The following is a 57,671-nucleotide window of genomic DNA, read 5'->3' on the forward strand; positions in this document are numbered from 1 at the left end:
GCCCGCCAGCCACCATCACCCCCTCCTCGGCCAGCAGCCGGCGGAAGGCGGCATCGTCGGCCCCGGACGGATAGATCAGGTTGGACAGTGTCACCGCACGATGATCGGCCTCGGCCAGTACCCGGAAGCCCAGTGCTTCCAGCGCGGCCTGCATCGCCCGCGCCGTGCGCCGGTGGCGGGCGTAGCGGTTTTCCAGTCCTTCTTCCTTGATCAGCCGCACCGCTTCCTTCAGTGCCCAGACCAGGTTGACGGCCGGGGTGGCAAAGTACTTTGCCGGCTCGTGCATGATCGGCAGCCACTTGTCGAAGTCGATGTAGTAGTCGGGAATGGTGCCCAGCGATGCACGACGCGCCAGCGCCTTCGGCCCGGCCCACAGGATCGCCAGTCCCGGCGGTACGCCGAATGCCTTCTGCGAACCGGTCAGCAGAATGTCGATGCCCATGTCGTCGACGTACTCCGGTTCGGCGGCGGTCGCGCACACGCCATCGACGATATACAGCGTGTCGGGGAAGCGGCGCAGCAGCTGGCCGATTTCGGCGACCGGCGCGCACACCCCGGTCGAGGTATCGACGTGGGTCACGGTGATCGCCTGGTAGTTCTTGCTCGCCAGCGCACGTTCGATCTGCTCCAGCGGCACGATCCGGCCCCATTCACTGGCCAGCACGTCGACTTCGATGCCACGGCGCGAGCACAGCTCGGAGAAACGGTCGCCAAAGTAGCCGTGCGACACCACCAGCGCCCGGTCGCCGGCGCGCAGGCTGTTGGCGACGGCCATTTCCATCCCCAGCGTACCGGTGCCGGCGACGACAAAGACTTCGCCCGTCGTTTTCCACAGCGACTTCAGGTCATCGAGCAGCGACGTGAAGTCGCGCACGAAGTCGGGATCGCCAAAGGCGGCGGTCTCGCGTCCCATCTGTTCCTGAATGGAACGCACGACCGGCGTCGGTCCCGGAATCATTACCAGCTTCTTGGTCTTCATTCCCATCTGCCTTTCTGGAGCGTGTCGCAGGCCTGCGAAAAAAAATCCCTGTCAAACTGCCCACACCCCTCCCGGCGAAGAACGGACGAGCGCAGCGAGGTTTCCCCGCGACGGCGGGGACGGAAGGGGCAGGATTCAATCAGGCAGACTGCCGCCTGCACTGACAGTACTGTCAGTCGGGCATGCACCGACGCCACGCAAACCGTCGGTGCCCGCCTTCATGAGCAGTCTTGTAGTCATAAACCGGATTTACCGATTCGGCATTGACGCAGATCGACCACCGCCATGCTCAGCCGTTGATCGACTCCGCATGATGGCAGGCGACCCGGGTTTCGCCGAGCGGTCGCAATTCCGGCACCTCGTGCCGGCAGCGTTCGGTCGCGAACGGGCAGCGCTTGTGGAACGCACAGCCTTCCGGCGGGTTGAGCGGACTCGGCAGCTCGCCGGTCACCTTGATCTTGATCTTGCGGTTCTCGGCATGGATGGACGGCGTGGCCGACAGCAGCACCCTGGTGTACGGGTGCAGCGGCGTCGCATACAGAGTGGCCTTGTCCGCCACTTCGACCGCCCGGCCGAGGTACATCACCATCACCGTATCGGCAACGTGTTCGACCACGGCCAGGTTGTGGGTGATGAACACATAGGCGGTACGGAACTCGTCCTGCAGGTCCATGAACAGGTTCAGCACCTGGGCCTGGATCGACACGTCCAGCGCCGAGGTCGGTTCGTCGGCGACAACGATGCCGGGGTTCAGCATCATCGCCCGCGCAATGGCAATGCGCTGGCGCTGACCACCGGAAAACATGTGCGGATAGCGGAAGAAGTACTCCGGTCGCAGGCCGACCCGGTCCATCATCTCGCGCACCTTGTCATCGCGCTCCTGCCGCGACAGCGCGGTGTTGATCGCCAGCGGTTCGCCAAGCTGGGTGCCGATCTTCTGCCGCGGGTTCAGCGAGCCGTACGGGTTCTGGAACACCATCTGCACCTTCTGCCGCAGGGTGTGGATCAGCGCCTTGTCGGCCCGGGCCGCATCATGGCCGTCGATCTGCAGCGAGCCGCTGGTCGGGGCCTCGATCAGGGTCAGTTGCCGCGCCAGCGTGGACTTGCCGCAGCCGGACTCGCCGACCACGGCCAGCGTGCGGCCCGGACTCAGGTCAAAACTGACACCGTTCAGCGCCTTGACAGTGGCCAGGCCCTTCATGAAACCGCGGCTGACCTGGTAGTGACGGGTCAGGTCGCGGGCGGAAAGAATGACGTCGCTCATGCGGCCTCCGTATAGGTCAGCGGGTAGTAGCAGCGCGCCTCGCCATGCGAGGTGGCCACCAGTTCCGGCCGTGTGGCGCGGCAGTTGTCCTGCACGTACGGGCAGCGTGGCGACAGCAGACAGCCGCCGGGCCGGTCATAGGCGCCGGGTACCACGCCGGGCAGCGTGCGCAGGCGCGACGCGCCCTTGCTGTGCTCGGGAATGGCCGACAGCAGCGCTTCGGTATACGGATGGTGCGGGGTGCGGAACAGCTGCGGCACGCGACCGGTCTCGACCACCTGGCCGGCATACATCACCTGCACCCGGTCAGCGATCTCGGCGATAACCGCCAGGTCGTGGGTAATCATCACCAGCGCCATGCCATGGTTTTTCTGCAGGTTGACCAGCAGTTCCATGATCTGCGCCTGGATGGTGACGTCGAGCGCGGTGGTCGGCTCGTCGGCGATCAGCAGTTTCGGACGACAGGCGATCGCCATTGCAATCACCACCCGCTGGCTCATGCCGCCGGACAGCTGGTGCGGATAGGCATTGAGCCGGCTGGCCGGGCTGGGGATTTCGACCAGCTCCATCAGTTCGATCGCGCGCTGTTTCAGTGCGGCGCCGTGCAGGCCCTGGTGCAGTTTCAGCACTTCCATGATCTGGAAGCCGACGGTATAGCTCGGGTTCAGGCTGGTCATCGGGTCCTGGAAGATCATGGCGATGTCCTTGCCGACGATCTTGCGCCGGGCGCGGGCACCCATTTTCATCAGGTCCTTGCCATCGAAGGTCATGGCATCGGCACTGATCGTGCCATTGCTGTCGATCAGCCCCATCAGCGCCATCATGGTCACCGACTTGCCCGAACCGGACTCGCCGACGATGCCGACGATCTCGCCGGCCTCGACTTGCAGGTCGACACCCTCGACGGCATTGAAGTGGCCGAAGCGTACCGCCAGATTGCGGATATCCAACAAACTCATCAGCGGTCTCCTAGGCGGCGCGCTTGAGTTTCGGGTCCAGCGCATCGCGCAGCCCGTCACCCATCAGATTGATCGCCAGCACCGACAGCAGAATGGTCAGCCCCGGCAGAGTCACGACCCACCACGCACGTTCGATATAGTCGCGCGCGCTGGCCAGCATGGTGCCCCACTCCGGCGTCGGCGGTTGCACGCCCAGGCCGAGGAAGCCGAGCGCGGCGGCATCGAGAATCGCGGTGGAGAAGCCCATGGTCGCGTTGACGATCAGCGGCGCCATGCAGTTCGGCAGTACGGTAATGAACATCAGGCGCAGGATGCCGGCGCCGGCCACCCGGCTGGCGGTCACGTATTCACGGTTCAGTTCGGACATGGCCGACGCCCGCGTCAGCCGCACATAACCCGGCAGGGCGACGATGGCAATGGCCATCATGGTATTGATCAGGCCCGGCCCGAGGATGGCGACGATGGCCACCGCCAGCAGCAGGCTCGGCAGCGCCATCATCACGTCCATCAGCCGCATGATCAGGCTGCCGGCCAGTTTCGGAAAGAAAGCGGCCGCCAGACCGAGTGCAATGCCCGGCAGCAGTGACATCACCACCGAGGACAGGCCGATCAGCAGCGACAGCCGGGCGCCATAGATCAGTCGCGACAGGATGTCGCGTCCCAGTTCATCGGTACCGAACAGGAACTGGCTGCTGCCGCCATCCAGCCAGACCGGCGGTGTCAGCAGGTGATCGCGGAACTGCTCGATCGGATCGTGCGGCGCCAGCAGCGGCGCGAACAGCGCACAGGCGAGCACCAGCAGCATGAACAGCAGGCCGGCGACGGCGCCGCGGTTGTGTGCAAAGCTCTGCCAGAATTCGCGCAGCGGGGACGGATGGTCCGGCGCGTCGGCCGGTGCCACGGTCAGGGTATTCGTTGTCGTCATGACGCCCTCTTATCTCTGGTGGCGGATGCGCGGGTTGGCGATGCCGTACAGCACGTCAACGAGGAAGTTCACCACGATGACCAGCGTGGCGACGATCAGGATGCCGTTCTGCACCACCGGGTAGTCGCGGCGGCCAATGGCGTCGATCAGCCATTTGCCGATGCCCGGCCACGAGAAGATGGTCTCGGTCAGCACCGCACCGGCGAGCAGCGTGCCCACCTGCAGGCCGATCACGGTCAGCACCGGGATCAGCGCATTGCGCAGCGCATGCACGAACACCACCCGCATCGGCGACAGCCCCTTGGCGCGCGCGGTGCGGATATAGTCCTCGCGCAGCACTTCGAGCATCGACGAGCGCGTCATCCGCGCAATCACCGCCAGCGGGATGGTGGCGAGCACCACGGCCGGCAGGATCAGGTGGCGGACGGCGTCGACAAAGGCGCCGGCGTTCAGTTCCGGATCGGCCTGCTGCGCCAGCCAGGTGTCGATCAGCATGAAGCCGGTTTTCGGGTCGATGTCATACATCAGGTCGATGCGCCCGGACACCGGGGTCCAGCCCAGCGTCACCGAGAAGAACATGATCAGGATCAGCCCCCACCAGAAGATCGGCATCGAGAAACCGGTCAGGCTCAGGCCCATTACGCCATGGTCGAGAATGGTGCCGCGCTTGATGGCGGCAACGACGCCGGCCAGCAGGCCGAGCACCACCGCGATCAGCATCGCGGCACTGGCCAGTTCCAGCGTGGCCGGGAACAGCACGGTGAATTCCTTCCACACGCTCTCGCGCGTCACCAGCGACTGCCCGAGATCGCCATGAGCCAGACTGGTGATGTAGTCGAGATATTGTGCCGGCAGGGATTTGTCGAGTCCGAGGCGATGCATGGCTTCTGCATGCATGACCGGATCGACGCGACGCTCGCCCATCATCACTTCGACCGGGTCGCCAGGAATCAGCCGGATCAACCCGAAGGTGATCAGCGTGATGCCGAAGAAGGTCGGAATGAGCAGGCCGAGTCGTCTCAGAACGAACGAGAACATCGGTGAGTCCTTTTAGGAAATGCGTTTGACGCTTTCATGAACGGCGGATCATAGCGGCGGGGTCGCCCGGCAACAATCAACGCATGATCCCGCCCCCCGGCGACACCATGCCGCAGCGGGCCGGCACATGTTCGAACACGAACGCCCGCGCACCCGGCCAGTGCTGCACAAACCGGTCTGATGACAGAAATTCCGCAATTCGCCCAGAAAAACGCAAGCAAGCGCCACTTCCATTCCGTCAGCATGGTCATTAACACTCAAGGAATGGGGAATGTTCACTTTCGCGCCTCACCGCCGCAAGCACAGTATGTCGCCTGCAGAAATGAATATGGCGCATCGCTGTCTTTTATGCATCCAGTCACATGAACAAAAAACGGCCCCCGGAACCCCGGGGGCCGTCCTTGTCGTCTCGGTGGCTGCTTACTGCACACTGACGCCGTAGAACGAATTCAGCGAGAACGGGCTGATCCTGTAGCCCTGCACTTTCTTGCTCATCGGCTTGTCGATGGTCGAGTGAGCCACCGGCGTGAACGGCACTTCCTGCTTGAAGATCTGCTGTGCCTGCATGTAGTACTTGCTGCGCTCAGCCTGGTTGCTGGTCGAACGGCCCTTGACGATCAGGTCGTTGAACGGCTTCTGGCACCACTTGGAGAAGTTGTTGCCATTGATCGCGTCGCAGCCGAGCAGCGTGCCCAGCCAGTTGTCCGGATCCCCATTGTCACCGGTCCAGCCAATCAGCAGCACATCATGCTCGCCGGCCTTGGCACGCTTCATGTATTCGCCCCACTCGTACGAGACGATTTTCGCCTTGACGCCGATCTTGGCCCAGTCGGCCTGCAGCATTTCCGCCATCAGCTTGGCGTTCGGGTTGTACGGGCGCTGCACCGGCATCGCCCACAGCGTGATGCTGAAGCCGTTCGGCACGCCGGCCTTCTTCAGCAGTGCCTTGGCCTTGTTCAGGTCGTACGGCGCATCCTTCAGCGCCTTGTTGTACGACCATTGCGTCGGCGGCATCGGGTTGGTCGCCAGCTGGCCGGCGCCCTGGTAGACGGCGTTGATGATCGCCTTCTTGTTGACCGCCATGTCCAGCGCCTGGCGCACTTCCAGCTTGTCGAACGGCTTGTGCTTGACGTTGTAGGCGATGTAACCCAGGTTGAAGCCGGCTTGCGACTGCACGGTCAGCTTCGGGTCGGCCTTCAGCCCGGCCACGTCGGCCGGCTTCGGGTACGAGGCAATATGGCATTCGCCGGCCTTGACCTTCTGCGCCCGCACCGATGCGTCGGTGTTGATGGCGAAGATCAGGTTGTCCAGCTTGACGGCATTGGCACCCTTTTCCCAATACTGCTTGTTGCCGACGAAGCGGATCTGCGCATCCTTCTGGTAGCGCTTGAAGATGAACGGGCCGGTGCCGATCGGCTGGGTGTTCAGCTGCGCCGCCTTGCCGGTCTTCAGCAACTGGTTCGCGTATTCGGCCGACTGGATCGACGCGAAGCTCATGGCCATGTTCTGGATAAAGGCCGCTTCCGGTTTCTTCAGGACGAATTTGACCGTATACGGATCGATTTTCTCGACCTTGGCAATGGTCTGATTCATGCCCATGTCGGTGAAATACGGGAATTCGGTCGGATAAGCCTTGCGGAACGCATTGTTGCGGTCAAGCATGCGATCGAAGGTAAACACGACGTCGTCGGCGTTGAAATCACGCGTCGGCTTGAAATAGTCGGTGGTGTGGAATTTCACGCCCTTGCGCAGATGGAAGGTATAAGCCAGACCGTCCGGCGCAATATCCCATTTTTCGGCCAGGCCCGGCACGACTTTGGTCGAGCCGCGCTCGAATTGCGACAGGCGGTTGAATACGGTTTCGGCTGACGCGTCGAAATCGGTGCCGGTGGTGTACTGGGCCGGGTCAAAACCGGCCGGGCTGCCTTCCGAGCAATAGATCAGGGTGCCGGCAGCATAGGCCTGGGCCATGAAACCGGTTGCGGCTAGCGCCAGCGCGAGCTTCTTGATGCGCATATTCTCTCCAGTGTAGCGTCGTTATGGTGCGCGTGTTTCCACACGCATGTGCTAAAGCTACACAATGGAAAAACAATGGCGCAAGCGGAATATGCATTCTGTTGCGCTGCATCAGAGTCCAATGTCGGACAATTAGATCAAATCAGTAAAAATACAAGGCGATTTCAATAAATCCCGTGACAAACGGATAAACGGCCATCCCGACATACCCGCTTGTCAGTGGGTAAAATCCTGCCCGTTTTCAGTATCAGCCCGGGGATCGGCCGGTTCGCATGGCACGGTATAGCGACCCTCGGCCCATTGCCCGAGGTCGATCAGTTTGCAGCGCTCGCTGCAGAACGGCCGCCAGCGGCTCTCGGCGGTCCATTCGACCGGGCGGGAGCAGGTCGGGCATTTGACGACGGTGGTCATGGAAATCCTTACAGCTTGCAATAGGTCAGCGTGAACTCGATGTCCTTGCCGACCGGACGCGGCCGCTCGTTGCCGGTACCCGGCTGCACGAAACGGACGTTGATCGCGTACTTGTTGGCCGACAGTTCCGGCACGACACCATACAGCTCGTCGATGACGATGCGGATCATGTGGACGATGCGCCCCCCGGACATCTGCTGGAAATTGCCGCCACGGGCGACCAGCGGATAGGTCTTGCCATTGTCGCGCAGCAGCTGCAGCAGCACGTCGGCAGCGGCACGGGCCGGCTTCAGCGGCGCATACCAGCGATCGACGTCAGCGCGGCGCATGGCATCGGGCCGGTGCAGCCAGAAGTGATAGGACGGCAGGTCGAACTCGCACACCCCGCCGGGAATGCCGGAGCGCTGGCGGATGGTCGACAGCCATTCGTTCTCGCGCAAATGCTGGCCGACGCGACTGGTAGAGTCGAACAGACCGCTCATCGCCGCTTCGATATCGGCCAGCACCGCGTCCAGCGCGTCTTCGGCAATGGCCGGATTGTCGCGCAGCGCATCCAGCGCATGCTTCTGCCGGTCGAGTTCCTGCAGCAGCTCGCCCTTGACGTCGGAACGCGCACCGATCTCCGAAATCTCGAACAGCGACAGCAGCGCCGCATGATGGTCGGTCGGGGTACCGCGTTCCATGAAGTGCGCAAGACGCTGGAACAGATCTTCGAGGCGCAACAACAGACGGATGCGCTCGGCGATGGGAAACTCGAAGCTGATCACAGGCACTGTCGCAGCAAGAGGTTGATCGGGGTCAGGCGGCTGCCAGCGTCAGGTAGTCGTGGTGTTTTTCCGCCACGGCCAGCGCCAGCGACGACAGCGAACCGCTATTGTCGACAATATCGTCCGCCTGCGCCAGCCGCGCGTCACGCGGCATCTGGGCCGTCATGATAGCCCTGACCTGATCGGCCGCCAAGCCACTACGTGCCGTGACCCGCGCTACCTGCATCCATTCCGGGCAATCGACGGCCAGTGTGCGCTGGCACAGGTCGGCATAACCGCCGGTCTCGAACAGCAGCGGCACCACCAGCAGCACATAGGGGCCACAGCTGGCGGCAATCTGGCGCCGGCTTTCCGCATTGATGCGCGGATGCAGAATGGCATTCAGCCGCTGCCGTTCCGCCTCATCGCCGAACACCCGCGCCCGCATCGCCGCACGGTCCAGGCTGCCGTCAGCCAGCGCGAACTGCGGGCCGAATGCCGCCACGATGTCGGCCATCGCCGCCCCGCCGGCCACGGTCAGGTCGCGTGCGATCTGGTCGGTATCGACCACCGGCACGCCGTGCGACGCAAACAGGTCGGCAACGGCGCTCTTGCCACTGCCGATACCCCCGGTCAATCCGACCACAAACGGTGCTTTTTTTGTCATGCCTCACCCCTGGTCGCCATCAGTCTGATTTCACCCACGCCGATTCCTTCTGTCAAAACGGTGCGCGCCACAGCACGACCACGGCTGCAGCAGCAAGATACGGGCCAAACGGGATGGCATCATGACGATGACGCCGACCGGACGCGATCAGCAGCACGCCGACCAGCGCCGCCGACCCGGCTGCCAGCAGCAGCACCGGGCCCAGTTGCGGCCAGCCCAGCCAGGCGCCGATCGCCGCCAGCAGTTTGAAATCGCCATGCCCCATGCCATCCCGGCCGGTCAGCAGTGTGCATGCGCGACAAGTCAGCCACAAGACAGCATAGCCGCCCGCCGCGCCGATCACGGCGGCGGGGAGCGGCGCAAAACCGTCGGCGGACAGATTGAACAGCAGGCCCAGCCACAGCAGCGGCCGGGTCAGGCTGTCCGGCAGCAAACCGGTACGGGCGTCGATGACGGCCAGCGGCAGCAGAAAACCGCACAGCAGCAGTGCCCCCGCCAGCGGCCAGCCGGCGCCAAAGTGCCAGGCCAGCGCCGCCGCCAGCAGCATGCTGCCGGCCTCCAGCAACGGATAGTGCCAGCCAACGGGCGTGTGGCACGCGCGACAGCGGCCACGCAGCCCCAGCCACGACAGCAGCGGCAGGTTCTCCCATGCGCCCAGCACGTGCCGGCAATGCGGGCAATGCGAGCGTGGCGCCCACAGCGTATCGGCACTGTCGCCGAGCAGCCGTCGCGGCAAGCGGTGCACCAGCACGGTAAAGAAGCTGCCGAACAGCAGCCCGAGCACGGCGCAGCCCGCGATCAGCGGTGCCGGCGCAATCAGCGCGAGGACGCCATTCATGGCCGGGACTCAGCCCGGAGGCCGGATGCGGACCCGGCGCACACCCTTGTCGCCGGCCTGCACCACTTCGAACACGCAGCCATGCAGCTTGAAGCAGGTGCCCGGCTCGGGGATGTCCTGGAAGTATTCGAGCACCAGACCGTTGACGGTACGCGGTCCGTCGACCGGCAGCCGGGTATCGAACTTGCGGTTCAGGTCGCGCAGCTGCTCGCTGCCATCGACCAGCACCGAGCCGTCGGCCTGGCGGTCGAGGTGGGTGGCAAAGGTTGGCGCCGAGGTGGTGAACTCGCCGACCACCTGTTCGAGAATGTCTTCCAGCGTCAGCAGCCCCTGCATCTCGCCATACTCGTCGACGACGATGCCGATGCGGCGGCGGTTTTCCTGGAAATTCTGCAACTGGGTGAACAGCGGCGTGCCGGCCGGCACGTAGTACGGCGAGCGCAGCACGCTGCGCAGCCGCAGCGGTGTCAGTGCCGTGTCGGTCAGGCCAAGCACCTTGCGCGTATGCAGCACGCCGATCACATTGTCGCTGGAACCCTCGCAGACCGGCAGCCGGGTGTGATGGCAGGTGCGCAGCTGGCGCACGATATCGTCGATGTCATCGGCCAGGTCGATCATTTCGATCTGCTGGCGCGGGATCATCACATCATCGACCGTGCAGTTCTGCAGCTCGAACAGGTTCAGCAGCATCGACTGGTGCTTCTTGGCAATGAACTGCCCGCTTTCCAGCACCAGCACCCGCAATTCTTCCGGTGTCAGCTGCGTCGTTTCCGGCTCGGGCTGCACGCGCAGCAGACGGATCAGCCCGTGGACGAACAGGTTGACGAACCAGACTACCGGATAGGCGAGTTTCAGCAGCAACGTCAGCGGGTAGCTGGCGGCCAGCGCAATCCGTTCCGGGTGGGTGGCGGCAATGACTTTCGGCGTCGCCTCGGCAAACACCAGAATGGCGAAGGTCACCAGCACGGTGGCAATGCCGAGCGCGATCTCGTTCTGTCCGACCAGGCGGAAGGTGATGACCGTCGCCAGTGACGCCGCCGCCGCATTGACGAAGTTGTTGCCGAGCAGGATCACGCCGAGCAGCTTGTCGGTACGGGCCAGCAGCGCCTGCGCCAGCTTTGCCCCGCGATGGCCGTGCAAGGCCCGGTGTCGCAGCCGATAGCGGTTGACCGCCATCATGCTGGTTTCGGACATGGAAAAAAACGCCGACAGCACCAGCAGCAGGATCAGGGTGGTCAGCAACAGCGATAAGGGAATGTCGTCCAAGGTCGGTTTCGGGACTGGGTAGAACGGAAAGTATTGCCAGTGGCGACCCGCAGGTCAAGGCAGATGCAAAAACCCCGCCTGACGGCGGGGTTTTCCGTAACCGGCCGGAGCCGGTCATGCATTCCAATCGTAACGATTAGAACTTGTGTTGCACGCCAACGGCGAAGGTTTGTTCGCTGCTGACTTCGTTGGCCTTGTGGTCAACATAACCGTACGAAGCGTAGGTCGTGGTGCGCTTGGACAGGGCGTAGTCAACACCAACCACGTACTGGTTCAGGGCGCTGTCGGCAATCTTGTTGTCGTTTTGCTTGATGTCCCAGACACGGTTGTACGTGAACTTCGGCGTGAAGGCACCGATGGTGTAACCCACGGTCAGTGCAGCTTCCTTGGTCTTGAACTCGTCATTGCCACCAACGGCCAGGTTGGCCAGTTGGGCGTACGGGCTGTTGTCACCGTACATCTTGCTTTGACCGTAGGACACCACTGCCAGCAGGTTGTTGGCGTTGTAGCCGCCTTCAACACGCCAGTAGTTGGCGTTCTTGTCGCCAGCAGCGTTGTTGTCCTGGAAGCCGACATAGCCAGCGTCAACGAAGTAGCCGCTGTTTTCGTAGCCGAGGCCCAGGTTCCAGGTGTTCTTGTTGGTGCGATCGTCACCAACATAGGCACGCTGCTCGTCAGCACCGTACAGGGCGGTGAACTTGAAGCCGGCAAAGTTCGGGCTGTCGTAACGCACGGCGTTGTTCACGCGGCCGTCCAGCAGGTTAGCCGAGTTGTACGTCGAACCGTTCACGCCTGCGCCGTAGATCCAGGCGTCAAACTTTTCCATGTCCGAGTTCAGGTACGTGCTCAGACGACCCAGGCGGACGGTACCGAAATCACCGGTCAGGCCGACGAAGCTGTCGCGGGTCGCCCAGGTGTTGTTGTAGCCGTTGCCCGAACCCGAACCGGTGGTGCCGTCGATGTTCAGGCCTTGCTCGACTTGCCAGATGGCCTTCAGGCCATTGCCCAGATCTTCGTTGCCCTTGAAGCCGATGTACGAACCGGTGTCGTCGATGCGGACGCCACTCTTCAGCTTGCTGGTGTTGCTGTCGAAGTTGTAGCCGTTCGACTTGCCACCTTCAACGCTGGCTTCGATGTTGCCGTACAGGGTCACGTCGGCCATAGCGGCCAGCGGCAGTGCAGCAACGGCCAGTGCGATCAGTTTTTTCATGGTCAGTTACCTCTTTGGAGTAAATCAGCGGGTCGATGCGCCCGACTTCTAAACATCGGATCAGCACGTGCTCTGTGCTTTGTGTGAACTCACTATACGGTGCTTTGTTGCTATTTCGCCAACGCAATTCACGTTTATGCGTCTTTTTTGCAACATGCGGCCGAAACAACACACAAATACATGATTCTATTGAATTTTTATTGTGACGACATTGTTGCACATTAGCAACATATGATTGATGACGTGGCAAAAACACGCCATTGCCCGGTCGGGATTCCGCGCCTGGCGGCCAGCGGCAGGCCATGAAAACCCCCCGCGAACCTGCGTTCGCGGGGGGTTTGCCGGGCATGGCGCGAGCGCCATGCAGCGGTATTACATCATGCCGCCCATGCCACCCATGCCGCCCATGTCCGGGGCCGACGGCTTGTCGTCCGGCACTTCGGCGATCATGCAATCGGTGGTCAGCATCAGGCCGGCGATCGAGGCGGCGTGTTGCAGCGCGCTGCGGGTCACCTTGGTCGGATCGAGCACGCCCATTTCAACCACGTCACCGTATTCGCCGGTGGCGGCGTTGAAACCGAAGTTGCCCTTGCCTTCGTAGACCTTGCTCACCACCACGCTCGGCTCGTCGCCGGCGTTGGCGACGATCTGGCGCAGCGGAGCTTCGATCGCCTTCAGCACGATCTGGATACCGGCGTCCTGTTCGGCATTGCTGCCCTTCAGGTTGCTCAGGTTGCCACGGGCGCGCAGCAGGGCCACGCCGCCGCCAGGAACGATGCCTTCTTCAACGGCGGCACGGGTCGCGTGCAGCGCGTCTTCGACGCGGGCCTTCTTTTCCTTCATTTCGACTTCGGTCGCGGCACCGACCTTGATCACGGCCACGCCGCCGGCCAGCTTGGCCACGCGTTCCTGCAGCTTTTCGCGGTCGTAGTCGCTGGTCGCTTCTTCGATCTGCTTGCGGATCTGGTCGACACGCGCCTTGATGGCGGCTTCCTGGCCGGCACCGTCGATCAGCGTGGTGTTTTCCTTGCCGATTTCGACGCGCTTGGCCTGGCCCAGCTGTTCCAGCGTGGCCTTTTCCAGCGTCAGGCCGACTTCTTCGGCGATCACGGTGCCGCCGGTCAGGATGGCGATGTCTTCCAGCATGGCCTTGCGACGGTCGCCGAAGCCCGGTGCCTTGACGGCCACGGTCTTCAGGATGCCGCGGATGTTGTTGACCACCAGGGTAGCCAGCGCTTCACCATCGACGTCCTCGGCGATGATCAGCAGCGGACGGCCCGACTTGGCCACCTGTTCCAGCACCGGCAGCAGGTCGCGGATGTTCGAGATCTTCTTGTCGAACAGCAGCACGAACGGGTTGTCGAGCTGGGCGATCTGTTTTTCCGGCTGGTTGATGAAGTACGGGCTCAGGTAGCCGCGGTCGAACTGCATGCCTTCGACCACGTCGAGTTCGTCTTCCAGGCCCGAACCGTCTTCAACGGTGATCACGCCTTCCTTGCCGACCTTTTCCATCGCGGCGGCGATCTTTTCACCGATCACGCTGTCGCTGTTGGCCGAAATCGCGCCGACCTGGGCGATTTCCTTGCCGGTCGCGCACGGCTTGGAGATTTTTTTCAGTTCTTCAACGATGGCGATGACCGCCTTGTCGATGCCGCGCTTCAGGTCCATCGGGTTCATGCCGGCGGCAACGTACTTCATGCCTTCCTGCACGACGGCCTGGGCCAGCACGGTCGCGGTGGTGGTGCCGTCACCGGCAACGTCGTTGGTCTTGGAAGCCACTTCCTTGACCATTTGCGCGCCCATGTTTTCGAAGCGGTCCTTCAGTTCGATTTCCTTGGCGACCGACACACCGTCCTTGGTGATGGTCGGCGAGCCGAAGCTGCGCTCCAGCACCACATTGCGGCCCTTCGGGCCCAGGGTCACCTTGACGGCGTCAGCCAGCACGTTGACACCAATGACCATCTTGGCACGAGCGGAATCACCGAATTTTACGTCTTTTGCAGCCATGTTCTTTTACTCCAGGAAATTGGATCGGGACAACGGGACGGGACCGGGTCGATTACTCGACGATGCCCATCACGTCTTCTTCGCGCATCACCAGCAGCTCTTCGCCGTCAACCTTGACGGTCTGGCCGGCGTACTTGCCGAAGATGACCTTGTCGCCCTTCTTGAGCTCCAGCGGACGGCGTTCGCCGTTTTCCAGAATCTTGCCATTGCCGGCGGCGACGACTTCACCCATGTCCGGCTTTTCTGCCGCGTTGCCCGGCAACACGATGCCCGAAGCGGTTTTCTCTTCGGCTTCGAGGCGTTTGATCACAACACGGTCATGCAGGGGGCGGATTACCATGGAAAAACTCTCCTGTACTCGAGTAGTTATCTGAAACAATCAGAAAACACTAAAAAAATCAGCGATTTGGCACGAGCGACTGGCACTCGTCCGTTGCGAGTGCCAATGGTATGGGCGAGGAAAGGGCTTTTCAAGGGTTGGCGGGCAAAAAAATTGCGGCGAACGGCCGCCGCACTGCGCTACCAGCTCATGTGCATGACGAGTTCGGCACGGCGGGCACCGCCGTGGCCGCCCGGTGCACCCTGCCAGTCCAGGCTGCCGCGCACGCTGGTTTGTTTGCCCAGCCGGATGTCCAGACCGGCCCCGGCATCGGCCAGCATGCCGCGCATGCCGGTCCGGAACGGAAGATAGCCGTTGTCGGAAGAGAAGGATGCGCCCGGCCTGGCGGCGGACTCCCGGCCCAGCCCGGCACGAACCCAGACCGATGACGACGGCGATGCCGCATGCTCGCCGAGCAGACCGACCCGGGTCTGCAGCGACTCCATCCCGCCGAAGCGGACCTGGGCCGCACCATCGGACGCCGCGTCCAGCCGGATGCGCTGGTAGCTCAGCCGGACCTGAGGCGTCAGCCGCCAGGACGGGTCGACCCGCAGCGGGAAGCCGGCCTCCAGTGACACTGCGCCGCCATGGCCGCGGCTGTGCAGCGGCCGCACCTGGGCGGAGACGGAACGCACGCGGTATTGACTGGCCTGGGCCACGGCATCGACATAGGCCCCGCTGTCGGCCTGCCAGTTCCAGTAGCCGCCCAGCGTGCGCCCGTCGAGCTGGTCATGGCCGGCACGACGACCGTCATCGTGATCGACGGTGGCGCTGGCCTGGCCGATGGCCAGATACAACCCGCCACGCAGCACCGAGCCGTCCCGCCCATGACGGAGCAGCAGGTCATGACCAGCCTGCAGTGCCTGCAACTCGCTCGCATACCGCGGCCCGTTCGCCAGTATGCCGCCGCCATCGTAGTGGCCCGCCTCGTTGATCGCCCGCCCCCAGGCCGCCGGCAACGGCCGGGTGGTGGCCAGATTCGTCGCCCGGACCTCGCGCGTCGCCAGCATCGTCTGGCCATAGGCCAGCGCCATGGCCGGCACGACGGCATACAGCGAGGTTTCACCGCGGTAGTCGGGTCTTTTGCCATCATCCGGCGTATCCGCCTCATCGCTGCGCTCCGAACGCAGATACCAGTTGTCCGCCGTACCGGCCCCCTGGCCGCCGCGATACAGGCGGTAGGCGTACGGACCGGCCAGTACCGGCGCGTCGAGCCGGAACGCCTGGGCCCCGGTTTGCCCCCCGTTGCCGGTTTCGATCAGCAGGATGCCATCGCCCCGGGTCTGGGCACCGGCACCACCGACATTGACTACCTGCAGTGCGGTCTCGCCACTGGCGCGACCGCCATCCAGCAGTACGCGGTCAGCCGGCGAATCATCGCCGTCCAGCCGGGCATGAACCCGCAGCCAGGCAGAGCCGGTGCCACGGTAGTCACCTTGCAGCACCAGCGCATTGCCGACACCGGCACCGCCGAGCAGGATGCCGCCCCGGTTGTCCAGCGCCCCGCGGATTTCCAGTCTGCCGGTCCCGGACAGCCGCGTCGCAGCGTCAGCCACCACCAGATAGCCGTCGTTGCCGACATCGCCGACCACGACGCCGTAGCCACCCAGCACCGCCCCGCCGGCAACCGTGACCGGGCCGCCGCCCCCCAGCGTCGCGGCGGCATTGTCCAGCAGCAGTCCGCCGCCCTCGATGCGGGTACCGCCACGGTGATCGAGCCCCTGCCCGGCCAGCACGACACCGCTGCCGCGCTTAACCAGTTCGCCGGCCCCGGTCAGCGCATTCAGCAGCCGTCCCTCACCGGCAACGTCGAGAAGCAGCACACCCTCATCCGTCACACTGGCGCTGCCGAGCTGTCGCGTGTCGGTCACGGTCAGCCGGCTGTCGGCATCGATGTCGAAGCGACCGGCAAAGCCGTCATTGGCGCCGGACAGCGTCAGGCCGCTCTGCACCAGTTGCACATCCCCCCGGCCATCCAGCGCATTGGACAGCACGCCATTTGCCGCGTCGAAGCGCAGCGTGCCATCGTTGAAAATGCCGCCGCGTCCCAGCCCGCCGACATCGTCCACGACTGCGCTGGCGCCTGCCGCGATCTGCGTCGTTACCGCCAGCGCAGGATTGGCACCCTCCAGCCGCAGCTCGCCACCGGTCAGGGTCAGCAGGCCGCTGCCGGACAGCGTGCCGGCCGCGATGCGGCCGCCATTGCCGATACTCAGCCCGCCGCCGTCGAACGCCACGCGCGACCCGGTCCGGGCTTCGAGGCGGCCCGAGCCCCAGGGCGGCAGTACCGACAGCTGGCCGCCGGACAGCTGCAGATCGCCATCAATCAGCAATTCCCCCACGCCCTGCACATGCCCGTTGGCTGCAACGGTCGCCCCGGCATCGATGCGCAGCTGCGAGGTCTGTCCGAGCACATTGTCGTTGCCCAGTACCAGTGTCTTGCCGGAGACCTGCGTGGTGCCGGTGTAAGTGTTGGCCGCATTGTTCAGGGTAATGCTGCCGGCAGCCTCGATCAGCAGATTGCCGCTGCCGGTCAGCCTGGCATCCAGCGTCGAACCCGCCAGGGTGCCGTCGTCCCCGGTCAGGTGCAGCAGCTGGCCGGCCTGTATGTCGAGCCGGTGCAGGCCGTAGCCGACATACAGCCCGTCGTTGCCGGCACCGGTACCCAGATAAAAGCCATAGTCGCCAACGGCAACGGCCAGTCCGTGCTGCTCGATGCCGATCTGTCGTTCCGTTCCCAGCACCGTGCCATTCTGGTCGATCAGCGCCAGCAGGCTGGCGCTGCCGGTGATGCCGGTCGCACTGATCAGCCGGCTGACGATGGTATCGTCCTGGCGCAGCAGGGTCGGCGCCCGGCCATCCCATGCTTCGCCCGGCGTGTAGTGGTCGGGCACATAGGCCTGCACGCTGCCGCCCTGCAGGTCCAGCCGGCCGGTGGAGATCTCGCTGATGATGGTGGCCGGTGCCTCGGTCGGCAGTACCAGCGCACCGCCGGCAATGGACAGCTGTCCCAGCGCCAGCCGGTCATTGTCGACGGTGGTGGTATTGCCGCTTTCCAGCCGCAGTGTCGCCCGGGCCAGTTGCGCCGCCTGGTCGCCGTCCAGGTTGAACTGGCTGCGGCCCAGCGCCAGCGTGCCGGCAAATGCGGACCCCGCCCCGCTTCCCAGCCGGAAACCCGCAGACGGCGTTCCCAGGTCAACCCGTACCGTGCCGCTCCCCGTTAGTGCCCGGTCAAAGGTCCACGCCTGCGGCGTCGCGGCGAAATCGAGCAGGTAGACGGCGCCGGCTGCGACCGATACCGAATCACCGCTGATGGCACGGGCCGAATCCAGCCGCAATGTGCCAGCCTCGACCCGGGTCGGCCCGCGATAGCTGTTCGCGCCATTGAGGGTCAGCATGCCGCTGCCGGACTGGGTGAGCCCGCCATCGCCACTGATCGAGCGGGAAAAAGCCGTGTCATCGGCGCGGTCAAATACCAGTTCGCCATTGTCGATGATCGACCCATTGAACGAACCACTGGCGGCCCCCTCACCGATCCGCAGTGTGGCCCCCTGCGCAATCGTGGCCCCGCCCCGGCTGTCGACGGTGCCGCCGAGGGTCAGCCGTCCCTGCCGGACCGACAGGGTGTCGGCGGCGGTGCCGATCAGTGCCACATCGCCGCTGAGCGTCCAGTCGTCGCCGGCCATGGTCAGGGAACGGAATCCGTCACCGGCGCCCGCGCCCACGAAGCGGCTGTCTTCGACCGCGCTGCCCAGCAGTGTCAGCGTATTGTTGCTGCCGGCACTGAGCACATCGCCGTCCAGCACCGAACCACTGTCCAGTTCGAGCACATTGCCGGCGCCCCCCAGCCGGATCGCAGTGCCTGCCTCGCCGCGGATCCGGCCACGATTGCGTATCCGGTTGCCCGACGTCTGCAGGTCGATGCCGGTCTGTCCGCTGATGCTTGCACCAGGTCCGTTGTCGATGGTTGCCACGGCACCGCCGGTCACGCGCAGCCCTGCCGACCGGGTGCCGGTCAGCGAGCCGGTATTGCTGACCGTCGCCTGCGAACCCGTGATGAGCAGTCCGGTGGCACCGCGAACCGACCCGGTATTGCGGACCGTGGCATGCCCCTGAGCCCCCCCTTCGACGAAGATGCCATCGCTGGTCGTACCGCCTGCATCCACCGTACCCGACTGCGTGATATCCACCGTACCGGCATTGATCGTCCGCGCCTCGATGCCATTGGCCAGCGCGGTCTGCACCGTCCCGCTGTTGGTCACCGAGACATCGCCGCCCTGCAGGCTCTGCGCATACAGGCCGCGGGCGGTTGCACCCCGGGTGCTGATGCTGCCGGTGGATACCACGGAGGCGTTATTGTTCACCTGGACGAAGATGGCCCGCGCGTCGGCACCAAAGGTGGTGATATTGCCGTAGTTGATTACCGTTCCTGACGCACTTCCGACCGTCCCCCGGATGGAAATCCCACGGGCATAATCCTGCCGGGTGGTGATGGTCGCCCCCGCCTCGACCAGGACCCGTGCCGATCCGGCTTTGGTAAGCTTGCTGCTGCTGATTCCGATACCGACCGTATAGGGCCCGTCATTTTCGGCTGCACCGCTGGTATCGACAGCCACCTTGCCGGTCACGGTCAGATTGATATTGGCGTCGGTATAGCTGATACCATTTGCGTACGGGTTTTTCTGTCCGGCACTGCTGCCAGAGCCATTGCAACTGACGGTCAGACCGGTACCGCATTCATTGATGGCCCAGGCCGGGCCGGCAACCGTCCACAGCATTGCCGTGCCGACCAGCCAGCCCCTGCCGGTCGAAAGAGAAACCTGCACAGAATGAGCGTAAACCACACGATTCTCGATAAAAAAGACATCTTGCGGGTACCACAAGAAAATGGCATCGCCTGCAACCATGATTGGCGAAACAGGTAAACAGGGCAGATATCGCCCTGACCTGGCGCATATCGGCAGGTTGCTCTTTTTTCATGAGAAAGGAAGGGAGAATACTGATTTCGTGCTCTCCCTTCATCGAACAGACAATAAAAACCTTCTATTTGATATTATTTTTTATTCAATAACGATTTAAAAACCGCCGCATCAAAAAAAGATTTTCATATATTCCAGACCAGGATCACGCCGATCAATACCGGTGCAAACAGCCGACACATCCAGCGCATTGCCACCGTCATTCCGGCGGGCAGCTCGAGCTCGTCGCGCAGCGTCGGCCAGATTTTCCAGCCGGCAAACAGCGCGGTGCCGATACCGCCGAGCGGCAGCAGGATATTGCTGGCGCCATAGTCCATCAGTTCGAACACATTGCGGTCGAACCACTTGTAGTCGGCCAGCAGACCGAACGACAGCGACGCGGGGATACCGGCGGCAAACACCAGGGCGGACACCACCAGGGAAGCGCGACGGCGCGACACACCCCAGTCGTCGATCGGCAGCACCACGATCAGCTCCAGCAGCGAAACCGACGAGGTCAGTGCGGCGAACAGCAGCAGGGCGAAGAACGCCAGGGCAAAGCCCTGACCGAACGGCAGGTGGTTGAACACGATCGGCATGGTCATGTAGGTCAGGCCGGGCCCGGCGGCGGCATCGAGGCCGAAGGCGGCGATGGCCGGGAAAATCATCAGCCCGGCCAGGATCGATGTCAGCGTGGTCAGCCCGGTCACCCACAGCGCCGCCCCGGTCAGCTTGACGTCGCGTCCCAGGTAGGAGCCGTAGGCGAGCATGCAGCCGGCGCCGACCGACAGCGAAAAAAAGGCCAGCCCCAGCGCGTCGACCAGCATGGCCGGCGTAACGCGGGAAAAGTCGGGCGCCAGGAACATCGCCACCCCGGCCGATGCGCCCGGCAGGGTCAGCGAACGGACGATCAGCACCAGCATCAGCAGGAACAGCGCCGGCATCATGATCTTGCCGGCCCGCTCGATGCCTTTCTGGATGCCGGACATCACCACCACCAGCGTCAGCAGGACAAACAGCGCCAGGGTCAGCAGCGGCTCGACCGGGCTGGACACATACTGGCCGAACAGGGCGGCCAGCGCCTCGGGCGAATCGCTCATGACCCGACCGTCGATCGCACGCCACAGGTAGCCGAGCGTCCAGCCGCCGACCACGCAGTAGAACGACAGCACCAGAAAGCCGCACAGCACGCCGGCGTAGCCGACCAGCGGCCAGCCACCGCCGCCCAGCTTGCGCAGCGCGCTGACGGCGCCGCAGCCGGCGGCGCGACCGATGGCGATTTCGGCCAGCAGCAGCGTCAGGCCAAGGGTGAAGGTAATGGCGACAAAGATGGCGAGGAAGGCGCCGCCACCATTCATGGCGGTCACATACGGAAACTTCCAGATCGAGCCGAGGCCAACGGTCGCACCGGCCGATGCGAGGATGAATCCGACCCTGGATCCCCATTGCGAGCGGGACATTGCATTCTCCTTTTGAGTGGGAATGCCGCCGCCAGGGACAGGCAGGAATGACAAGGCCGCCCTGTGCGGCGGCCTGTCGTAAGCAAAGAAATACCCGACGCCGCCCTTGTCAGGCGCGCCACCATCCGGCGAGAAAAACGGCTGTCATCGAAATATTCATATGTGGCGCCACCATGCCTTGCCCGGCGCCTCCGCGTCAAGCATTCTGTCCTGTCCCCACCGTGGCGACTGACCGGCACGGCCCCCGATCCCCGACCCGAAGCGAGGCTCCATGAACCTGAACCGCATGATCAGTACCGTCGAGATGCACACCGGCGGCGAACCGTTCCGCATCGTCACCAGCGGCCTGCCGAAGCTGCCGGGTGCGACCATTGTCGAACGGCGCGCCTGGGCCAGGGACCATATCGACGCGCTGCGCACCGCCCTGATTTTCGAGCCGCGCGGCCACGCCGACATGTACGCCGGTTTCCTGACCGATCCGGTCAGCGACGGTGCCGATTTCGGCGTGATCTTCGTTCACAACGAGGGCTACAGCGATCACTGCGGCCACGGCACCATCGCGCTGGCCACCGCCGCCGTGGCGCTGGGCTGGGTCGAACGCACCGAGCCGGAAACCCGGGTCGGCATCGATGCGCCGTGCGGTTTCATCGAGGCTTTCGTCGAGTGGGATGGCGAGCGGGCCGGCGCGACGCGCTTCGTCAACGTGCCGTCGTTCCTGTATCTGCGCGATGTCGAAGTCGACACGCCGTCGTTTGGCCGCGTGCGCGGCGACATCGCCTTTGGCGGCGCATTCTATTTCTATACCCCGGGCGAACCGCACCAGTTGCAGATCCGCGAACACGAGGCCGAACGGCTGATCCGCTTCGGCGCCGAGGTCAAGGCGGCGGCCAACCGGGCGTTTCCGGTGGTCCATCCGCTGATTCCGGAAATCAACCATATCTACGGCACCATTGTCGACAACACACCGCGTCACGCCGGTTCGACCCAGGCCAACTGCTGCATCTTCGCCGACCGCGAAGTCGACCGTTCACCGACCGGCTCCGGCACCGCCGGCCGCGCGGCACAGTTGCATGCCCGCGGCCTGCTGACCGCGGACGACACCCTGGTCAACGAATCCATCATCGGCACCCGGATGCAGGCCCGCATCCTGCACGAAACCCGGGTCGGCGATATCGACGCGGTCATCCCCGAAATCAGCGGCCAGGCCCATCTGTGCGGCTTTGCCAACTGGGTCATCGATCCGCACGATCCGCTGACCCATGGTTTTCTCGTTCGCTGACCCCTTTCCCGGAGACCCGGACCATGTCCCCATCCGCCCCGCCCCGCGTATTTGACGCCACCGCGACGGCCGGCCTGCTGCCGTATCCACAGCTGGTCGACGCACTGGAACAGGCCTGCCGCGACTATGCCGCCGGCCGTATCGACTGCCCGGAGCGCCAGGTCGTACCACTGCCGCAACACGGCGTGATGCTGTCGATGCCGGCCGTGGCCGAACGCCTCGCCATTCACAAACTGGTCAATATCACCCCGGCCAACCGCGAGCGCAGCTTGCCGACCCTGCACGGCCAGGTGTCCGCCTACGACAGCGTGACCGGCCAGTTGCTGCTGATCCTGGATGGCCCGACCGTCACCGGCCGCCGTACCGCCGCCATCTCGCTGCTCGGCCTGCGCGCGCTGCTGCCGCAGGCGCCGACGGCCGTGCTGCTGATCGGCACCGGTACCCAGGCGAAGAATCATGCCGAAGCGCTGGCCGCGCTGTATCCGGGCATCACGCTGTATGTGCGCGGCTCGGCCCCGGGCCGCGACGAGGCATTCCGCCGCGAACTGGCGACGCTGGACGCCGACCTGCGAGCGGCGCCGGAACAGACGCCGGCAGTCGATGCCGTCATCACCCTGACCACCAGCCGCACGCCGGTCTACCACGATGCCGCCCGTGCCGGCCGGCTGGTGATCGGCGTCGGCGCCTTCCAGCCGACGGCGGCGGAAATTGCGGCGGACACCATTGCCGCCAGCCGGCTGTTCGTCGACGATCCGGCCGGCGCCCGCCACGAGGCCGGCGACCTGATTCTGGCCGGAGTCGACTGGGAGCGGGTCGAGCCGCTGGTGTCGGCGCTGGACCGGCGGCCGGACGACGGCCGGCCCATCGTCTGCAAGACGGTCGGCTGCGCCGCCTGGGACCTGGCGGCGGCCGGGCTGGCGCTGTCGAGGCTGGCTACCTGACCACGACCGGCGCGAAGTCCTGGCGGCCGAACGGACTGACCCGGTAGCCGCCGACTTCGCGCCGGACCAGCACCGTTGCGGTCGGATGGGCCAGCGGCACCCACAGTGCCTGGTCGTGAATCCACCTCTGTGCCGCCACGTACTGCCGGGTGCGCTCGGCCACATTGGCGGTACGCTTGCCGGCCTCGATCTGGCGATCGAGCGTCGGCGAGCAGTAGCGGGCGAAATTGGTGCCGGAGGTCACGGCCGCACAACTGAACTGCGGGGTCAGGAAATTGTCCGGGTCGCCATTGTCGCCGGCCCAGCCCATGAACAGCAGATCATGCTCGCCGGCCTTGCCACGCTTGATCAGCTCGCCCCATTCGATGACCTTGATCGAGGCGCGAATGCCGACGCGGGCCAGATCGGCCTGCAGCAGCTCGGCACCGGCGCGCGGGTTCGGGTTCAGCGTACTGCCGGACGGACGGGTCCAGATCGTGGTCTCGAAGCCCTTCGCCAGCCCGGCCTCGGCCAGCAGCGCCCGCGCGCGTGCCGGGTCGTGCGGCCACGGTCTGACGTCGCGGGCATAGCTCCAGGTATTCGGCGGGTAGATCTGGGTCGCGGCCACGGCCGTGCCGCCGAACACGCTGTTCAGATAGGCGGTGCGGTCGAAAGCCAGGTTGATTGCCTGGCGCACCTTCGGATTGTCCAGCGGCTTGTGCTGGCTGTTCAGTGCCACGAACGCGGTCATGAAGGCCGGCACCGACAGCGCCTGCAGCGCCGGATTGCCACGGATGCCGGCCACATCCTGCGGCTTCGGCGACAGCGCGATCTGGCATTCGCCGGCACGCAGCTTCTGCAGCCGCACGGTGGCATCGGGCACGATGCTGAACAGCAGCCGTTCGACCTTCGGCTTGCCACCGAAATAGTCCGGATTGGCGACGTAGCGAACGGCCGCATCCTTCTGGTAGGCCCTGAACACGAACGGCCCGGTGCCGATTGGCTGGCTGTTCAGCAGCGCCGGCTTGCCGGCCGCCATCAGCTTGTCCATGTACTCGGCCGAGTAGATCGACGCAAAGCCCATGGTCAGCATCGGCAGGAAGGTCGCGTCGGCCTCGTTCAGGGTAAAGCGGACGGTCTGGTCGTCGATCCGGTCCACGGCGCGCACCAGCTTCGGCAACTGCATCGACTGCGCATGCGGGAAGCCGTTGACGGCGATCCGGTGCCACGGATGGTCCGGCTTCAGCATGCGCTCGAAGCTCTGCACCACGTCGTCGGCGTTCAGCTTGCGCCCCGGCCTGAAGTAGTCGGTGGCATGGAACGCCACGTTGCGGCGCAGGGTAAAGGTATAGCTCAGGCCATCCGCGCTGACGGTCCAGCGTTCGGCAAGCCCCGGCACCACCTTGCCGGCGCGGGCATCGAACTCGACCAGCCGGTTCATCAGCACATCGGCCGAAGCGTTGGTGGTCACCAGCGAGTTGTACTGGACAACGTCGAAGCCTTCCGGACTGGCGTCGGTGCAGACAGTCAGCGGCTTCGCCATGGCCAGCGCCGGCAGGAGCAGCAGCAGCGGGATCAGGAGCGATAGTTTCATCAAGGGGGTCCGTCAGTGTTTCAGTCCGATAGTCCCTTTATATCGCATCGTCCCGCCAGGCTGCAGCATCGATATGCCACTTGCGAATAACCGGAAACGCTATAGGCGGATCATTCGGCGATGAAACTGGCGTCGGTTTCCAGCGCCTCGCCCTGCTGCGGCACCAGGCGGAAACGGAACGGATGACTGCCGCGCGGCAGGTCGGCGGTATCGGCACGCACCCAGGCGTAGACCGTCGCATCCCCGTTCGCCTCGACCCGGATTTTCTCCGGCCGGGTGCTGACGCTGGCAGACGGCAGGCCTTCCACCTCGACCCGGTAATCCTGTGCGCTTTCGCCGTAGTTCATCACCCGCAGCGTAAAGCCGTTTTCCAGCAGACCGTCGTCGGCTTCCCGGCTCAGGAAGGCGCGGTCGCGCAGGACGTTGAACTTGTACGGCTGGTGCTGCCACAGGCCGACGCCCATGGCCCCGATCACGGTGGCCATCAGCACGGCGTAGACCACCATGCGTGGCCGGAACAGGGTCTTCCAGCCAAACAGCCGGCCGACGCCGCGCGCCATGGCATTCTGCGAGGTAAAGCGGATCAGTCCGCGCGGCGCACCGATCTTGTCCATCACCGTGTCGCAGGCGTCGATACAGGCGGCACAGCCGATGCACTCGTACTGCAACCCCTCGCGGATATCGATGCCGGTCGGGCACACCTGCACGCAGATACTGCAGTCGACACAGTCGCCACGCGGCTTGTCGCCCTGCTTGCGCGAACCGCGCGGTTCGCCGCGCACCGGATCATAGGAGATGATCAGTGTGTCATCGTCGAACATCGCGCCCTGGAAGCGCGCATACGGGCACATGTGCTTGCACACCTGCTCGCGCAGCAGACCGGCCAGCACATAGGTGAACACGGCATAGAACAGCAGCCAGAACTGGGTCCAGCCCCCCAGCGCAAACCACGAGCCGCTGGTGGCAATGTCCTGGATCGGCGTGAAATAGCCGACAAAGGTCGCACCGGTCAGCAGCGCAAACCCCATCATCAGGCCGTGCGACAGGCCCTTGCGCCACAGCGTGTTCCACGCGCGCGGCGCCGCATCCAGCCGCATCCGCGCCGGGCGGTCGCCCTGCACTGCACGCTCGATCCACAGCATGATCTCGGTGTAGACCGTCTGCGGACAGGCGTTGCCGCACCACAGTCGCCCGGCCAGTGCCGTCCAGCCGAACAGGCCCAGGGCGCTGACGATCAGCAAGCCGGCCAGGTAGACCAGATCCTGCGGGCCGAGAATCAGGCCGAACAGATAGAAGCGTTCGTGGTCAATATCGAGCAGCACGGCCTGACGGCCATTCCACTGCAGCCACGGCAGGCCGAAGAACACGGCCTGGGTGATCAGTACGGTCAGCACGCGAATGGTGTTGAAACGACCGCGCGTCAGGCGCGGATAGATCTTGTTGCGCGCATCGCGGGCCGCTTTGGCACTGACGCGATGCAGGGGTTGGACGGTGGTCGACATGACGGCTCCGGGCGGAATGGGAGAACGTCGCGCAGGCTATACCCCGTCTCTGGTATCAGGAACACACAGGTTTTTGCATTTTCAATGCATACAGATGCGACAATGCCACCCGGATGCGATGTTCCACGGTAAAGCCCCCATGCCACCAGAAGCCACAGCCCCCGTACGCAAGTTCCGACTGCTGACCGATACCCTGATCCATGCCATGCGCAGCGGGGCGATGAAACCCGGCGACCGCCTGCCATCGGTGCGCGCGCTATGCCGTATCCACCAGCTCAGCACCAGTACCGTGCGCCGCGTGCTGGAGGACCTGGAAGCGGCCGGCCTGATCGAGGCGCAGCCGCGACGCGGCTATTTCGTTCTCGAACCGCGCATGCCGTCGCCGTCGCCGTCTGCGTCCCGGCCACAGAAGGTCGCAGTCGCACCGCTGGCGCTGCGCCTGTTCGACGCGCTGCGCGACAGCCATATCGCGCCGTTCGGCTCGCCGTTCATCGAACCGGCCTGGCTCGATCTCGACCGGGTCAATTACCACCTGCGCCAGGCCGCCCGGCGCTTCTCCCCCGAGCGCGGGCTGCGCGACCTGCCGCCCGGCAGTGACGCGCTGCGCCAGCAGATCGCCCGCCGCGCCCTGCATCAGGGGGTCACGCTGGACTGGGAGGAAACCGTCATCACCTGCGGCGCCATGGAGGCGCTGAACCTGGCCCTGCGCGCCGTGGCCCGCCCCGGCGACGTGATCGCGGTCGAATCGCCCACTTTCTACGGCCTGCTGCACGCCATCGAAAACAACGGCATGCAGGCGCTGGAGATCCGCACCGACCCGGCACGCGGCATCGACCTCGACGAACTGGATGCCGCCATCCCGCGCCACAACGTCGCTGCCTGCCTGCTGATGCCCTCGCTGCAGAATCCGCTGGGGTTCGTCATGCGTGAAGCCGACAAGCAGCGGCTGATCGACATCCTCGAACGCCACCGGATCCCGCTGATCGAGGACGACGCCTATCGCGAGCTGGCGTTCTCCGACGTGCCGTACCGGCCGGTCAAGCATTACGACCGCAGCGGCCGGGTGCTGTACTGCTCGACGTTCTCGAAGGCATTCTCGCCGGGACCGCGCATTGGCTGGCTCGCTGCCGGCCGTTACTACCGCGAGACACTGCTGCTGAAACTGATGGGCACGCTGGCCACGCCGATTCCGAACCAGATGGCGGTCGCCAGCTATCTGCAGAATGAAAAGCCGGACCGGCGCCTGGCCCAGCTGCGCCGCCGCCTGTCCGGCCAGCTGGCGCGGCTGGCCGACGAGGTCGAACGGCACTTCCCGCCCGGCACCCGCGTGTCACGCCCCGCCGGCGGCTACGTACTGTGGGCCGCCCTGCCGGACAACGTCGATACCCTGGCCGCCTACGACGCCACCATTGCCGACGGCATGAGCTACGTACCCGGCACGATCTTTTCCCCGTCCGGCCGCTTCGGCCACTGCCTGCGCCTGAACGGCGGCTTCGACTTCGACCGCGATGCGCTGGCCCGCCTGGCCCGGCTGGGGCGGCGGCTGACAACGGGCTGAACGCCAGGGCAGTGCGCGCCCGCTTGCCGTTACGGGTGTTGCGCCGCCCAGCGCAGCGCCCGGGCCAGCAGTTCGTCACTGGCGGCGGACAGCGCCGCCACGCCGGCGGCCGCGTCGGCACCGGCCGGCTTTTCCACGCTCAGCCGCGTGCTGTCGACCAGGCGGCCGTCGCGACCGTCACGCAGGCTCAGTGACGCGTCGACGCGGCCGACGCTGTCGGTCGGCGACGAGAACACCTGGCTGAAGTCGTTCAGGCGGATATCGAGAGTCCGCATCCCGGCCTGCGGTGCCGGATCGATGCGCTCTCCGACCAGGTTCGGCACCGCCGACGCCCAGGCACTGCCGGCATAGCGGTAGAGGCGGTGCGGATCGCGATAGGCCAGCCGGTAGTACATGTCGCGGCCGTCCAGCCAGCTTGCCGCCGAGACGGTGACACTCAGCGGCGCGCGCGCCATGCTCCGGGTGTCCAGGGTAAAGCGCGCCGGCCGGGCGACCGGTGCCAGTGCGCAGGCACTCAGGGCCAGCGCGGCCGCGAGGATGAGAAGGGTGGGCAGCCGTTTCATTGATGAGGGTCCTTTTCCCCGGCAAATCCCGGCTCGCCCGGGCCCGGCGGCTCGCTGGCCGCACCGCGCAACAGCTGCTGCGGATCACGCCGCTGCGACTCGATCAGCCGATCGAGCGAGGCGCTGGTCCGCCGCAGTTCATCTACCGCCCGCCGCACTTCCGGCAGCACGCCACGGTCGGTGCGCTCGCCGAGCGCACCGAGACGATCGGCGGCCTGACTGACCGAGCGGGCAGCATCGACCACACTCTGGTCGATGCGGGCCAGGCTGCCACGGCTCTGCTCGCTCAGCGCCTGCAGGCTCTGCATCAGCGCACGGCTGTCGCGCAGCGCGGCACGGGCGTCCTTGCCCAGCGCCGGCAATTCGCGGCTGCTGCGGTCGAGATTGGCCAGCAGCGAGGCAATATGTTCGCGGTTGTCCGCATTCAGAATGTCGTTGACGTGCGCGGCCAGCCTGCGCACTTCGAGCATGGTTTCCGGAATCAGCAGGCCGACTTCCTGCAGCATGGAGGGCGCGACCTCGATCACGTCGCGCTCCGGGTCGAAGGCCGGCCCGCCGCCGTCATCGATCAGTTCGACGAAGGACAGCCCGGTCACGCCCTGGGTGCCGAGCTTGGCGTGCAGCTTGCGGCTGAAATGCAGGCCGGGGTCGATCTTGGCAGTCATGCGCACCTTTTGCATGTCGACCGGATCGATGCGCATGCTGGTCAGCCGCCCGACCTGCAGTCCGCGCAGCAGCACCGGCGCTTCCGGCCGCAGCCCGGCGACCGACTGGCTGGCGACCAGCTGGTAGTCGACCGGCCGCGTACCGCCGCCGCTCATCCACACCACCATGGCGACCAGCAGCGCCAGCAGCGTCAGGGTGAATACCCCGGTCCACAGGGCCAGGCTCTTGCTTTCCATCAGGATTCTCCGGCGGCGTCCCGACCGCTGGCGGCGGGAGGATTCCCGCCGGCGGTCGTGGCGAATTCCGCCCCGAAATAGGATTGAATGAACGGGTGCTGCACCTGGCAGATCTGCGCCAGCGTACCGATGGCGACCAGTTTCCGGTCGGCCAGCACGGCGACCCGGTCGACCAGCCGGCGCATGCGCGCCAGGTCATGGGTCACCATGACGGCGGTCAGCTGATGGCGCTGGCGGGTTTCCAGGATCAGGTCGACGAAGCTCTGCGCCGACAGCGGGTCGAGGCCCGAGGTCGGCTCGTCGAGGAACAGCAGTTCCGGGTCCAGTGCCAGCGAGCGCGCCAGCGCCACGCGCTTGACCATGCCGCCGGACAGCGCCGACGGCGGCTTGTGCAGGTCGGCACTGGCAATGCCGACTTCATCGAGCTTCAGCCGGGCGACCATGCTGGCCACATCGGCCGGCATCCGTGCCGCCTTCAGCGGCAGCATGACGTTTTCCAGCACGCTGAGACTGCCGAACAGCGCGCCGAACTGGAACACCACGCCGAGACGGCGACGCAGCGCACGCTGGCGCATGAACGACATCTGGCCGGGGCGCTCGCCGAGTACGGTCACGCTGCCGGCGGCCGGTTCGGTCAGGCCGATCATGTGCTGCAGCAGCGTGGTCTTGCCGCTGCCGGAGCCGCCGACCAGCGCCAGCACTTCGCCGGTCGCGACCTGCAGCGAAATGTCGTCGTGAATGACCCGCCCGCCGAGCACGGTATGGATATGGGACAGCTGGATGGCGATCGGCACGGTCACTGGACCTGGAACGGAGAGAACAGGATGGCGAACACGGCATCGGCCAGGATCACCAGCGTGATGGACACCACCACCGCACGGGTGGTGGCCGCACCGAGGCTTTCGCTGTTCGGCGCGACGCTGAGCCCGTTGCGGCAGGCCACCAGACCGATCAGCGCCCCGAACACCAGTGACTTGCCCAGCCCGAGATACAGATGCTTGACGGCGACGGCAGTCGGAAAACGGTCGATGAACACCGCCAGCGGCAGATCCAGCGATACCCATGCTGCCAGCGCGCCGCCGATCAGCGCCATCACGTCGGTCCACAGCGCCACCAGCGGCATGGCAATGATCAGTGCCACCACCCGGGGCCATACCAGACTCAGGTTCGGCGACAGGCCCATCGCCAGCATGGCATCGAGCTCCTGGCGGATTTTCATCACCCCGAGTTCGGCCGTGATCGCCGAGCCGGAGCGACCGGCGACCAGGATCGCCGCCAGCATCGGCCCCAGTTCGCGCAGGATGCCGACGCCGAGCAGGTCAACCACCAGAATATTGGCGCCATAGCGGGCCAGTTGCTGCGCCGACAGATAGCTGAGCACGATGCCGATCAGAAAACCGACCAGCGCGGTGATGCCGAGCGCCTTGACCCCGACGCGGAACAGGTTGGCCGACAGGCCGCGCCACGGCATGTCGACCGGATAGCGGAGAATCCAGCCGCTGGCAATCAGCAGCTGGCCGAACAGCATGGTCACGTCGCGCAGTTGCCGGCACAGGGTCAGCATCACGTCACCGACGAAGACCGGCAGGATGCGCCAGCCGGAGGCCTGTCCGCCGGGTGGCGCCGGCAGGGGCGGCAGCGCAGCCAGCCGTGCCAGCAGGACGCGCAGCGGCTCGGCCGCCGTCACGGCCTGCGGCCAGCGCTGTCCCCACACCTGCCACAGCAGGGCGGCACCGCAACTGTCGAGGTGGCCGATGGCGTCGAGATTCCAGCCGGCGGCCTGTGCGGCCGCCTGCTCCAGCCGCTCGCGGAACCGCGCATCCGCCGCCGACAGACCACTCTGGGTCCAGTCGCCGAGCAACGTCAGCGTCCCGTCGGCGGTATCGACCTTCAGCCCGGGAGGATTCATCCGCGAGCGCCCCTTTCCATCATGCCAGTGGCACGAGTTTACAGGGTGATGCGGGTTCCCAGCACCTGCAGAAACTGCGCCAGCCATGCCGGGTGCGCCGGCCAGGCCGGCGCGGTGACCAGATTGCCGTCGGTATGGGCGCTGTCGACCGGGATCGCCTGGTAGCGACCGCCGGCCAGCGTGACCTCGGGCGCGCAGGCCGGGTAGGCCGAACACTCGCGCCCGTCCAGCACGCCGGCAGCCGCCAGCAGCTGGGCACCGTGGCAGACGGCCGCGATCGGCTTTTTGTGCGCGGCGAAGTGGCGGACGATATTCAGCACCCTGTCGTTGAGGCGCAGGTATTCGGGTGCCCGCCCGCCGGGAATCAGCAGTGCGTCGTAATCGGCGGCGTCGGTATCGGCAAAGTCGGCATTCAGCGCGAAGCGATGGCCGGGCTTCTCGCTGTAGGTCTGGGCGCCGTCGAAGTCATGGATGGCGGTCTGCACATGCTCGCCGGCCTTTTTGTCCGGGCACACCGCATGCACGATATGGCCCACCATGGTCAGCGCCTGGAACGGCACCATGGTTTCGTAGTCTTCGGCATAGTCGCCGACCAGCATCAGGATTTTCTTCGCTGCCATCGCTGTCACCTCTTCGCATCGAATCGCCCCAGCGGCGATCCACCGCGTTCAGCATAGCCCTCCGGGGCAGCCGGCGCGCGAGGATGAAAAAAAGCAGGCGCGAGGCCTGCTTCTTCGATGCGAAACACGATGGCACGGCCCGTTACCAGACCTTCAGGTAAGCAAGCATGCCTTCGGCAGCCTGGCGGCCTTCGAATACCGCCCGCACCACCAGATCGGCGCCACGGACCTGGTCACCGCCGGCGAACACCTTCGGGTTGCTGGTCTGGAACTTGTACAGCTGCTTTTCCGCCGCACGGGTGCGACCGCGCTCGTCGGTGGCAATCGATGCACCGTCGAACCACGACTGCCGCTCGGCCTGGAAGCCGAAGGCGATGATGACGTGGTCGCACTCGATGACCTGCTCGCTGCCCGATACCACTTCGGCCGAGCGGCGGCCCTTCGCGTCCGGCTCGCCAAGCCGGGTTTCCGCCAGCTTCAGCCGCAGCGACCCATCGGCAGCGGCTTCGATCGCCACCGGCTGACGGTTCCACAGGAATTCGACGCCTTCCTCGCGCGCATTGCCGACTTCGCGCCGGGAACCCGGCATATTGGCCTCGTCGCGACGATAGGCGCAGATCACCCGCTTCGCGCCCTGACGGATCGAAGTGCGGTTGCAGTCCATTGCCGTGTCGCCGCCGCCCAGCACGACCACGCGCTTGCCTTCCATGCTGACCGGCGCTTCGTCCTTCAGCGTGCCAAGGCTCTGGCGCACGTTGTTGATCAGGAACGGCAGCGCTTCCATCACGCCCGGCAGCGCCTCGCCGGCAAAGCCGCCCTTCATGTACTGGTAGGCGCCCATGCCCATGAACACGGCGTCGTACTCGCCCAGCAGCGTGTCGATGCTGATGTCGCGGCCGATCTCGACGCCGAGGCGGAATTCGACCCCCATGCCTTCCATGATTTCGCGACGACGCGCGACCACGGATTTTTCCAGCTTGAACTCGGGAATGCCGAAGGTCAGCAGCCCGCCGATTTCCTCATAGCGGTCGAACACCACCGGCTTCACGCCGTTGCGCACCAGCACGTCGGCGCAGCCGAGGCCGGCCGGGCCGGCACCGATGACGGCGACCTTCCGGTCGGTCCATACCACCTTGCTCATGTCCGGACGCCAGCCAGCCTTGAACGCCTCGTCGGTAATGTATTTTTCGACCGAGCCGATGCTGACCGCGCCGAAGCCGCCCTGGTTCAGGGTACAGCTGCCTTCGCACAGGCGGTCCTGCGGGCAGACGCGACCGCAGATTTCCGGCAGCGAGTTGGTCTTGTGCGACAGCTCGGCCGCCTCGAACAATTTGCCTTCCGTCACCAGCTTCAGCCAGTTCGGGATGTAGTTGTGCACCGGGCACTCCCACTCGCAGTACGGATTGCCGCAGGACAGGCAGCGGCCAGCCTGCTCGTCCGCGTCATGCGCGTCCAGCGGTGTGTAGATTTCGATGAACTTGCGCCGGCGCAATTCGGCGGGAAGCTTCTCGCCCGGATTGCGCTGCACGTTCATGAACTGGAATACGTCACCCATGATTATGTTCCAGTGAGCCGCGCGCGAATCGTTGCCCGCGCGCGGCGGATTTCCCCGGGGACGGCCGGCCCGTGGCGCGGCAGCCCCCCTCTGTGACCCGGGTCCGGGCGCAGTCCCGCGCCCGTCCCGTTTGCAGCATCAGTCTTTCAGCAGGCTTTCGAGCGTGGCCGCCTTCGGTTTCACCAGCCAGAAGTAGTCGACGTAGTCGTCGAAGTTTTCCAGCATCGCGCGACCGACCACCGATCCGGTGAATTCGACATGCCTGGCGATCTTGTCGAGCAGATAGGCACGGTACATGCCGGTCGCTTCGTTGTTGATCAGGTGAATGTCGACCAGTTCGTTGTTGTAGCGGTAGGCAAAGCGCTCGTTCGGGTCGTAGACGAAGCCGAAGCCGCCGGTCATGCCGGCACCGAAGTTGTAGCCGGTTTCGCCAAGCACGATGACCACGCCGCCGGTCATGTATTCGCAGCAATGGTCGCCCGCGCCTTCGATGACCGCCAGCGCGCCGGAGTTGCGCACGCCGAAGCGCTCGCCGGCCATGCCGGCCGCGAACAGCTGACCACCGGTGGCGCCATACAGGCAGGTGTTGCCGACGATGATCGACGCATTCGACGCGTAGGCGGCCTGCTTCGGCGGGTAGATGACGATGCGGCCACCGGCCATGCCCTTGCCGACGTAGTCGTTGGCATCGCCTTCGAGGTCCAGATGCAGACCGCGCGAGTTCCAGACGCCGAAGCTCTGACCGGCGGAACCGTGGAACCTGAAGGTCAGGCAGCCGTCGGGCAGGCCGTCGGCGCCGTAGCGGCGGGCAATCTCGCCCGACACCCGCGCACCGATCGAGCGGTTGATGTTGCGGATCGGATAGTCGAGCGTCAGCATCGCCTTGTGCTCGATGGCATCCATCGCGTCGACCACCATCTGCTCGGCCAGCTCACCCTTGTCGAAGCTCGGGTTCGAGTCGACCACGCAGAAGCGCGGTTCGCTGTCGGGAATGTCGCCCATCGACACCAGTTCGGACAGGTCCAGCCGCTTCTGGCGGTCGGTCCTGCCTTCGGCCAGTTCGATCAGGTCGAGGCGGCCGATCAGTTCTTCCATCGAGCGCACGCCGAGCTTCGCCATCCATTCGCGCGTTTCCTGCGCGACGAAGGTGAAGTAGTTCATGACCATTTCCGGCAGGCCGATGAAGTACTTGCTGCGCAGCTTGATTTCCTGGGTCGCCACGCCGGTGGCGCAGTTGTTCAGGTGGCAGATGCGCAGGAACTTGCAGCCCAGCGCAATCATCGGGCCGGTACCGAAGCCGAACGACTCGGCGCCGAGGATGGCGGCCTTGATCACGTCGAGGCCGGTTTTCAGGCCACCGTCGGTCTGCATCCGCACCCGGCCGCGCAGGCCGTTGGCGCGCAGCACCTGCTGGGCTTCGGTCAGGCCGAGTTCCCACGGGCTGCCGGCATACTTGACCGAGGTCAGCGGGCTGGCGCCGGTACCGCCGTCATAGCCGGAGATGGTGATCAGGTCGGCATAGGCCTTGGCCACGCCGGCGGCAATGGTGCCGACGCCGGGTTCGGCCACCAGCTTGACGCTGACCAGTGCGGTCGGGTTCACCTGCTTGAGGTCGAAGATCAGCTGGGACAGATCCTCGATCGAGTAGATGTCGTGGTGCGGCGGCGGCGAGATCAGGCTGATGCCGGGCTTGGCGCAGCGCAGGCGGGCGATCAGCGGGCTGACCTTGTCGCCCGGCAGCTGGCCGCCTTCGCCGGGCTTGGCGCCCTGCGCCACCTTGATCTGCAGCACTTCGGCATTGACCAGGTAATGCGGGGTCACGCCGAAGCGGCCGGAGGCGACCTGCTTGATCTTCGACATCCGTTCGGTGCCGTAGCGGGCCGGGTCTTCGCCGCCCTCGCCGGAGTTCGAGCGGCCGCCGAGGCGGTTCATCGCCGTGGCCATCGCTTCGTGGGCTTCCGGGCTCAGCGCGCCGAGCGACATGCCGGCCGAGTCGAAGCGCTTCAGGATCGCCTCGACCGATTCGACTTGGTCGATGTCGATGGCCTGCGCCGGATCGAGCTTCAGCCCCATCAGGTCACGGAACATCGCCACCGGGCGGGTGTTGACCATGTGGGCATAGGTCTGCCACGCATCGTAGTCGGTGTTCTGCACCGCCTTCTGCAGCATCATCACCACGTCCGGGTTGTACGCGTGGTACTCCTCGCCGTGGACGTACTTCAGCAGCCCCCCCTGCGACAGCGGCCGCATCGGGTTGAAGGCAAAGCGGGTCAGCGCCTGCTGGTCGGACTCGAAGTCCTCGAAACGGGCGCCGGAGATGCGCGACGTGGTGCCGCGCAGGCACAGCTCGACCACGTCCTCGTGAACGCCGACCGCTTCGAACAGCTGCGAGCCGCGATAGCTGGCGACGGTGGAAATCCCCATCTTCGACAGCACCTTCAGCAGGCCCTTGTTGATGCCCTTGCGGTAGTGCTGCAGCGCCTCGTTGATCTTCTGGCCGACGACGACCTGGGTGTTGACCAGATCGACGATGACCTGGTACGCCAGGTACGGGTAGACCCCGGTCGCGCCATAGCCGATCAGGCAGGCGATCTGGTGCGGGTCGCGCGCGGTGGCGGTCTCGACCAGGATGTTGGTGCGACAGCGCAGGCCGGTCTCGATCAGCGCATGGTGCACGGCGCCGGTGGCGAACAGGGCATGGATCGGCAGGCGGTTGTGCGCGACATTGCGGTCGGACAGCACGACAATGACCGTACCTTCGCGCACCGCCTCGACCACGTGCCCGGTCAGGCGGCGGATCGCCGCTTCCAGGTCGATGTCCGCCGGGTCGTAGCACAGGTCGAAGGTGGTCGCCTTCAGGTTGGGGTCCGGACGGGTGGTCAGGTGAACGAATTTCTCGTGGCTCAGTACCGGGCTGCGCACTTCGAGCCGCTTCGCGTGTTCGGCGGTTTCCTCGAACATGTTGCGTTCAGGGCCGAAGACGGTGTTCAGCGACATGACCACCGCTTCGCGGATCGGGTCGATCGGCGGGTTGGTGACCTGGGCGAACTGCTGACGCAGGAAGTCGAACGGCGAGCGCACGCGCTCGGACAGCACCGCCATCGGCGTGTCGTCACCCATCGAGCCGACTGCTTCCTGGGCCTGTTCGGCCAGCACGCGCAGCACCTGGTCGCGTTCTTCGGCACTGACGTTGAACAGCTTCTGGTAGATGGCCAGTTGCTCGGGCGGCATCACCGCCAGCGTGGTGTCGTCGTCGAGCGAGAATTCGAGCTTGCGCGCGTTGTCCTTGATCCACTGCCGGTACGGCTTGGCGGTCTTCAGCATCGCGTCGATGTCGTCCGGCAGCAGCAGCTCGCCGGTGCTCAGGTCGGCGCCGAAGATCTGCCCCGGCTTGACCCGGCCCTTGGTGACCACGTCTTCAGGGGCGTAGTCCCACACGCCCACTTCGGACGAGATGGTCAGGATGCGGTCCCTGGTGACCACGTAGCGCGCCGGACGCAGGCCGTTGCGGTCGAGCATGCAGGCGGCGTAGCGCCCGTCGGTCAGCACGATGCCGGCCGGGCCGTCCCACGGCTCCATGTGCATCGAGTTGAATTCGTAGAAGGCGCGCAGGTCCTTGTCGGTCGAGTCGACGTTCTGCCAGGCCGGCGGTACCAGCAGGCGCAGGGCGCGGAACAGCGGGATGCCGCCCATCAGCAGGCCTTCGAGCATATTGTCGAGGCTCATCGAGTCGGAGCCGTCGACCTGCACGATCGGACGCACCGCGTCCATGTCCAGCACCGGCGATTCCATGATCCGCTCGCGGGCGCGGGCCCAGTAGCGGTTGCCCTGCACGGTGTTGATTTCACCGTTGTGCGCCAGGTAGCGGAACGGCTGCGCCAGCTTCCACTGCGGCCAGGTATTGGTCGAGAAGCGCTGGTGGAACACGGCCAGGCTCGACTCGAAACGCGGGTCGTTCAGGTCGAGGAAGAACAGCGGCAGGTTGTCCGGCGTGACCAGGCCCTTGTACGACAGGGTGTCCGGGTTCAGGGTCGGAATGTAGAAGGACTTGTCGCCCTGATTGGCCTTTTCGGCCAGCCGGCGGCCAACGTACAGGCTGCGCTTGAACGCCGCCTCCTCCATCCCGAACGGACAGTTGACGAAGACCTGCTTGATCACCGGCAGCGTCTTCAGTGCATATTCACCACAGGCCGACACATCGGTCGGCACGTCGCGATAGCCGGCGACTTCCAGCCCCTGCTGTTCGAGCGTCTCGCTCAACCGGGCCAGCGACGCCTGGCCGACCGCGGGGTCGGCACCGACGAACACCAGACCGGCCGCGTAGATTTTCTTCAGCGCGATGCCGCTTTCGGCGGCGACTTCACGCAGGAAGCCGTCGGGTTTGCGAAAAAGCAGGCCACAGCCGTCACCCGACTTGCCATCGGCGGCAACCGCGCCGCGGTGGGTCAGTTGGGCCAGCGAACTGATGGCGGTCTTGACCAGCCAGTGGGACGGCTGATCGTCAAGCTGCGCGATCAGGCCGAAGCCACAGCTGTCCTGCTCGAAGGCGGGGCGATACAAGGTCCCCCGCAACCACTGCTGTCTTTCCATTACTGCCTGCCTAACAATCATGAATCAATGACACGGATGTGAACGATTGTAGGGTCGCACGGGCACCAGCGGCAAACCTTTTTTGTGCATTGCATTATCAATTTCAAATCAATGACTTGCCGTTTTTTTCTGCTGATTTTTCCCGTCAGTTTGTACATATTTGCGTCAGAATTTTCCGTACTTCGGACATGACTGTTTAATATTCCGCACCAGATGTTTGATCTTTTTTTACACCCGGGACCGGACAAAATGCTGATTGCCGGACAAGAAAAATGCCGCGGCAAGCGGCATTCGGGGATTTGATGCCAAAAATCCGGCTCAGGCCGCAGCCAGCCAGTCGCGCGGCGGCAGGAAAGCGTCAAGCAGCCGCGCTTCGTCACTGCCGGCGGCCGGCGCATGCGCATAGCGCCACTCGACTCTGGGCGGCATTGACATCAGGATCGACTCGGTGCGTCCCCCCGACTGCAGGCCGAACAGCGTGCCGCGATCGTAGACCAGGTTGAATTCGACGTAGCGTCCGCGACGGATCGCCTGCCACTCGCGTTCGCGCTCGCCGAAGGGCAGATCGCCGCGCCGCGCCAGGATCGGCAGGTAGGCGCCGAGAAAGGCGTCGCCAACCGAGCGCGTCAGCGCAAAGCTGCGCTCGTAGCCAAGGTCGTTCAGGTCGTCGAAGAAGATGCCGCCGATGCCGCGCGCCTCATTGCGGTGCTTGAGGAAGAAGTAGCGGTCACACCAGGCCTTGTAGGCCGGATGGCGATCAGCGCCGAAGGGCGCCAGCGCGTCGCGACAGGCGGTGTGGAAATGGCGGGCGTCGTCCTCGAAGCCGTAATACGGCGTCAGGTCCATGCCGCCGCCGAACCACCACACCGGTGCCTCGCCGTCGCGGGTGGCGACGAACACCCGCACGTTCATGTGCGTGGTCGGTGCATACGGATTGCGCGGATGCAGCACCAGCGACACGCCGAGCGCCTCGAAGCCGCGGCCGGCCAGTTCCGGGCGCGAGGCCGAGGCCGACGGCGGCAGACAGGCGCCGCTGACATGGGAGAAATTCACCCCGCCGCGCTCGAACACATTGCCGCCCTCGATCACGCAGCTGGTGCCGCCGCCGCCTTCGGGACGTGTCCAGCTGTCGCGGACGAAGGCCTGGCCGTCCAGCGCTTCCAGGCTGCCGACGATGCGCGCCTGCAGGCCGGTGAAATAGGTTTTGAGTTCGGTAACGGAGAGCATGGCGGGCGGGAGGCAGTCGGAAACCGGTATTGTAACGGCATTGCCTCCCGTGCCCATGCCGATCGGCCGGCTCAGTCCGCCAGCGCCCGGGTCAGGTCGTCGATCAGGTCATCCGCGTCCTCGATGCCGATCGACAGCCGCAGCATGCCTTCGCGGATGCCGCAGGCCGCCTTGACCTCGGCCGGCATCGAACCGTGCGACATGGTCGCCGAGTGGTTGACGATGCTTTCGACGCCGCCGAGCGACTCGCCAAGCGCGAACAGCTGCAGCCGGTCAGCCACCCGCGCGGCGGCAGCACGGCTGTTGTCGCGCAGATAAATGGTGACGATGCCGCCGAAGCCGCGCATCTGCCGGCGGGCCAGCGCATGCTGCGGATGGCTGGCCAGTCCCGGATAGATGACCTTTTCCACTGCAGGCTGCCCCTGCAGCCATTCGGCGATGCGACCGGCGTTTTCCTCATGTCGCTGCATGCGCAGATGCAGGGTCTTGATGCCGCGCAGCACCAGAAAGGAATCCTGCGGGCCGGCAACGGCGCCAGCGCTGTTCTGCACCAGCTTCATCTGCTGGAACAGCGCGTCGTCGTCGACGCAGGCCACGCCCAGCAGCACGTCGGAGTGACCGCCAAGGTATTTGGTGGCCGAGTGGACAATGATGTCGATGCCGAAGTCACGCGGCGACTGCAGGTAGGGCGAGGCGAAGGTATTGTCGATCGCGGTCGGCACGCCACGCGCGCGGCAGATCGACGCGACCCGTTCCAGGTCGACGATGTTCAGCAACGGGTTGGTCGGCGACTCCAGCCACACCAGCCGGGTACGCTCGCTGATCAGCGCGTTCAGCTGCCCGGGGTCGCTCGCCAGGTCGGCGAAGGTCACGATCACGCCGGACGGCTGGTACAGCCGGGTCAGCAGCCGGTAGGCGCCGCCATAGCAGTCGGCGACGGCGATGATCTCGTCGCCCGGCTTCAGCATCGCGCGCAGCACGCTGTCGATGGCCGCCATGCCGCTGCCGAAGGCCAGGCCGTACTTCATGCCTTCCAGTGCGGCGACATTGGCTTCGAGCGCCGCCCGGGTCGGGTTGCCGGAGCGCGAATAGCAGAACGGCTGCTCATCGCCGAGGTGGTCATAGCTGAAGATCGAGGTCTGATAGATCGGCGGCATCACCGCATGGGTGGTGGCGTCACGCTCATAGCCGGCGTGAATGGCTCGGGTTGCGAATTTCATGGCAGTAAGGATGACGGACGGAGCGGACTAGCATAGCAGGGTGGCCCGTGCACGTGTCACTGGCATGATCGCGCGTGTCAAGTCGTGGCAACACCATTTTATTCCTCACGGATATCAAGGTGTTATCTGCCATTTTTTTGAATTAGAGCAAAAACTCTTATTGTCTGACAAAAACGGTCACCTGCAGAAAACAATGCCTCAAAACCCTTGATCTGTTTCAGCTTTTCCCTCGTCAGAACTTTACATCGCCAGGCAAAAGTCTTACCTTCGGCTCCTTCGCAGTCAATTCAACCTTTCGAATGGCTCTTACCCGTGTTTTTGACCTGATCCGCCACCAGCTCGCCTCCTACCCCCGCCCGGACTGCCTCAATGCCCGGGACGGCCACGGCTGGCGCAGCTACAGTACCCAGGACGTTGTCGACACCGCCGACCGCCTGAGTCATGGCCTGCTGGCCATGGGCATCCGCCGCGGCGACAAGGTGGCGCTGGTATCGAACAACTGCCCGGAGTGGCTGCTGGTCGACCTCGCCCTGCAACAGATCGGCGCGATCAGCGTCCCGCTGTACCCGACCCTGCCGGTCGACGACATGCGCTACATCGTCGACCATGCCGGCATCAAGCTGGCGTTCGCCGGCGACAAGGCGCTGTTCCAGCGCATCACCGAAGCCACCAGCCACCTGCCCGCCTGCCCGGTCTACACCTTTGCCGATGTCGCCGGTGCGCCGTCCTGGCATGAAGTGCTGCTGCGCGGCGGCGATGGTCACCCGGCCGTGCTTGATGCGCTGCGCGACTCGGTACAGGCCGATGACCTGCTGACCATCATCTACACCTCCGGCACCACCGGGCGGCCCAAGGGCGTCATGCTGAGCCACCACAATGTGGTCAGCAACGCGATGGCCGTTTCGCGCTTCACGCCGCTGGAATACGGGATCTGGAAGGCGGTCAGCTTCCTGCCGCTGTCGCACGTGTTCGAGCGCAGCGTCACCTACATCTATTTCTATGCCGGCATTGGCGTGTATCACGCCAAGAATGTCGACGCGATCGCCGCGACCCTGGGCGATGTCCATCCGGAAGTGTTCACCACCGTTCCGCGCCTGCTGGAAAAGGTCTACGAAAAGCTGGTCGGCAAGCAGAACGAGCTGCATGGCGTCACCCGCAAGCTGTACCAGGCCGCGATCCGCCATGCCGAGACCTTCGAGCCGCGCGACAAGCCCGGCGTCATCGGCCGCCTGCGCCACCAGCTGTTCGACCGCCTGGTCTACAGCAAGTGGCGCGCCGCGCTCGGCGGCAACACGAAGATGATCGTGGTCGGTTCGGCCGCGCTGCAGCCGCGCCTGTCGCGCCTGTTCTGGGCCGCCGGCATCATCGTGTCCGAAGGTTACGGCATGACCGAGGCGTCACCGATCCTGACCGGCAACGTGTTCAATGCCGAACACACCGCCATCGGCACCGTCGGCGTCCCGATGGACAATGTGGAAATCCGCATCGCGCCGGATGGCGAGATCATCGCCCGCGGGCCGAACATCATGCTCGGCTACTACCGCGACCCGGAGCAGACCGCCGAAGCCCTGAAGGACGGCTGGCTGCATACCGGCGACGTCGGCGAATTCGATGCCGAAGGCAATCTGCGCATCACCGATCGCAAGAAGGAAATGTTCAAGACCAGCTGCGGCAAGTATGTCGCGCCGCAGGTGATCGAGAACAAGCTGAAGGAATCGGCCTTTATCGATCAGGTGATGGTGGTCGGCGACGGCCGCAAGTACGCCAGTGCGCTGGTGGTGCCGCTGTTCGAGCAGCTGCGCGCCTGGTGCGTGCAGCAGGGGCTGAACCTCAGAAGCGAAGCCGAGATGATCGCGCACCCGAAAGTCCGCGAGCTGATCGAGCACGAGGTCAAGCGCTTCAACCGCCTGTTCGGCAACTGGGAGCAGGTGAAGAAGATCGCGCTGGTCGACCGGCCATGGAGCATCGACGCCGGCGAGCTGGCGCCAACGCTGAAACTGCGCCGCAAGGTGATCACCGAACGCTTCCATACGCTGATCGACAGCATGTACGCGGGCCATGCCCTGTAAGCCGGGCCCAGACGGCGACAAAGGTGGGCATCAACGGTCACCGTGGCGTCGGTGCACGCCCGCCTGACAGAATCTGCCGTCCCCGCCGCCGCGGGGAAACCTCGCTTCGCTTGTCCGTTCTTTGCAGGCAGCGTTTATGGACTGTCCAGGGCCCGCTGATGCGGGCCCTTTCTTTTTCGGCTATCCATCACCGTGCGGTGCCGGTGCGGATGCGTGTCGGGGCGCCAGCATCCGGACCATCGCCACCCGCCCGGCGAGGCCCGCCTCGGCCTCCGCCGCGAGGATGTCGGCGATAAAGCCGGGAATGTCCTTGTTCGCCAGCGGCAAAAACCCGCCGCGCCGGTACAGCGCCATCCCCGGCCCGAATGCCTGGAACGTGGTCAGGTACAGGGCCGGCGCGCCCGCCTGCTGCGCCCAGTCGATCACGGCGTCAAGCAGGCCGCTGCCGATGCCGCGGCGGCCGTGCGCCGGATGCACATCGATCTCCGCCAGCAGCGCGGCCTTCCCTTCCCGGCGCGCGCAGGCAAACCCGACCACGGTTCCGGCCGGATCGCGGGCGACCCACAGGCGGCCTTCGCGCTGCGCCGCCTCCAGTTGCGGCAACGGCAGGGTGTCGCCGCGCAATGGCACGGGCAGCAGGGACAGCGGGAAACGGCTCGCGGCAGCACGTTCGACAGCGGCCAGCGCCGGCACCTCGTCCGGCTGTGCCGGTGCGAGCCGGTAGCCGTCGATCAACCGCCGATGGGGGAGCACAGCTCGACCAGCACCCCGTTCATGTCACGCACATAGGCGACCGTCTGGCCCCATGGCTGCACGGCCGGTACCGCGACCGAGGTCGCGCCGGCCGCCACGGCACGGGCATGGGCGGCAACCACGTCGTCGCTGACGAAGGCCAGCTCGATGCCGAGCGGATCGGCTGCCGGCGCCGCCTTGACGTAGCGCCCGCCCAGCAACTGGTCTCCCATGCCGTGCGACGCGAATGCCAGCGCGGTGCCGCCGGTCTCCAGCTCGCCGTACTCGCCCGACTCGTGCAGGAAGCGGGTATCAAAGCCAAAGGCCTGCTGGTAGAAGGCCAGCGTTTCCGCGACCGATGCCACATAAACGATGGTGTAGCCGAATTTCATGCAGGGGGACTCCGGGCAAGGGGTTTTCAGGAACGGCAGGCAAAAAAACGGCCGCCAGATGGCGACCGGGTCAACTTTGCCTGTATCAGTTCCCTGCTGGCAACGCTCAGAACGACGACGACAGCGTCGCGGCGAGTGCCACGCACAATCCCATCAGCGACAGCGGCGCCACCCAGCGCGCCGATGAGCGACGAACGGCCGGGCGCTTGCGCAGGATCGCCCGCGGCATCGCTTCGTCGCCAAGATAGCAGCTGGCACGGTCAAGCGAACCGGTCAGGTAGTCGAAGGCGTCATGCTTCGGGTGTTCGATGCGGGCGGTAGAGTAGCGGCCGTTCATTTGGAAATCTCCACTGGGTCAGTGCGTGCTTGCATGTTACACCAAAGGTACGGCATGTAACAGCTTGTACATGATCAGCGGCAAAATACCCTTGCGGCATGGCTTTCACGACAAATGGTGCATCGCCATATCCAGTGCATCTGCCTGCGATATGACGAAAAACACTTGGTTTTCCATACCGGAAACGGCGTCGACCACAGGAACCGGCCTGTATTCCTGGTGTGGTATTTTTCACACGCCGCAGACGAAAAAAACCGCCACCTGTCCAGGTGGCGGAAAAGCGGGCTCTTTATACCCCGGCATGCCAGGCAGGATCAGAACCTGTGCTGCAGGCCGACCGCCACCGTGTGCTCGCTGTCGTCGCTGCCATTGGTGTACTGGTCGCTGCCGTACTTTGTATAGCCATACGATGCATAGGCCGTGGTGCGCTTGCTCAGCGCGTAGTCGACACCGACGATGTACTGGTTGTAGCCGCTGTTGTTCTGGGTGCTGCCATTGACCTTGGCATCGTCGCCCCATGCATAGGTCACGCGCGGCGTGATGGCGCCAAAGGTGTAGCCAACGGTCAGTGCGGCTTCCCGGGTTTCGATCTTGTCGCTGTTGCCGAAGCTGCCGACCCCGGTCACGCTGCCGTTCAGGTCATTGCTGCTGCGGCCCCAGATATTGCTGGAGCCCAGCGTGGCATCGCTGCCGTACTGCTTCGACTCCTGGTAGGCCGCCGACACCAGCAGGTTGTTGGCGTGATAGCCACCCTCCAGCCGCCAGTAGTTGCCGTCCTGACCATTGGCGCCCTGGTCCTGGAACTGCATGTAGCCGAGTTTGCCGAAGAAGCCGCTGTTCTGGTAACCCATGCCGACGCCCCAGGCATCGCCGTGATTGCGCCCGTTGCCCTGGTGCGAGCCGTCCGGCTGCTCGTTCTCGCCCACGCTGTAGATGGCGGAGAAGTCGAAGCCGTACAGCGTCGGCATGTCGTAGCGGACGGCATTGTTGTAGCGGCCGTCAAAGCGGGTCATGGTGCCGAGCCCGTTGACGCCCTGCCCGTACAGCCACGGGTCCATGGTTTCCATGTCGGAGTTCATGTAGTCGGACAGCTTGCCGACACGCACGGTACCGAACTGGCTCTGCAGGCCGACGAAGCTGTCACGGGTCGCCCATGAGCCATTGCCGTTGATGTCGGAGCCGTCGACGCTGAGATAGGACTCGACCTGCCACAGCGCTTTCAGGCCGTTGCCCAGTTCCTCGTCACCCTTGAAGCCGATATACGAGCCGGTGTCATCGACCCGGGTCTGGCTGCCGTGGCCCTGATCGGCATTCATCAGGCTTTTGCCGCTCTCCACATCGGCCTCGATATTGCCGTAGATCGTGACATCGGCCAGGGCGGTCAGCGGCAGCATGGCCACTGTCAGTGCAATCAGTTTTTTCATCTGCATTTCCTTCTCGTCAAGTCGGGGGATCGCCACGACAGGGTGGCGACGGCACAAGCGCCTTCACGCCCTGCACAGTCTGAATATACATACATACATTCAAGCACGTATTTTAATTAACGAGACGGAGGTGAATACACTGGGTGCAATCCGGAACAAAGCGCTTTTTATTCATCAACTTGCCGAAAAACCTCCTGCATGTTGCACAAAAACAACACGCCCCGTCCGGCAAGGGACGGGGCGTGTGCGGGGCAGCGGGTGACGGCTTACAGATTGACCATTTCCAGCCGCTGGATACTGCGGCCGAGGAAGCGCTCGCCAATGGTCTGGAACTTCAACGGGATGTCGGTCACGAAATAGCGGTAATGGGTTTCGGGCGACGGCCCGTTCAGCAGGTTCAGCGCGCCGAGCGTCTGTGCGGTCGATTCCGCCGTGGTCACGGCCGAGTCGACGAGTTCGATGCCGCTGCCGGCCACCTCGGCCAGCAGCGGCTTCAGCAGCGGGTAATGGGTGCAGCCGAGCACCAGGGTGTCGACGTTCTCGATCAGTACCGTCTTCAGGTATTCCTCGGCGGTCAGCCGGGTGACGGCATGGTCGAGCCAGCCCTCCTCGACCAGCGGCACGAACAGCGGACAGGCCTGCGAGTACACGCGCGCATCCGGATTGATCTGGTGGATCGCCCGCGCATAGGCATTGGCATTGATGGTGGTCGGCGTGGCAATCACGGCGATGTCACCGGAGCGGCTGGCCGCTGCCGCCGCGCGGCTGCCGGCATCGATCACGTCCAGCACCGGCACGTCGCCGGCCACTTCGCGCACGATGTCGGCCGCCACCGCCGCCATGGTATTGCAGGCGATGATCAGCGCCTTGACGTCGCGCGCCAGCAGGAATTCGGCAATCTGCCGGGTATAGCTCTGGATGGTCGAAACCGACTTGCTGCCGTACGGCACGCGGGCGGTGTCGCCAAAATAAAGGATGTTCTCGAACGGCAGGCGGTCCATCAAGGCGCGCACGACGGTCAATCCGCCAATGCCGGAATCGAATACGCCTATCGGGCGTCGGTCGGGAGCAGTCATGATCTGGAAACCTGGAGCGAACGAAACAAGCCGGCCAGTCTACTCCTTGTCGGCACAAGACTCATGTCCGCCGGACTGCCCGTGCCGGGCCCAGGCCCAGTGCACATGCTCGCGCACCAGGGCCGACGGATCGTTCAGCCGGCTCTGCAGCGCGGCCAGCACCGCCGGCGTCGTCGGCGCATTGCCGAGCGCCACGGCGATATTGCGCAGCCAGCGCTCGTGGCCGATGCGGTGGATGGCGCTGCCGGCCAGGCGCTCGGCAAAATCCGCCGCACTCCAGGCGAACAGCCCGACCAGGCTGGCGCTGTCCAGCCCGTGCCGCGGCGCGAAGTCGGCCTCGGCGGTCGGCACCGCAAAGCGGTTCCACGGGCAGACCAGCTGACAGTCGTCGCAGCCGTAGATCCGGTTGCCGAGCAGTGGCCGCAGCGGCTCGGGAATCGCGCCTTGCAGCTCGATGGTCAGGTAGGAGATGCAGCGCCGCGCGTCAACGGTGTATGGCGCCACGATGGCGCCGGTCGGACAGACGTCGATGCAGCGCGTGCAGCGGCCGCAGTGCGGTTCAATCGCCTGATCGACATCCAGCGGCAGGTCGGTAAACAGCTCGCCAAGGAAGAACAGCGAGCCCTGCTCGCGGGTCAGCAGCAAGGTGTGCTTGCCGCGCCAGCCGAGCCCGGACTGGCTGGCCAGCGCAACCTCCATCACCGGCGCACTGTCGGTGAAGGCGCGATGGCCGAACGGGCCGACTGCCTGCTGGATGCGCTCTGCCAGCTTCTGCAGCCGGTTGCGCAAGACCTTGTGGTAGTCACGGCCCAGCGCATAGCGCGAGATGTAGGCACGATCGGGGTCAGCCAGTTGCTGGTCGGCATCGTGCGCGCTGCCGGGCCAGTAATTGAGCCGCACGCTGATGACCGTGCGCGAGCCCGGCACCAGCTCGGCGGGCCGGGCGCGCTTGAAGCCGTGCCGGGCCATATAATCCATGTCACCATGAAATCCGGCGGCCAGCCACGATTCAAGACCGGTTTCGGCCCCGACAGGCAATGACGCCCGGGTAATCTTGATGTCGGTGAAGCCAAGATCGCGCGCCCACTCTTTGACTCGATCGGTCAATTCGCGATAATCGGTGTTTTCTGGGATGGATGCGGACATGGCGACGGCAACGGACACGCTGGAATGGGTTCTGGCCGACGAAGCCGCCACGCTCGCTTGTGGCGTTCGGCTGGCGGCTTTACTACAACCGGGAATGACGGTCTTTCTGGACGGCGATCTCGGCGCCGGAAAAACCACGTTGACCCGCGGCATTTTACGGGGTTTCGGCCATGCGGGCCGGGTGAAAAGCCCTACCTATGCGCTGGTCGAGCCCTACGCATTCGATACCTTTACCGTTTATCACTTTGACCTCTACCGATTCGCCGATCCGGATGAATGGGTGGACGCCGGCTTTCGCGAGCTCTTTCGCGACGACAGCATTTGCCTGATCGAGTGGCCGGAAAAAGCCGGGGCGCTGTTGCCGGCCCCCGACCTGACTGCGCGTCTGCTGCCTGACGGTGACGGGCGCACGCTCAGTCTGACCGCGCACAGCGCCAAGGGAATGCAATGTCTGAATCGACTCTGATCACCCGCCGCCGGCTGCTGCAGGCCGGCGGTGCCGTCATGCTGCTGTCGCTGTCGCGCGTGGGTTGCGCCGCGGCGCCGACCATTGTCGCCGTCCGCAGCTGGCCGTCCAATACCTACACCCGCGTCACGCTGGAGTCCAGCGAGAAGCTGAAGTTCCGCTCGTTCACCATGCAGAACCCGGACCGGGTGGTCATCGACATCGAGGGGGTGCAGCTGAACGCTGCGCTGCGCGACGTCGGCAATGCCATTCTCGGCGACGATCCGTATATCCGCGCCGCCCGCGCCGGCCAGTTCGACCCGAACACGGTACGGCTGGTGCTCGACGTCAAGGCACCGGTCAACCCGCAGGTGTTCACGCTGCCACCGGTGTCCGAGTACCGCCACCGGCTGGTCATCGACCTGTATCCGACCCACAGCGCCGACCCGCTGCTGGCGCTGCTGAACGACTACAACAACGGCAAGATCCAGAACGATGTGGCCACGCCGCCGCCGGCCCGGGACAAGGACGCCGCGCCGTCGCGCCAGCCGGATCGCGGCCGGCGCGAGTTTCTGGTCATGCTCGACCCCGGCCATGGCGGCGAGGACCCGGGCGCGATCGGCCCCAGCGGCGCACGCGAAAAGGATGTGGTGCTGGCGATCGCCAAGCAGCTGAAACGCCGCATCGACGCCACGCCGGGCATGCGCGTGATGCTGACCCGCGACGACGACATCTTCATTCCGCTCGGGGTGCGGGTCGCCAAGGCACGCAAGGCGAATGCCGACCTGTTCATCTCCATCCATGCCGACGCATTCACCACCCCGGCCGCCAACGGCTCCTCGGTGTTCACGCTGTCGGACAAGGGCGCGACCAGCACCGCCGCCAAGTGGCTGGCCAAGACCCAGAACGACGCCGACCTGATCGGCGGGGTCAGGATCGACGCCGGGCGCGACCGCTACCTGGCCCACACGCTGCTGGACCTGACCCAGACCGCGACCATCAACGACAGCATGCGGCTGGCCAAGTCGGTGCTCGGCGAGATCGGCGACATCAACCGCCTGCACAGCGGCAAGGTCGAACAGGCCGGCTTTGCGGTACTGAAGGCGCCGGACATCCCGTCGATCCTGGTCGAGACGGCCTTTATCTCCAACCCGGCCGAAGAGGCCCGGCTGGTGACGTCGTCGCACCAGGCCAAGATCGCCGATGCAATCCTGACCGGGGTCAAGCGCTACGCGTCGCGCACCAACTCCATCGTCGCCCGCAGCTAGGGCGCCTGGTCCGGACGAAAAAAAAGCATCCTCTGCAGGATGCTTTTTTCGTTCCGGCTGCGCTTACAGCGTCAGGCCGCCGGTCACTTCGATGGCGGCGCCGTTGATGTAGCTCGCTTCGTCGCTGGCCAGGAAGGCGTAGACGTTGGCGATTTCGGCCGGGTCGGCCATGCGCTTCATCGGCACCTTGTCTTCCATGGCCTGGATGACTTTTTCCGGCATCGACTTCAGGATCGGGGTGGCGACGAAGCCCGGGCACACGGCGTTGGCACGGATGCCCTTCTTGCCGAGTTCCTTGGCCCAGGTCTTGACGAAACCGATCACGCCGAACTTGGTCGCCGCGTAGTTGGTCTGGCCGAAGTTGCCGTAGACGCCGACCACCGAGCTGGCGTTCAGGATCACGCCGCTGCCCTGTTCGATCATGGTGTCGACCACGGCGCGGGCGCAGTTGTAGACGCCCTTCAGGTTGATGTCGATCACGCGGTCGAACTGCTCGTCGGTCATCTTGACCAGCTGGGCGTCGGCCACGATGCCGGCGTTGTTGACCAGCACGTCGATGCGGCCGAAGCGGGCCTTCAGGTCGCCGACCATGTCGTTGATCTGCGCGCGGTCGGTCACATTGACCACGTAGCCGGCAGCCTTGGCGCCAGTGGCTTCGAGTTCCTTGACGACCTTGTCGACCGCTTCCTGGCTCAGGTCACACACGGCAACGATCGCGCCTTCAGCGGCGAACTTCAGGGCCGTTGCGTGGCCGATGCCGCTGGCGGCGCCGGTGATGATGGAAACTTTCCCTTGCAGACGCATTGCAGTTCCTTTTCTGAATGGATTACGACCGGCCCAAAACGGCGAGTGCCACGCTCCATCCTCTCCCGTAACGACCGGAGCCCGTCGTGCACCATGCTGCGGCAGCACACACCGGCATTCCCCCGTCCGCGAGTATCGATTTTGACGTTATTCGGGCCCGGCGCGGTGCCTTATGTTGCACTGCACCGAACACGGCGGACTATAACCCAAGGGTTGTGGCCGGTCAAAACCCCCATGTCGTATTTAACGTAAACGTAAAGCGGGCCCCAAAGCCCCGAACAGCAAGAAACCCCGGCCACTGGCCGGGGTTTCTTGCTGTTTCGGACGGACGGGCTGCACGGCGAACACTGTCGTCGGCAGTACCGCCCGTCGGCTGGTACCTACACCAGGCCGCGGGACGCCAGATAGTCGTCGTAGCTGCCGGTGTAGTGGGTGTAGCCACCGGTGCCGTCGAGCTCGATGATCTGGGTCGCCAGCGAGCTGACGAACTGGCGGTCGTGCGAGACGAAGATCAGGGTGCCGGTGTACTTTTCCAGCGCCATGTTCAGCGATTCGATCGACTCCATGTCCATGTGGTTGGTCGGTTCGTCCATGATCATCACGTTCGGGCGCTGCAGGATCAGCTTGCCGTACAGCATGCGACCCTTCTCGCCGCCGGACAGCACGCGTACCGACTTGGTCACGTCGTCGCTGCCGAACAGCAGGCGGCCGAGGGTCGCGCGAACGGCCTGCTCGTCATCACCTTCCTGCGCCCATTCGCGCATCCACTCGGACAGGTTGTCGTCCGAATCGAAGTCCGACTCGTGATCCTGGGCGAAGTAGCCGACCTGGGCTTTTTCCGCCCACTTGATCCGGCCGGCATCGGCATGAATGCCGTCGCCGAAGGTCGGCTGGTACGCGCCGGCCAGCAGCTTGACCAGCGTGGACTTGCCGGCGCCGTTCGGACCGATGATGGCGATGCGCTGACCGGCTTCGAGAATCAGGTTCAGGTCGCGGAACAGCACCTTGTCGTCGTAGGCCTTGCACAGCCCGCTGACTTCCACTGCCTGGCGGTGCAGCTTCATCTTGTCGTCGAGCTCGAAGCGGATGAACGGGTTCTGCCGCGTCGACGGCTTGACCACCACCATGTCGCTCTTCAGCTTGTCGACCTGCTTCAGGCGACTGGTCGCCTGACGTGCCTTGGACTTGTTGGCCGAGAAGCGCGCCACGAACTCCTGCAGTTCCTGGATGCGTTCCTTCGCCTTCGCGTTCGACGACATCTGCCGTTCACGTGCCTGGGCCGCGGCGAGCATATAGTCGTCGTAGGTGCCCGGATACACGGTGATGGTGTTGTAGTCGAGGTCGGCCATGTGCGTGCACACCGCATTCAGGAAGTGGCGGTCGTGCGAAATGATGATCATGGTCGAGTTGCGCTGGTTCAGCACATCCTCGAGCCAGCGAATCGTATTGATGTCCAGGTTGTTGGTCGGTTCGTCGAGCAACAGGATGTCCGGATTCGAGAACAGCGCCTGTGCCAGCAGCACGCGCAGCTTCCAGCCCGGCGCCACTTCGCTCATCGGGCCGTTGTGCTGTTCCAGCGGAATGCCGACGCCCAGCAGCAGTTCGCCGGCACGCGCTTCGGCGGTATAGCCGTCGTACTCGGCGAACTTGGCTTCAAGCTCGGCCGCGCGCATGTAGTCGTCCTCGGTCGCCTCGAGATTCGCGTAGATGGCATCGCGCTCACTCATCGCCGCCCACATCTCGCCGTGCCCCATCAGGACGACGTCGATCACTCGCTGATTCTCGAAGGCGAACTGGTCCTGACGCAACTTGCCCAGGCGCAGACCGGGCTCGATCGACACATTGCCCGAGGTCGGTTCCAGATCACCGCCGAGGATTTTCATGAACGTCGATTTGCCCGAGCCGTTGGCGCCGATCAGGCCATAACGGTTGCCTTCGCCGAACCGGACCGACACGTTCTCGAATAACGGCTTTGCGCCGAACTGCATCGTAATGTTCGCGGTAGTAATCACGCGTGAAGATTCCTCGTCACCTAAAGGTTTGTCCGATAACCGGAAAACAGCGGATTCTATCACAGCAGTCCGTCACCGACCCATGCCGTCGCGCCGCAACAATTCATTACGATTGCATGCCGGGCGCATTCGCGCGCGGCGAAAGATTTGGGCTACAATCCTGCGCTCGTAAACCTTGAACACATGACAGGCAGTCCCATGCTTAGCGGAAGTCTGGTCGCGATCGTGACCCCCATGTTCGAGGACGGCAGCGTCGATTTTGCGTCGCTGGACCGTCTGGTCGATTTTCACATCGAGTCCGGCACCAGCAGCATCGTCGCCGTCGGCACGACCGGCGAGTCAGCGACGCTGACGGTCGACGAGCACCTGCAGGTGGTCGAGTCGGTCATCAAGCGCGCGGCGGGACGCATCCCGGTCATCGCCGGTGGCGGCGCCAACTCGACCCACGAAGCGATTGCGCTGACCCGCGAGGCCAAGCGCCTCGGCGCCAGCCATGTGCTGTCGGTGGTGCCGTATTACAACAAGCCGACCCAGGAAGGGCTGTACCAGCACTTCCGCGCGATTGCCGAAGCGGTCGACATCCCGGTCATTCTGTACAACGTGCCGGGCCGCACCGTCGCCGACCTCGGCAACGATACCGCGCTGCGCCTGGCCGAGATCGACAATATCGTCGGTCTGAAGGACGCCACCGCCGACCTCGAACGCTGCTGCGACCTGGTCAAGCGGGCGCCGAAGGATTTCGCGCTGTTCACCGGCGACGACGCCACTGCCATGGCCTTCATGCTCTGTGGCGGCCATGGCGTGATCTCGGTCACCGCCAACGTCGCCCCGAAGCAGATGGCCGATCTGTGCCGCGCGGCACTGGCCGGCGACGTGAAGGCGGCGCGCGCCATCAACAATCCGCTGCAGGATCTGCACAGGAACCTGTTCTGCGAAGCCAACCCGACCCCGGTCAAGTGGGCACTCGAACGCATGGGCCGCATCGCGGGCGGTATCCGCCTGCCGCTGGTCCCGCTGACCCCGGCCGGCCAGGCCAAAGTCGAAGCCGCGCTGGTCGCTGCCAACCTGATCTGAACCATTCTTACGGAGCACGGATGAAACGCCGTCACCTGATTCCCCTTCTGATTGCCACGGCAAGCATCGCCGCCTGCTCTTCGACCACCGAAGGCGGCAAGTCCAAGATCGACTACCAGAGCGATACCCCGGCGCCGAAACGCACGCTGGAAGTGCCGCCGGACCTGACCGCGCCTGACCTGACCAACAACTTCGCGCTGCCGTCCGGCGGCGTGACCGCCCGTGGTCTGGCCAGCCAGCAGCAATCGCAGCAGTCGCAGCAGTCCGCAATTGCTGCCGGCACCGCCCAGGTCGCCGCCTCGCCGAGCGCCAACCTGAAGATCGAGCGCGCCGGCACCCAGCGCTGGCTGGTCGTCAGCGGCAAGAGCGCCGAGCAGCTGTGGCCGCAAGTGCGCGAGTTCTGGCAGGACAACGGCTTCGTGCTGAAGCGCGACGAGCCGCAGGTCGGCATCATGGAAACCGACTGGGCGGAAAACCGCGCCAAGATCCCGCAGGACGGGCTGCGCAACCTGCTGTCGAAAGTCGGCCTCGACGGCCTGTACTCGACGCCGGAACGCGACCGCTTCCGCACCCGCTTCGAGCGCCACGGCAGCGATGTCGAGATCTACATCAGCCATCGCGGCATGGTGGAGAGCTTTACCGAAGGCAAGAACGACACCAAGTGGCAATCGCGCCCGGATGATCCCGAGCTCGAAGCCGAATTCCTCAGCCGCCTGATGGTCACCCTCGGCGCCGACGAGAAGAAGGCCAAGGATGCCGTCGAACAGGCCGCCCAGCCGAAGTCGCAGCAGGCCGCCGGCTCTCGCGCGCGTGTCGATGGCGACAGTGTTGTCGTCGACGACGGCTTCGACCGCGCCTGGCGCCGTACCGGCCTGGCGCTGGACCGCACCGGCCTGATCGTGACCGACCGCGACCGCACGGCGGGGACCTACTTTGTTCGTCCGGCCAAGAGCGATGCCGACAGCAAGGGCGACGACGACAGCGGTTTCTGGTCCAGCCTCGCCTTCTGGCGCGACAAACCGGACACCCGCAGCAAGGTCAGCCAGGAGTTCAGCTACCGCGTCGTGGTCAAGCAGGTCAGTGACAACGAAAGCCGCGTCAGCCTGCTCGACCCGAACGGTCAGCCGGTCGATGGCAAGGTGCGCGACGCCGCACTGCAGAAACTGGCCACCCAGTTGCGCTGAGCAGAAACGACAGAAACCCCGGGATGCCCTCCCGGGGTTTTTTCATGCCTGCCGTTGCGCAAGCACACATGCAAATACGCCCGGGCACAGGCCGTGGGCGTATCTGCATGGATCTCCCGCCAGTGGCGGGCAACAAAAAAGCCGACCTAGGTCGGCTTTTTCGCTGGAGAAGTAAAGATTACTTCTTTTCTTCGGCCGGAGCGGCAGCCGGAGCAGCAGCGTCAGCAGCCGGAGCGGCGGCAGCGTCAGCAGCCGGGGCAGCAGCGTCAGCAGCCGGAGCGGCAGCGTCAGCAGCCGGGGCAGCCGGCGCAGCAGCGTCAGCAGCCGGAGCTTGTTGTTCAGCAGCCGGAGCAGCAGCGTCAGCAGCCGGAGCTTCTTCTTTTTTACCGCAAGCGGTCAGGGCAACGGCCAGCAGGGCAGCAACGAGGAGCGACTGTTTCATTTGTATACCTATTTGGGAAGTAGCGTTGGACAAAGACAGCAGCCAACCCGAGGTGTGTGTTGCATTACGGTTAGCTGTTGGGGCGGATTGTAGCATGTTTTGATGTTCGGAAAAGGCGGCAGAATGTTCGATCTGCGACCATCTGCGTTCATCTTACAAAGCGTTACAAAGCAAACCGGTACTGAAACGCCAAATAGCGGTTTTGTCGGCATTTGTGGCCGACAAGTATGTCAATCAGGTTTATCTATAAGATTCGGATAACAATGCTGCCGAAAACACTCACCCTTGGTAACAAAGCGACGCATTGAACGCCGCCGCGAGGGGCGCCGGGCTCCCGGCGAACTGTTGTATTCAAGCATCAACCGTTCACCGGGCCCGACTTTTACCAGCTGTTTCAGTCTGCAGCCGGGCGACTTTCACCCAGTTGCCAGTAACCGGCCTCGTATCCCTCGTACAGCGCGTCGAGCATGCCGTCGGACACGGCCGCCCCCGCCAGATGACGGGCGTTGCCGAACTGCTGCCAGCGTGCGGCATCCTCTGCCCCGGTCTCCAGCCGCTCACCGTTGGCGTACACCGCGTCGTCGGTGAACAGGATCTGGCTCTTCAGGTCCAGCCTGATGCCCTGCTCCACCACCGCATCGGCAAATGCGTCGAAATCCAGCGCCGCGTCCGGGCCCTCGTAGAACACGTGCGGTTTTGGCTCACTCAGGTAACGACCGAGAAAATCAGCCACCGTGTCGCGATCCCAGTGAATGCGTTCCAGCATCGCGGCGACCTGTTCGACCATGTCGTCGCCGATGCGGGCCGGTGCGTCGACCGGACGCAGTCCCGGATCGGCATACATGCCGTCCAGACAGATCGAGTCCTGCAGATGCACCAGGAACTGGGTTGCCATTTCCTGCACCGTCGGTGCACGGAAGCCGACCGAATAGGTCATGCCGGCATCGAGGGCGACGCCGTAGTGCGACAGCTTCGGCGGCAGGTACAGCATGTCGCCGTGCGCCAGCTCCCAGGTATCAAGCGCCGTGAACGAGTCCAGTACCTTGATCGGCGCGCCTTCCTGCAGCCGCTGGTTGTCCGGGCTGCCGATCTGCCAGCGCTTGCGGCCGCCGACCTGCAGCAGGAACACATCATAGGAATCGAAATGCGGCCCGACCGTCCCGCCGGGTGGCGCATAGCTGATCATCAGGTCGTCAATGCGCGCATACGGCAGGAAATCGAACTGCCACAGCAGGTCGGCAATATGCGGCAGGTGGTGGTTGACGTTCTGTACCAGCAGGGTCCAGTCGCTTTCCGGCAGGCGGGCGAGCCGGGACGGCCGCAACGGGCCGGACTCGACGAACCAGCGCCCCGCGCGCGACTCGATCAGCCGTGACTCGACGTCATCACGCTGCGCCAGCGCCGACAGCACCGCCAGATCGGCATGCGGACCGACGTCGGGAAAGGCGCCCCGCACCAGCAGGGGTTTTTTCTGCCAGTATTCGGACAGGAACTGCTCGGCGGTCAATCCGCCCAGAAAAGAGATCGGCGTTTTCATTTTCATATGGCGCCCGGCTCGGCGGGCCCTCCGGATTACATTACAATGCCGGGCAGCACGGCGTTGGCCGTGAGCCCGAAACTCTTTCAGGAAAACCCTCATGCAAATCGCCAAGAATACCGTCGTGTCGCTCAACTATGAGATGTACGACGCCGACAACAACCTGATCGACAAGACCGAAGAGCCGATCAGCTATCTTCATGGCGGCTACGATGGCATCTTCCCGCTGGTGGAAGAAGCCCTGCATGGCAAGTCCGCTGGCGACAACATCGACGTCAAGCTGGACCCGGACAATGCGTTCGGCGAACCGGACGAATCGCTGGTCCGCGTCGAAGACCTCAGCGTGTTCCCTGACGACGTGGAAATCGACGTCGGCACCATGTTTGAAGCTGACGATCCGGAAACCGGCGACGTCGTCGTGTTCCGCGTGACCGACATCTCCGAAGGCAAGGTCGTCGTTGACGGCAACCACCCGCTGGCCGGTCACACCATCCGCTTCGTCGCCACGGTGGCCGAAGTCCGCCCGGCAAGCCAGGAAGAGCTCGACCATGGTCACGTGCACGGTGCAGGCGGCCATCACCACTGATCGGCCCCCGCATTCGGGAGAGTGAAGCGTAACGGCGGGTCTGCTGCCGCGCCGCTTCCTTCTCCCTGCACCAGCTCACGCCGCCCTTTCGGGCGGCGTTATGCATTATCGCAGCAGTGACGACACTGGCATACGCATCAGATCAAGCCCGCTGGCCGACCGTGACCCGGTCCAGCCCGGCCAGGTCGTGCAGCGTGACGACCCGCTCCAGCCCGGCCGCCGCAAACAGCGTGCGGCAGGCCTCTCCCTGGTCGTAGCCGTGCTCGATCGCCAGCCAGCCTTCCGGCCGCAAGCGCGATGCCGCGCCGGCGACAATGAGGCGGATCGCCTGCAGGCCGTCGGCAAAGTCGGTCAGCGCGCCCGGCGGTTCAAAACGCAGATCCCCCTGTTCCAGATGCGGATCGCCACTGGCGACATAGGGCGGATTCGAGGCGATCAGATCGAACGTCTCGCCGGCTTCCAGCGCGGCAAACCAGTCGGACAGCAGAAAGCGGCAGCGTGCGCCAAGGTCGCGGGCATTGCCGCTGGCGATCGCCAGCGCCGCCGGCGACACATCGAGCGCCGTCATGTCGGTATCGGGC

The 57,671-nt window shown here is 64.7% G+C and carries 46 protein-coding genes (2 of these 46 running past the window's edge); 9 read left to right on the plus strand and 37 right to left on the minus strand.

From position 1 onward, the window contains the following. The 16 genes from ACYVG8_RS01290 to ACYVG8_RS01365 form a co-directional block, all read right to left on the minus strand. Nucleotides 1-979, minus strand: the 5' portion of a protein-coding gene (locus ACYVG8_RS01290) for a pyridoxal-phosphate-dependent aminotransferase family protein (RefSeq protein WP_107889395.1). 176 nt of this gene lie to the left of the window's left edge; only the first 979 of its 1,155 coding nucleotides appear in the window; the start codon lies at nt 977-979; its stop codon lies off the left edge, out of view. A 289-nt stretch (nt 980-1,268) separates the two neighbouring features. Beyond that, nucleotides 1,269-2,243, minus strand: a complete 975-nt coding sequence (locus tag ACYVG8_RS01295; protein ID WP_028497645.1) for a peptide ABC transporter ATP-binding protein — start codon at nt 2,241-2,243, stop codon at nt 1,269-1,271. Continuing rightward, nucleotides 2,240-3,202 carry an ABC transporter ATP-binding protein gene (locus ACYVG8_RS01300; RefSeq protein WP_107889393.1) on the minus strand — a complete coding sequence of 321 codons (963 nt, stop codon included), beginning with the start codon at nt 3,200-3,202 and terminating at the stop codon, nt 2,240-2,242. Before ACYVG8_RS01300 ends, ACYVG8_RS01295 begins: the two co-directional genes overlap by 4 nt. Before the next feature lie 10 nt (nt 3,203-3,212). Next, complete coding sequence (locus tag ACYVG8_RS01305; protein ID WP_051528580.1) at nt 3,213-4,127, minus strand: ABC transporter permease subunit; 915 nt, start codon at nt 4,125-4,127, stop codon at nt 3,213-3,215. Nucleotides 4,128-4,136: 9 nt separating this feature from the next. After that, entirely contained in the window at nt 4,137-5,165 is a 1,029-nt protein-coding gene (locus tag ACYVG8_RS01310; RefSeq protein WP_028497642.1) for an ABC transporter permease subunit, read from the minus strand. A gap of 420 nt (nt 5,166-5,585) precedes the next feature. Next, nucleotides 5,586-7,181, minus strand: a complete 1,596-nt coding sequence (locus ACYVG8_RS01315; RefSeq protein WP_107889391.1) for an ABC transporter substrate-binding protein — start codon at nt 7,179-7,181, stop codon at nt 5,586-5,588. Nucleotides 7,182-7,397: 216 nt separating this feature from the next. Further along, entirely contained in the window at nt 7,398-7,592 is a 195-nt protein-coding gene (locus ACYVG8_RS01320; RefSeq protein WP_028497640.1) for a DNA gyrase inhibitor YacG, read from the minus strand. 8 nt (nt 7,593-7,600) lie between these two features. Further along, nucleotides 7,601-8,365, minus strand: a complete 765-nt coding sequence (gene zapD, locus ACYVG8_RS01325; protein WP_233495191.1) for a cell division protein ZapD — start codon at nt 8,363-8,365, stop codon at nt 7,601-7,603. 25 nt (nt 8,366-8,390) lie between these two features. After that, a complete protein-coding gene (gene coaE / locus ACYVG8_RS01330) occupies nt 8,391-9,005 on the minus strand; it encodes a dephospho-CoA kinase (protein WP_028497638.1) in 615 nt (204 codons plus the stop codon). Nucleotides 9,006-9,057: 52 nt separating this feature from the next. After that, nucleotides 9,058-9,843, minus strand: coding sequence for a prepilin peptidase (locus ACYVG8_RS01335; RefSeq protein WP_036384672.1), 786 nt, complete (start codon nt 9,841-9,843; stop codon nt 9,058-9,060). Between the two features lie 9 nt (nt 9,844-9,852). Further along, a complete protein-coding gene (locus ACYVG8_RS01340) occupies nt 9,853-11,109 on the minus strand; it encodes an HlyC/CorC family transporter (protein WP_028497636.1) in 1,257 nt (418 codons plus the stop codon). 136 nt (nt 11,110-11,245) lie between these two features. Beyond that, entirely contained in the window at nt 11,246-12,319 is a 1,074-nt protein-coding gene (locus tag ACYVG8_RS01345) for a porin (RefSeq protein ID WP_028497635.1), read from the minus strand. A gap of 372 nt (nt 12,320-12,691) precedes the next feature. Next, nucleotides 12,692-14,326 carry a chaperonin GroEL gene (gene groL / locus ACYVG8_RS01350; RefSeq protein ID WP_028497634.1) on the minus strand — a complete coding sequence of 545 codons (1,635 nt, stop codon included), beginning with the start codon at nt 14,324-14,326 and terminating at the stop codon, nt 12,692-12,694. A gap of 52 nt (nt 14,327-14,378) precedes the next feature. Further along, the gene (gene groES / locus ACYVG8_RS01355; RefSeq protein WP_028497633.1) at nt 14,379-14,666 is read right to left on the minus strand and encodes a co-chaperone GroES; all 288 of its coding nucleotides are present in this window, start codon (nt 14,664-14,666) and stop codon (nt 14,379-14,381) included. 179 nt (nt 14,667-14,845) lie between these two features. Then, nucleotides 14,846-19,531, minus strand: a complete 4,686-nt coding sequence (locus ACYVG8_RS01360) for an autotransporter outer membrane beta-barrel domain-containing protein (protein WP_460744928.1) — start codon at nt 19,529-19,531, stop codon at nt 14,846-14,848. A gap of 278 nt (nt 19,532-19,809) precedes the next feature. Further along, on the minus strand, nt 19,810-21,123 hold the full coding sequence (locus tag ACYVG8_RS01365) for a sodium-dependent transporter (RefSeq protein ID WP_028497631.1): 1,314 nt from the start codon (nt 21,121-21,123) through the stop codon (nt 19,810-19,812). A 271-nt stretch (nt 21,124-21,394) separates the two neighbouring features. Here ACYVG8_RS01365 and lhpH point away from each other — a divergent pair, with 271 nt between their 5' ends. Both lhpH and lhpI read left to right on the plus strand, forming a co-directional pair. Further along, nucleotides 21,395-22,402, plus strand: coding sequence for a trans-3-hydroxy-L-proline dehydratase (gene lhpH, locus ACYVG8_RS01370; RefSeq protein ID WP_460744929.1), 1,008 nt, complete (start codon nt 21,395-21,397; stop codon nt 22,400-22,402). A 23-nt stretch (nt 22,403-22,425) separates the two neighbouring features. After that, nucleotides 22,426-23,343, plus strand: a complete 918-nt coding sequence (gene lhpI, locus ACYVG8_RS01375) for a bifunctional Delta(1)-pyrroline-2-carboxylate/Delta(1)-piperideine-2-carboxylate reductase (RefSeq protein WP_028497629.1) — start codon at nt 22,426-22,428, stop codon at nt 23,341-23,343. On the opposite strand, the gene ACYVG8_RS01380 is transcribed toward lhpI, so the two are convergent. Both ACYVG8_RS01380 and ccoG read right to left on the minus strand, forming a co-directional pair. Further along, nucleotides 23,336-24,916: an ABC transporter substrate-binding protein gene (locus tag ACYVG8_RS01380; protein WP_028497628.1), complete on the minus strand. Its 1,581-nt coding sequence runs from the start codon at nt 24,914-24,916 to the stop codon at nt 23,336-23,338. The genes lhpI and ACYVG8_RS01380 overlap by 8 nt on opposite strands. Nucleotides 24,917-25,026: 110 nt before the next feature. Beyond that, nucleotides 25,027-26,418 (minus strand): cytochrome c oxidase accessory protein CcoG, encoded by a 1,392-nt coding sequence (gene ccoG / locus ACYVG8_RS01385; protein ID WP_084299681.1) that lies wholly within the window; start codon nt 26,416-26,418, stop codon nt 25,027-25,029. A gap of 139 nt (nt 26,419-26,557) precedes the next feature. Between ccoG and ACYVG8_RS01390 the strand changes: the two genes are divergently transcribed. Beyond that, on the plus strand, nt 26,558-27,976 hold the full coding sequence (locus tag ACYVG8_RS01390) for an aminotransferase-like domain-containing protein (RefSeq protein ID WP_460744930.1): 1,419 nt from the start codon (nt 26,558-26,560) through the stop codon (nt 27,974-27,976). Between the two features lie 29 nt (nt 27,977-28,005). Here ACYVG8_RS01390 and ACYVG8_RS01395 read toward each other — a convergent pair whose 3' ends face one another. The 9 genes from ACYVG8_RS01395 to ACYVG8_RS01435 all read right to left on the minus strand — a co-directional run bounded on the left by ACYVG8_RS01395 (nt 28,006) and on the right by ACYVG8_RS01435 (nt 40,562). Continuing rightward, nucleotides 28,006-28,539 (minus strand): ABC-type transport auxiliary lipoprotein family protein, encoded by a 534-nt coding sequence (locus ACYVG8_RS01395; RefSeq protein ID WP_051528579.1) that lies wholly within the window; start codon nt 28,537-28,539, stop codon nt 28,006-28,008. Further along, a complete protein-coding gene (locus ACYVG8_RS01400; RefSeq protein WP_107889375.1) occupies nt 28,536-29,441 on the minus strand; it encodes an MlaD family protein in 906 nt (301 codons plus the stop codon). The genes ACYVG8_RS01395 and ACYVG8_RS01400 overlap by 4 nt, the downstream gene beginning before the upstream one ends. Next, nucleotides 29,441-30,235, minus strand: coding sequence for an ABC transporter ATP-binding protein (locus tag ACYVG8_RS01405; RefSeq protein WP_199489747.1), 795 nt, complete (start codon nt 30,233-30,235; stop codon nt 29,441-29,443). Before ACYVG8_RS01405 ends, ACYVG8_RS01400 begins: the two co-directional genes overlap by 1 nt. Nucleotides 30,236-30,237: 2 nt before the next feature. After that, nucleotides 30,238-31,350, minus strand: a complete 1,113-nt coding sequence (locus ACYVG8_RS01410) for an MlaE family ABC transporter permease (protein ID WP_112692165.1) — start codon at nt 31,348-31,350, stop codon at nt 30,238-30,240. A gap of 38 nt (nt 31,351-31,388) precedes the next feature. After that, nucleotides 31,389-31,970, minus strand: coding sequence for a DJ-1/PfpI family protein (locus ACYVG8_RS01415; protein ID WP_112692166.1), 582 nt, complete (start codon nt 31,968-31,970; stop codon nt 31,389-31,391). A 142-nt stretch (nt 31,971-32,112) separates the two neighbouring features. Next, complete coding sequence (locus tag ACYVG8_RS01420) at nt 32,113-33,525, minus strand: FAD-dependent oxidoreductase (RefSeq protein WP_028497622.1); 1,413 nt, start codon at nt 33,523-33,525, stop codon at nt 32,113-32,115. A 138-nt stretch (nt 33,526-33,663) separates the two neighbouring features. Further along, nucleotides 33,664-38,115 carry a glutamate synthase large subunit gene (gltB, locus tag ACYVG8_RS01425; protein ID WP_028497621.1) on the minus strand — a complete coding sequence of 1,484 codons (4,452 nt, stop codon included), beginning with the start codon at nt 38,113-38,115 and terminating at the stop codon, nt 33,664-33,666. Between the two features lie 318 nt (nt 38,116-38,433). Further along, nucleotides 38,434-39,342 (minus strand): oxygen-dependent coproporphyrinogen oxidase, encoded by a 909-nt coding sequence (gene hemF / locus ACYVG8_RS01430; RefSeq protein ID WP_028497620.1) that lies wholly within the window; start codon nt 39,340-39,342, stop codon nt 38,434-38,436. A gap of 71 nt (nt 39,343-39,413) precedes the next feature. Further along, nucleotides 39,414-40,562, minus strand: coding sequence for a trans-sulfuration enzyme family protein (locus ACYVG8_RS01435; protein ID WP_028497619.1), 1,149 nt, complete (start codon nt 40,560-40,562; stop codon nt 39,414-39,416). A 299-nt stretch (nt 40,563-40,861) separates the two neighbouring features. Here ACYVG8_RS01435 and ACYVG8_RS01440 point away from each other — a divergent pair, with 299 nt between their 5' ends. After that, the gene (locus tag ACYVG8_RS01440; protein WP_028497618.1) at nt 40,862-42,631 is read left to right on the plus strand and encodes an AMP-dependent synthetase/ligase; all 1,770 of its coding nucleotides are present in this window, start codon (nt 40,862-40,864) and stop codon (nt 42,629-42,631) included. Between the two features lie 180 nt (nt 42,632-42,811). On the opposite strand, the gene ACYVG8_RS01445 is transcribed toward ACYVG8_RS01440, so the two are convergent. From ACYVG8_RS01445 to queG, 6 genes are all read right to left on the minus strand, one after another. Beyond that, the gene (locus ACYVG8_RS01445) at nt 42,812-43,384 is read right to left on the minus strand and encodes a GNAT family N-acetyltransferase (RefSeq protein WP_460744931.1); all 573 of its coding nucleotides are present in this window, start codon (nt 43,382-43,384) and stop codon (nt 42,812-42,814) included. Beyond that, nucleotides 43,363-43,755, minus strand: a complete 393-nt coding sequence (locus tag ACYVG8_RS01450) for a VOC family protein (protein WP_028497617.1) — start codon at nt 43,753-43,755, stop codon at nt 43,363-43,365. The genes ACYVG8_RS01445 and ACYVG8_RS01450 overlap by 22 nt, the downstream gene beginning before the upstream one ends. 106 nt (nt 43,756-43,861) lie before the next feature. After that, nucleotides 43,862-44,092 (minus strand): hypothetical protein, encoded by a 231-nt coding sequence (locus ACYVG8_RS01455; RefSeq protein ID WP_028497616.1) that lies wholly within the window; start codon nt 44,090-44,092, stop codon nt 43,862-43,864. A 314-nt stretch (nt 44,093-44,406) separates the two neighbouring features. Further along, nucleotides 44,407-45,516: a porin gene (locus tag ACYVG8_RS01460; RefSeq protein WP_107889370.1), complete on the minus strand. Its 1,110-nt coding sequence runs from the start codon at nt 45,514-45,516 to the stop codon at nt 44,407-44,409. 266 nt (nt 45,517-45,782) lie between these two features. Further along, nucleotides 45,783-46,592, minus strand: a complete 810-nt coding sequence (gene murI, locus ACYVG8_RS01465; RefSeq protein ID WP_112692167.1) for a glutamate racemase — start codon at nt 46,590-46,592, stop codon at nt 45,783-45,785. 39 nt (nt 46,593-46,631) lie between these two features. After that, on the minus strand, nt 46,632-47,738 hold the full coding sequence (queG, locus tag ACYVG8_RS01470; RefSeq protein WP_460744932.1) for a tRNA epoxyqueuosine(34) reductase QueG: 1,107 nt from the start codon (nt 47,736-47,738) through the stop codon (nt 46,632-46,634). Between queG and tsaE the strand changes: the two genes are divergently transcribed. Together tsaE and ACYVG8_RS01480 are read left to right on the plus strand one after the other, a co-directional pair. Continuing rightward, nucleotides 47,737-48,204 (plus strand): tRNA (adenosine(37)-N6)-threonylcarbamoyltransferase complex ATPase subunit type 1 TsaE, encoded by a 468-nt coding sequence (tsaE, locus tag ACYVG8_RS01475; RefSeq protein WP_028497612.1) that lies wholly within the window; start codon nt 47,737-47,739, stop codon nt 48,202-48,204. The two genes, queG and tsaE, sit on opposite strands and share 2 nt — an antisense overlap. Further along, nucleotides 48,186-49,451 (plus strand): N-acetylmuramoyl-L-alanine amidase, encoded by a 1,266-nt coding sequence (locus ACYVG8_RS01480; protein WP_112692168.1) that lies wholly within the window; start codon nt 48,186-48,188, stop codon nt 49,449-49,451. Before tsaE ends, ACYVG8_RS01480 begins: the two co-directional genes overlap by 19 nt. Nucleotides 49,452-49,514: 63 nt before the next feature. Here ACYVG8_RS01480 and ACYVG8_RS01485 read toward each other — a convergent pair whose 3' ends face one another. Continuing rightward, nucleotides 49,515-50,255 (minus strand): beta-ketoacyl-ACP reductase, encoded by a 741-nt coding sequence (locus ACYVG8_RS01485; RefSeq protein ID WP_028497610.1) that lies wholly within the window; start codon nt 50,253-50,255, stop codon nt 49,515-49,517. Between the two features lie 380 nt (nt 50,256-50,635). Continuing rightward, nucleotides 50,636-52,267, minus strand: coding sequence for an ABC-F family ATPase (locus ACYVG8_RS01490; protein ID WP_028497609.1), 1,632 nt, complete (start codon nt 52,265-52,267; stop codon nt 50,636-50,638). Between the two features lie 198 nt (nt 52,268-52,465). On the opposite strand from ACYVG8_RS01490, the gene dapA reads away from it, so the two are divergent. Further along, nucleotides 52,466-53,341, plus strand: a complete 876-nt coding sequence (gene dapA, locus ACYVG8_RS01495; RefSeq protein WP_107889367.1) for a 4-hydroxy-tetrahydrodipicolinate synthase — start codon at nt 52,466-52,468, stop codon at nt 53,339-53,341. A 20-nt stretch (nt 53,342-53,361) separates the two neighbouring features. Then, nucleotides 53,362-54,525: an outer membrane protein assembly factor BamC gene (gene bamC, locus ACYVG8_RS01500; protein WP_028497607.1), complete on the plus strand. Its 1,164-nt coding sequence runs from the start codon at nt 53,362-53,364 to the stop codon at nt 54,523-54,525. An 836-nt stretch (nt 54,526-55,361) separates the two neighbouring features. Here the strand turns inward: bamC and ACYVG8_RS01505 are convergent. Beyond that, on the minus strand, nt 55,362-56,504 hold the full coding sequence (locus ACYVG8_RS01505) for a cupin domain-containing protein (protein ID WP_028497606.1): 1,143 nt from the start codon (nt 56,502-56,504) through the stop codon (nt 55,362-55,364). Between the two features lie 100 nt (nt 56,505-56,604). Here ACYVG8_RS01505 and ACYVG8_RS01510 point away from each other — a divergent pair, with 100 nt between their 5' ends. Continuing rightward, the gene (locus ACYVG8_RS01510; RefSeq protein ID WP_028497605.1) at nt 56,605-57,090 is read left to right on the plus strand and encodes an FKBP-type peptidyl-prolyl cis-trans isomerase; all 486 of its coding nucleotides are present in this window, start codon (nt 56,605-56,607) and stop codon (nt 57,088-57,090) included. Nucleotides 57,091-57,232: 142 nt separating this feature from the next. On the opposite strand, the gene prmC is transcribed toward ACYVG8_RS01510, so the two are convergent. After that, on the minus strand, nt 57,233-57,671 hold the 3' portion of the coding sequence (gene prmC / locus ACYVG8_RS01515) for a peptide chain release factor N(5)-glutamine methyltransferase (protein WP_107889366.1). 371 nt of this gene lie beyond the right edge of the window; 439 of the gene's 810 nt are visible here — the last part of the coding sequence; its start codon lies off the right edge, out of view; the stop codon is at nt 57,233-57,235.

The organism is Microvirgula curvata, from assembly GCF_054781615.1.

Bases quoted from the DNA above. Each gene is read 5' to 3' on its own strand.
- ACYVG8_RS01460 (WP_107889370.1), bottom strand. From the start codon at position 45,516: ATGAAAAAACTGATTGCACTGACAGTGGCCATGCTGCCGCTGACCGCC.
- ACYVG8_RS01310 (WP_028497642.1), bottom strand. From the start codon at position 5,165: ATGTTCTCGTTCGTTCTGAGACGACTCGGCCTGCTCATTCCGACCTTC.
- ACYVG8_RS01365 (WP_028497631.1), bottom strand. From the start codon at position 21,123: ATGTCCCGCTCGCAATGGGGATCCAGGGTCGGATTCATCCTCGCATCG.
- ACYVG8_RS01345 (WP_028497635.1), bottom strand. From the start codon at position 12,319: ATGAAAAAACTGATCGCACTGGCCGTTGCTGCACTGCCGCTGGCCGCT.
- ACYVG8_RS01420 (WP_028497622.1), bottom strand. From the start codon at position 33,525: ATGGGTGACGTATTCCAGTTCATGAACGTGCAGCGCAATCCGGGCGAG.
- ACYVG8_RS01400 (WP_107889375.1), bottom strand. From the start codon at position 29,441: ATGGAAAGCAAGAGCCTGGCCCTGTGGACCGGGGTATTCACCCTGACG.
- ACYVG8_RS01410 (WP_112692165.1), bottom strand. From the start codon at position 31,350: ATGAATCCTCCCGGGCTGAAGGTCGATACCGCCGACGGGACGCTGACG.
- dapA (WP_107889367.1), top strand. From the start codon at position 52,466: ATGCTTAGCGGAAGTCTGGTCGCGATCGTGACCCCCATGTTCGAGGAC.
- ACYVG8_RS01510 (WP_028497605.1), top strand. From the start codon at position 56,605: ATGCAAATCGCCAAGAATACCGTCGTGTCGCTCAACTATGAGATGTAC.
- ACYVG8_RS01450 (WP_028497617.1), bottom strand. From the start codon at position 43,755: ATGAAATTCGGCTACACCATCGTTTATGTGGCATCGGTCGCGGAAACG.
- ACYVG8_RS01295 (WP_028497645.1), bottom strand. From the start codon at position 2,243: ATGAGCGACGTCATTCTTTCCGCCCGCGACCTGACCCGTCACTACCAG.
- murI (WP_112692167.1), bottom strand. From the start codon at position 46,592: ATGACTGCTCCCGACCGACGCCCGATAGGCGTATTCGATTCCGGCATT.
- ACYVG8_RS01455 (WP_028497616.1), bottom strand. From the start codon at position 44,092: ATGAACGGCCGCTACTCTACCGCCCGCATCGAACACCCGAAGCATGAC.
- coaE (WP_028497638.1), bottom strand. From the start codon at position 9,005: ATGACAAAAAAAGCACCGTTTGTGGTCGGATTGACCGGGGGTATCGGC.
- tsaE (WP_028497612.1), top strand. From the start codon at position 47,737: ATGGCGACGGCAACGGACACGCTGGAATGGGTTCTGGCCGACGAAGCC.
- ACYVG8_RS01485 (WP_028497610.1), bottom strand. From the start codon at position 50,255: ATGCGTCTGCAAGGGAAAGTTTCCATCATCACCGGCGCCGCCAGCGGC.
- groES (WP_028497633.1), bottom strand. From the start codon at position 14,666: ATGGTAATCCGCCCCCTGCATGACCGTGTTGTGATCAAACGCCTCGAA.
- ACYVG8_RS01505 (WP_028497606.1), bottom strand. From the start codon at position 56,504: ATGAAAACGCCGATCTCTTTTCTGGGCGGATTGACCGCCGAGCAGTTC.
- ACYVG8_RS01320 (WP_028497640.1), bottom strand. From the start codon at position 7,592: ATGACCACCGTCGTCAAATGCCCGACCTGCTCCCGCCCGGTCGAATGG.
- ACYVG8_RS01435 (WP_028497619.1), bottom strand. From the start codon at position 40,562: ATGAAATTCGCAACCCGAGCCATTCACGCCGGCTATGAGCGTGACGCC.
- bamC (WP_028497607.1), top strand. From the start codon at position 53,362: ATGAAACGCCGTCACCTGATTCCCCTTCTGATTGCCACGGCAAGCATC.
- queG (WP_460744932.1), bottom strand. From the start codon at position 47,738: ATGTCCGCATCCATCCCAGAAAACACCGATTATCGCGAATTGACCGAT.
- hemF (WP_028497620.1), bottom strand. From the start codon at position 39,342: ATGCTCTCCGTTACCGAACTCAAAACCTATTTCACCGGCCTGCAGGCG.
- lhpH (WP_460744929.1), top strand. From the start codon at position 21,395: ATGAACCTGAACCGCATGATCAGTACCGTCGAGATGCACACCGGCGGC.
- ACYVG8_RS01315 (WP_107889391.1), bottom strand. From the start codon at position 7,181: ATGCGCATCAAGAAGCTCGCGCTGGCGCTAGCCGCAACCGGTTTCATG.
- ACYVG8_RS01335 (WP_036384672.1), bottom strand. From the start codon at position 9,843: ATGAATGGCGTCCTCGCGCTGATTGCGCCGGCACCGCTGATCGCGGGC.
- lhpI (WP_028497629.1), top strand. From the start codon at position 22,426: ATGTCCCCATCCGCCCCGCCCCGCGTATTTGACGCCACCGCGACGGCC.
- ACYVG8_RS01480 (WP_112692168.1), top strand. From the start codon at position 48,186: ATGTCTGAATCGACTCTGATCACCCGCCGCCGGCTGCTGCAGGCCGGC.
- ACYVG8_RS01300 (WP_107889393.1), bottom strand. From the start codon at position 3,202: ATGAGTTTGTTGGATATCCGCAATCTGGCGGTACGCTTCGGCCACTTC.
- groL (WP_028497634.1), bottom strand. From the start codon at position 14,326: ATGGCTGCAAAAGACGTAAAATTCGGTGATTCCGCTCGTGCCAAGATG.
- ACYVG8_RS01440 (WP_028497618.1), top strand. From the start codon at position 40,862: ATGGCTCTTACCCGTGTTTTTGACCTGATCCGCCACCAGCTCGCCTCC.
- ACYVG8_RS01305 (WP_051528580.1), bottom strand. From the start codon at position 4,127: ATGACGACAACGAATACCCTGACCGTGGCACCGGCCGACGCGCCGGAC.
- ccoG (WP_084299681.1), bottom strand. From the start codon at position 26,418: ATGTCGACCACCGTCCAACCCCTGCATCGCGTCAGTGCCAAAGCGGCC.
- ACYVG8_RS01415 (WP_112692166.1), bottom strand. From the start codon at position 31,970: ATGGCAGCGAAGAAAATCCTGATGCTGGTCGGCGACTATGCCGAAGAC.
- ACYVG8_RS01395 (WP_051528579.1), bottom strand. From the start codon at position 28,539: ATGAAACGGCTGCCCACCCTTCTCATCCTCGCGGCCGCGCTGGCCCTG.
- ACYVG8_RS01390 (WP_460744930.1), top strand. From the start codon at position 26,558: ATGCCACCAGAAGCCACAGCCCCCGTACGCAAGTTCCGACTGCTGACC.
- gltB (WP_028497621.1), bottom strand. From the start codon at position 38,115: ATGGAAAGACAGCAGTGGTTGCGGGGGACCTTGTATCGCCCCGCCTTC.
- ACYVG8_RS01380 (WP_028497628.1), bottom strand. From the start codon at position 24,916: ATGAAACTATCGCTCCTGATCCCGCTGCTGCTGCTCCTGCCGGCGCTG.